Annotated in this window: 53 protein-coding genes and 2 pseudogenes (1 of these 55 running past the window's edge); 6 read left to right on the top strand and 49 right to left on the bottom strand. The window is 55.0% G+C overall.

Going from position 1 to position 57671, the window contains the following annotated elements; all coding sequences use genetic code 11:
- Positions 1-119: pseudogene (locus C230_RS23890) on the top strand (IS110 family transposase); the annotation flags it as partial.
- Positions 120-575: 456 nt separating this feature from the next.
- On the opposite strand, the gene ppdK reads toward C230_RS23890, so the two are convergent.
- The 26 genes and pseudogenes from ppdK to C230_RS21365 form a co-directional block, all read right to left on the bottom strand.
- On the bottom strand, positions 576-3224 hold the full coding sequence (gene ppdK, locus C230_RS0109545) for a pyruvate, phosphate dikinase (protein ID WP_018131813.1): 2649 nt from the start codon (positions 3222-3224) through the stop codon (positions 576-578).
- A complete protein-coding gene (locus C230_RS0109550; protein ID WP_051074236.1) occupies positions 3224-4075 on the bottom strand; it encodes a pyruvate, water dikinase regulatory protein in 852 nt (283 codons plus the stop codon). The genes ppdK and C230_RS0109550 overlap by 1 nt, the downstream gene beginning before the upstream one ends.
- A gap of 115 nt (positions 4076-4190) precedes the next feature.
- The gene (locus C230_RS0109555; RefSeq protein WP_018131815.1) at positions 4191-4835 is read right to left on the bottom strand and encodes a helix-turn-helix transcriptional regulator; all 645 of its coding nucleotides are present in this window, start codon (positions 4833-4835) and stop codon (positions 4191-4193) included.
- A 320-nt stretch (positions 4836-5155) separates the two neighbouring features.
- The gene (ptsP, locus tag C230_RS0109560; RefSeq protein WP_018131816.1) at positions 5156-6907 is read right to left on the bottom strand and encodes a phosphoenolpyruvate--protein phosphotransferase; all 1752 of its coding nucleotides are present in this window, start codon (positions 6905-6907) and stop codon (positions 5156-5158) included.
- A complete protein-coding gene (locus C230_RS0109565) occupies positions 6907-7176 on the bottom strand; it encodes an HPr family phosphocarrier protein (protein WP_018131817.1) in 270 nt (89 codons plus the stop codon). The genes ptsP and C230_RS0109565 overlap by 1 nt, the downstream gene beginning before the upstream one ends.
- 17 nt (positions 7177-7193) lie before the next feature.
- Positions 7194-7646: a PTS sugar transporter subunit IIA gene (locus tag C230_RS0109570; protein WP_018131818.1), complete on the bottom strand. Its 453-nt coding sequence runs from the start codon at positions 7644-7646 to the stop codon at positions 7194-7196.
- 46 nt (positions 7647-7692) lie between these two features.
- Positions 7693-8768 (bottom strand): annotated as a pseudogene (locus tag C230_RS20020) (PTS fructose transporter subunit IIBC).
- 37 nt (positions 8769-8805) lie between these two features.
- On the bottom strand, positions 8806-9744 hold the full coding sequence (gene pfkB, locus C230_RS0109580) for a 1-phosphofructokinase (RefSeq protein ID WP_018131821.1): 939 nt from the start codon (positions 9742-9744) through the stop codon (positions 8806-8808).
- A 13-nt stretch (positions 9745-9757) separates the two neighbouring features.
- Entirely contained in the window at positions 9758-10525 is a 768-nt protein-coding gene (locus tag C230_RS0109585; RefSeq protein ID WP_018131822.1) for a DeoR/GlpR family DNA-binding transcription regulator, read from the bottom strand.
- A 246-nt stretch (positions 10526-10771) separates the two neighbouring features.
- On the bottom strand, positions 10772-12247 hold the full coding sequence (locus C230_RS0109590; RefSeq protein WP_018131823.1) for a sodium:solute symporter family protein: 1476 nt from the start codon (positions 12245-12247) through the stop codon (positions 10772-10774).
- Positions 12244-12444, bottom strand: coding sequence for a DUF3311 domain-containing protein (locus C230_RS0109595; protein WP_018131824.1), 201 nt, complete (start codon positions 12442-12444; stop codon positions 12244-12246). The genes C230_RS0109590 and C230_RS0109595 overlap by 4 nt, the downstream gene beginning before the upstream one ends.
- A 35-nt stretch (positions 12445-12479) precedes the next feature.
- On the bottom strand, positions 12480-13655 hold the full coding sequence (locus tag C230_RS0109600; RefSeq protein WP_018131825.1) for a M20 family metallopeptidase: 1176 nt from the start codon (positions 13653-13655) through the stop codon (positions 12480-12482).
- A 153-nt stretch (positions 13656-13808) separates the two neighbouring features.
- Positions 13809-15119 carry a helix-turn-helix domain-containing protein gene (locus tag C230_RS0109605; RefSeq protein ID WP_018131826.1) on the bottom strand — a complete coding sequence of 437 codons (1311 nt, stop codon included), beginning with the start codon at positions 15117-15119 and terminating at the stop codon, positions 13809-13811.
- 196 nt (positions 15120-15315) lie between these two features.
- Positions 15316-16587 carry an MFS transporter gene (locus tag C230_RS0109610; protein WP_018131827.1) on the bottom strand — a complete coding sequence of 424 codons (1272 nt, stop codon included), beginning with the start codon at positions 16585-16587 and terminating at the stop codon, positions 15316-15318.
- 304 nt (positions 16588-16891) lie between these two features.
- The gene (locus C230_RS0109615; RefSeq protein WP_018131828.1) at positions 16892-18283 is read right to left on the bottom strand and encodes a glycine--tRNA ligase; all 1392 of its coding nucleotides are present in this window, start codon (positions 18281-18283) and stop codon (positions 16892-16894) included.
- A 299-nt stretch (positions 18284-18582) separates the two neighbouring features.
- A complete protein-coding gene (gene recO, locus C230_RS0109620; RefSeq protein WP_018131829.1) occupies positions 18583-19338 on the bottom strand; it encodes a DNA repair protein RecO in 756 nt (251 codons plus the stop codon).
- 80 nt (positions 19339-19418) lie between these two features.
- On the bottom strand, positions 19419-19559 hold the full coding sequence (locus C230_RS21990; RefSeq protein WP_018131830.1) for a YqzL family protein: 141 nt from the start codon (positions 19557-19559) through the stop codon (positions 19419-19421).
- A gap of 110 nt (positions 19560-19669) precedes the next feature.
- Positions 19670-20575: a GTPase Era gene (era, locus tag C230_RS0109630; protein ID WP_018131831.1), complete on the bottom strand. Its 906-nt coding sequence runs from the start codon at positions 20573-20575 to the stop codon at positions 19670-19672.
- Complete coding sequence (locus C230_RS0109635) at positions 20556-20966, bottom strand: cytidine deaminase (RefSeq protein WP_018131832.1); 411 nt, start codon at positions 20964-20966, stop codon at positions 20556-20558. Before C230_RS0109635 ends, era begins: the two co-directional genes overlap by 20 nt.
- Position 20967: 1 nt before the next feature.
- Complete coding sequence (locus C230_RS20025) at positions 20968-21438, bottom strand: diacylglycerol kinase family protein (protein ID WP_018131833.1); 471 nt, start codon at positions 21436-21438, stop codon at positions 20968-20970.
- 4 nt (positions 21439-21442) lie between these two features.
- A complete protein-coding gene (gene ybeY, locus C230_RS0109645; protein WP_018131834.1) occupies positions 21443-21943 on the bottom strand; it encodes an rRNA maturation RNase YbeY in 501 nt (166 codons plus the stop codon).
- A gap of 17 nt (positions 21944-21960) precedes the next feature.
- Complete coding sequence (locus tag C230_RS0109650) at positions 21961-24057, bottom strand: HD family phosphohydrolase (protein ID WP_018131835.1); 2097 nt, start codon at positions 24055-24057, stop codon at positions 21961-21963.
- Positions 24058-24070: 13 nt separating this feature from the next.
- Positions 24071-25057 carry a PhoH family protein gene (locus C230_RS0109655; protein ID WP_018131836.1) on the bottom strand — a complete coding sequence of 329 codons (987 nt, stop codon included), beginning with the start codon at positions 25055-25057 and terminating at the stop codon, positions 24071-24073.
- 28 nt (positions 25058-25085) lie between these two features.
- On the bottom strand, positions 25086-26258 hold the full coding sequence (yqfD, locus tag C230_RS0109660; RefSeq protein WP_018131837.1) for a sporulation protein YqfD: 1173 nt from the start codon (positions 26256-26258) through the stop codon (positions 25086-25088).
- A 12-nt stretch (positions 26259-26270) separates the two neighbouring features.
- On the bottom strand, positions 26271-26543 hold the full coding sequence (gene yqfC, locus C230_RS0109665) for a sporulation protein YqfC (protein WP_018131838.1): 273 nt from the start codon (positions 26541-26543) through the stop codon (positions 26271-26273).
- 228 nt (positions 26544-26771) lie between these two features.
- Positions 26772-27701, bottom strand: coding sequence for a C39 family peptidase (locus C230_RS21365; protein ID WP_018131839.1), 930 nt, complete (start codon positions 27699-27701; stop codon positions 26772-26774).
- Positions 27702-27910: 209 nt separating this feature from the next.
- Between C230_RS21365 and C230_RS0109675 the strand changes: the two genes are divergently transcribed.
- Positions 27911-29113: a hypothetical protein gene (locus C230_RS0109675; RefSeq protein ID WP_018131840.1), complete on the top strand. Its 1203-nt coding sequence runs from the start codon at positions 27911-27913 to the stop codon at positions 29111-29113.
- 417 nt (positions 29114-29530) lie between these two features.
- On the opposite strand, the gene C230_RS0109685 is transcribed toward C230_RS0109675, so the two are convergent.
- The 6 genes from C230_RS0109685 to rpsU all read right to left on the bottom strand — a co-directional run bounded on the left by C230_RS0109685 (position 29531) and on the right by rpsU (position 34687).
- The gene (locus C230_RS0109685; protein WP_018131841.1) at positions 29531-30328 is read right to left on the bottom strand and encodes an inositol monophosphatase family protein; all 798 of its coding nucleotides are present in this window, start codon (positions 30326-30328) and stop codon (positions 29531-29533) included.
- Positions 30329-30435: 107 nt separating this feature from the next.
- Positions 30436-31128 (bottom strand): hypothetical protein, encoded by a 693-nt coding sequence (locus C230_RS22535; RefSeq protein ID WP_156807414.1) that lies wholly within the window; start codon positions 31126-31128, stop codon positions 30436-30438.
- A gap of 357 nt (positions 31129-31485) precedes the next feature.
- Positions 31486-32478: a flotillin-like protein FloA gene (gene floA, locus C230_RS0109695; RefSeq protein WP_018131843.1), complete on the bottom strand. Its 993-nt coding sequence runs from the start codon at positions 32476-32478 to the stop codon at positions 31486-31488.
- A gap of 33 nt (positions 32479-32511) precedes the next feature.
- The gene (locus tag C230_RS20035; RefSeq protein WP_018131844.1) at positions 32512-33882 is read right to left on the bottom strand and encodes an NfeD family protein; all 1371 of its coding nucleotides are present in this window, start codon (positions 33880-33882) and stop codon (positions 32512-32514) included.
- A 169-nt stretch (positions 33883-34051) separates the two neighbouring features.
- Entirely contained in the window at positions 34052-34495 is a 444-nt protein-coding gene (locus C230_RS0109705) for a GatB/YqeY domain-containing protein (RefSeq protein ID WP_018131845.1), read from the bottom strand.
- A gap of 15 nt (positions 34496-34510) precedes the next feature.
- Entirely contained in the window at positions 34511-34687 is a 177-nt protein-coding gene (rpsU, locus tag C230_RS0109710; protein WP_018131846.1) for a 30S ribosomal protein S21, read from the bottom strand.
- Between the two features lie 204 nt (positions 34688-34891).
- Here rpsU and C230_RS0109715 point away from each other — a divergent pair, with 204 nt between their 5' ends.
- Positions 34892-35266 carry a hypothetical protein gene (locus C230_RS0109715; protein ID WP_018131847.1) on the top strand — a complete coding sequence of 125 codons (375 nt, stop codon included), beginning with the start codon at positions 34892-34894 and terminating at the stop codon, positions 35264-35266.
- Positions 35267-35298: 32 nt separating this feature from the next.
- Here the strand turns inward: C230_RS0109715 and C230_RS0109720 are convergent, their stop codons facing one another.
- Positions 35299-36603 carry a class I SAM-dependent rRNA methyltransferase gene (locus C230_RS0109720; RefSeq protein ID WP_018131848.1) on the bottom strand — a complete coding sequence of 435 codons (1305 nt, stop codon included), beginning with the start codon at positions 36601-36603 and terminating at the stop codon, positions 35299-35301.
- 122 nt (positions 36604-36725) lie between these two features.
- Between C230_RS0109720 and C230_RS0109725 the strand changes: the two genes are divergently transcribed.
- Entirely contained in the window at positions 36726-37664 is a 939-nt protein-coding gene (locus C230_RS0109725) for a Na/Pi cotransporter family protein (RefSeq protein ID WP_018131849.1), read from the top strand.
- Positions 37665-37698: 34 nt separating this feature from the next.
- On the opposite strand, the gene pcp is transcribed toward C230_RS0109725, so the two are convergent.
- From pcp to C230_RS0109805, 16 genes are all read right to left on the bottom strand, one after another.
- Positions 37699-38346 carry a pyroglutamyl-peptidase I gene (gene pcp / locus C230_RS0109730; protein ID WP_026174239.1) on the bottom strand — a complete coding sequence of 216 codons (648 nt, stop codon included), beginning with the start codon at positions 38344-38346 and terminating at the stop codon, positions 37699-37701.
- 57 nt (positions 38347-38403) lie between these two features.
- Positions 38404-39357: a DUF979 domain-containing protein gene (locus tag C230_RS0109735; RefSeq protein ID WP_018131851.1), complete on the bottom strand. Its 954-nt coding sequence runs from the start codon at positions 39355-39357 to the stop codon at positions 38404-38406.
- On the bottom strand, positions 39354-40076 hold the full coding sequence (locus C230_RS0109740) for a DUF969 domain-containing protein (protein ID WP_018131852.1): 723 nt from the start codon (positions 40074-40076) through the stop codon (positions 39354-39356). The genes C230_RS0109735 and C230_RS0109740 overlap by 4 nt, the downstream gene beginning before the upstream one ends.
- A gap of 16 nt (positions 40077-40092) precedes the next feature.
- Positions 40093-40857 (bottom strand): LamB/YcsF family protein, encoded by a 765-nt coding sequence (locus C230_RS0109745; RefSeq protein ID WP_018131853.1) that lies wholly within the window; start codon positions 40855-40857, stop codon positions 40093-40095.
- A gap of 16 nt (positions 40858-40873) precedes the next feature.
- Positions 40874-41872 (bottom strand): 5-oxoprolinase subunit C family protein, encoded by a 999-nt coding sequence (locus C230_RS0109750; protein ID WP_018131854.1) that lies wholly within the window; start codon positions 41870-41872, stop codon positions 40874-40876.
- A complete protein-coding gene (gene pxpB / locus C230_RS0109755; RefSeq protein WP_018131855.1) occupies positions 41869-42567 on the bottom strand; it encodes a 5-oxoprolinase subunit PxpB in 699 nt (232 codons plus the stop codon). The genes C230_RS0109750 and pxpB overlap by 4 nt, the downstream gene beginning before the upstream one ends.
- Positions 42568-42607: 40 nt before the next feature.
- Positions 42608-43393: an IclR family transcriptional regulator gene (locus C230_RS0109760; protein ID WP_018131856.1), complete on the bottom strand. Its 786-nt coding sequence runs from the start codon at positions 43391-43393 to the stop codon at positions 42608-42610.
- 180 nt (positions 43394-43573) lie between these two features.
- Positions 43574-44335, bottom strand: a complete 762-nt coding sequence (deoC, locus tag C230_RS0109765) for a deoxyribose-phosphate aldolase (RefSeq protein WP_018131857.1) — start codon at positions 44333-44335, stop codon at positions 43574-43576.
- Entirely contained in the window at positions 44332-44763 is a 432-nt protein-coding gene (locus tag C230_RS0109770; RefSeq protein ID WP_018131858.1) for an NUDIX hydrolase, read from the bottom strand. The genes deoC and C230_RS0109770 overlap by 4 nt, the downstream gene beginning before the upstream one ends.
- Before the next feature lie 251 nt (positions 44764-45014).
- Positions 45015-46388: a tRNA (N(6)-L-threonylcarbamoyladenosine(37)-C(2))-methylthiotransferase MtaB gene (mtaB, locus tag C230_RS0109775; protein WP_018131859.1), complete on the bottom strand. Its 1374-nt coding sequence runs from the start codon at positions 46386-46388 to the stop codon at positions 45015-45017.
- A gap of 5 nt (positions 46389-46393) precedes the next feature.
- The gene (locus tag C230_RS0109780; protein ID WP_018131860.1) at positions 46394-47206 is read right to left on the bottom strand and encodes a 16S rRNA (uracil(1498)-N(3))-methyltransferase; all 813 of its coding nucleotides are present in this window, start codon (positions 47204-47206) and stop codon (positions 46394-46396) included.
- Between the two features lie 27 nt (positions 47207-47233).
- Complete coding sequence (gene prmA, locus C230_RS0109785; RefSeq protein ID WP_018131861.1) at positions 47234-48193, bottom strand: 50S ribosomal protein L11 methyltransferase; 960 nt, start codon at positions 48191-48193, stop codon at positions 47234-47236.
- Between the two features lie 140 nt (positions 48194-48333).
- A complete protein-coding gene (locus C230_RS0109790) occupies positions 48334-49611 on the bottom strand; it encodes a Wadjet anti-phage system protein JetD domain-containing protein (protein WP_018131862.1) in 1278 nt (425 codons plus the stop codon).
- A 17-nt stretch (positions 49612-49628) separates the two neighbouring features.
- Positions 49629-52997 (bottom strand): ATP-binding protein, encoded by a 3369-nt coding sequence (locus C230_RS0109795; RefSeq protein WP_018131863.1) that lies wholly within the window; start codon positions 52995-52997, stop codon positions 49629-49631.
- Positions 52966-53574, bottom strand: coding sequence for a DUF4194 domain-containing protein (locus C230_RS0109800; protein ID WP_018131864.1), 609 nt, complete (start codon positions 53572-53574; stop codon positions 52966-52968). Before C230_RS0109800 ends, C230_RS0109795 begins: the two co-directional genes overlap by 32 nt.
- 118 nt (positions 53575-53692) lie before the next feature.
- Positions 53693-55141 (bottom strand): Wadjet anti-phage system protein JetA family protein, encoded by a 1449-nt coding sequence (locus C230_RS0109805; protein WP_018131865.1) that lies wholly within the window; start codon positions 55139-55141, stop codon positions 53693-53695.
- 622 nt (positions 55142-55763) lie between these two features.
- Between C230_RS0109805 and C230_RS22540 the strand changes: the two genes are divergently transcribed.
- Positions 55764-56525: a DUF6431 domain-containing protein gene (locus C230_RS22540; protein ID WP_156807416.1), complete on the top strand. Its 762-nt coding sequence runs from the start codon at positions 55764-55766 to the stop codon at positions 56523-56525.
- 103 nt (positions 56526-56628) lie between these two features.
- Positions 56629-57671 carry the 5' portion of a Mu transposase C-terminal domain-containing protein gene (locus C230_RS0109815; RefSeq protein ID WP_018131867.1) on the top strand. Its footprint extends 340 nt past the window's final position, so 1043 of the gene's 1383 nt are visible here — the first part of the coding sequence; its start codon is at positions 56629-56631; its stop codon lies beyond the right edge, outside the window.

Below are 57671 nucleotides of genomic sequence, written 5' to 3' on the forward strand. Positions count from 1 at the left end.
AGTCAATACCGTCGAATCGCCGCCCGTCGGGGAGCCAATCGAGCTGCGGTTGCAGTTGCCCACAGCACTTGACGATCGTTTACCATCTCCTGAAGCGCAAGCAAACGTATCCGGAAATTACAATCATCTTTTTACATCTTTTTAGGCCTCGGGGTCGATCCCCCATAAAAAACACAACCTTCCTGTCCTGCTTGGTTTCATATTCGCTTATGGACGCCGAAAAGTAAATCGCTTTGGAGGACATTTTCATAATCATGTTGTGCCCCGCCAGGGGCATGGGGGTTTAAACTTTGAATAAAAATCGAGTTTTTTACAATCTCATGGTCATTTGTATCCAGATCAGCTATTACAAAAATAATTGTACAGCAACTTATGCCCCCGGCGGATCAGCCGCCAGCCACGTCTACCGCTTTTTGGCCTGCGAACCAAGGTAGCCTTCACATGCTTCACATGCCCAAGGGTGGTGGCTTAAGCTTTTCGTTTCGCTTGACTTACTGCACCCTCCGGGTCCAAATGCCAAAACCCCGCTCGCGTTGTGTGAGCGGGGTTTTGCAATATCGCCTGATTGCGGCCTGCTATTTGCGATGTTTGATCGTCGCCTGGGCGGCTGCCAGTCTGGCGATGGGCACGCGGAACGGGGAACAGGATACATAGTTCAAACCGGTCTTGTAACAAAACTCGATCGAGCTTTTCTCTCCCCCGTGCTCGCCGCAAATGCCCAGTTTCAAATCGGGCTTCACACTGCGGCCGAGCTGCTCGGCCATCTGGATCAGTTTGCCGACCCCGGTTTGGTCGAGCACGGCGAACGGGTTGTCGGGCAACACTTTGTGCTGCACGTACTGATGCAGGAATTTGCCTTCCGCATCGTCGCGTGAGAAACCGAACGTCGTCTGCGTCAGGTCATTTGTGCCGAACGAGAAGAAGTCCGCCTCGGTCGCAATTTCGTCGGCCGTCAGGGCGGCGCGCGGAATTTCGATCATCGTGCCGATCGTATACTCGAACCGCTGGCCGGTTTCTTCCATCACCTGGTTCGCTTTTTCCACCACGAGCTCGCGCATGATCCGCAATTCGTTGACATGGCCGACCAGCGGAATCATCACTTCCGGCCGGGCGTCAATCCCTTCCTGCCGCAATTTGGCGGTCGCCCGGAAAATCGCCACCACCTGCATCTCGTAGATTTCCGGGAAGGTCATGCCCAGACGGCAGCCGCGGTGTCCGAGCATCGGGTTGAACTCATGCAGGGCGCGCACTTTCCGCAGCAAATTTTCTTTTTCGCGAATCTGTTCACGGTCTGCATCTTCCTGCATGCGCAGTTTGGTCAATTCGACCAGCAACTCCTCCAGGTTGGGCAAAAACTCGTGCAGCGGCGGGTCCAGCAGGCGAATCGTCACCGGCAGACCTTCCATCGCCCGCAGGATGCCTTCAAAATCCCCCTGCTGCATCGGCAGCAGCTTGTCGAGCGCTCGTCGGCGTTCTTCATCCGTTTCCGCCAAAATCATCTCCTGCACGATCGGCACCCGGTCGATCGCCATGAACATGTGCTCCGTCCGGCACAACCCGATTCCCTGTGCGCCAAACTCGCGCGCCTTCAAAGCGTCCTCCGGATTGTCCGCGTTGGCCCGCACGTCGATCTGCCGGACTTCATCCGCCCATTCCAACAACTGCTTGAACTCAGGCGACAGCACCGGATCGATCAGCGGCACTTCCCCCAGCAGGACACGGCCGGTGGCGCCGTCAATCGAGATCCAGTCGCCTTCCTTCACCACGTGGTCGTCAACGGCAAACTGTTTCGCGCGCAGGTCGATGCGCAGCGATTCGCAGCCGCAGATGCACGGCTTGCCCATACCGCGGGCGACTACTGCCGCATGCGAAGTCATCCCGCCGCGCGATGTGACGATCCCTTGCGCCGCCACCATGCCGTGAATGTCTTCCGGCGTGGTTTCCGGCCGCACCAGGATCACTTTTTTGCCTTCGCCCGCCAATTTATCGGCCAGGTCGGCGTCAAACACCACCTGCCCGGACGCCGCCCCGGGCGAGGCGGGCAGCCCTTTGGCGATCACCTGCAATTTTGCATCCGGATCGATTCGCCGGTGCAACAGCTGGTCCAATCCGTCCGGATCGACCCGCAGCAGTGCCTCTTCCTTGCTGATCAGTCCTTCCGCCACCAGGTCGACCGCGATTTTTACGGCTGCCGGTGCTGTCCGTTTGCCGCTCCGCGTCTGCAGCATGTACAATTTTCCCCGTTCGACGGTAAACTCGATGTCCTGCATGTCCTTGTAGTGTGCTTCCAAACGGGCGGCAATCTCTTGAAACTGCTGGAAAATCTCGGGCATGATCTCTTTCAGCGCGGAGATCGGCTGCGGCGTGCGGATTCCCGCCACCACATCTTCCCCTTGCGCATTCACCAGAAACTCCCCGTACAGCTCTTTTTCACCCGTGGAAGGATTGCGCGTGAACGCCACGCCGGTGCCCGAATCGTCCCCCATGTTGCCGAATACCATCATCTGGACGTTGACGGCCGTTCCGAGATCGTCCGGAATCTTGTTGATCCGCCGGTAGACGAACGCGCGCTGGTTGTTCCACGACAGGAACACGGCTCGGATGGCCCGGTCCAATTGCACAGACGGATCTTGCGGAAAATCGTCCTTCGTTTCTTTCCGCACCAGTTCCTTGTAACGTGCGATCACATCCTGCCAGTCTTCCGCCGTCAATTCGGTGTCATGCCGAACCACTCTCGTCTCTTTCACCTGATCGAGAATCTGTTCAAAATGATAATGATCGACCCCCAGCACCACATCGCTGAACATCTGGATGAAGCGGCGGTAACAGTCATAGGCGAAGCGAGGATTGCCGGTCAGTTCGGCCAGCCCCTTGACCGTTTCGTCATTCAATCCGAGATTGAGGATCGTGTCCATCATGCCGGGCATCGAAAAAACGGCCCCCGACCGAACCGACACCAGCAGCGGATTGGCGGGGTCGCCCAATTTTTTGCCGACCCTTTTTTCCAGTTCCGCCAGCGCGGCGTCGATCTGTTGCTGAATCTCCGGCGAAATCGTCCGGCCGGCACTGTAGAACGCGTTGCACGCTTCCGTCGTGATCGTGAACCCTGGCGGGACCGGCAGTCCGGCCCGCGTCATCTCCGCCAGGTTCGCTCCTTTTCCGCCGAGCAGCGATTTCATGTCGGCACGTCCTTCATCGAACAGGTACACGAATTTTTGGTTCATCAACCTCTTCCTCCCCCGCGTTTCAGAATGTCCATCACAATGTTGGCCGTCTCTTCCACCGCTTTGTTCGACACGTTAATAACGGGACAGCCGATCTTGCGCATCAATTTTTCCGCGTAATCCAACTCTTGCAAAATCCGGTCGAGATTGGCATAGTTCGCCTGCGCCTTCAAACCGAGCGCCTTCAGCCTCTCTTGCCGGATGAGGTTCAGTTCGTTCGGCGAGATCGTCAGGCCGATGATTTTTTTCGGAGAAATCTGGAACAGTTCTTCCGGCGGCTCCACCTCCGGGACCAGCGGGACGTTGGCGCATTTGATCCGCTTGTGGGCCAGATACATGGACAGCGGCGTTTTCGATGTGCGGGACACCCCGATCAGCACCAAATCGGCCCGCAACAGACCGCGCGGGTCTTTGCCATCGTCATATTTGACCGCGAATTCGATCGCTTCCACCCTGCGGAAATAGTCGTCGTCCATTTGGTGAACAAGCCCCGGGCGGCGCTTGGGTTCGAGTTGAAACACATTCTGAAACGCATCGAGCATCGGCCCCATAATGTCCACCAAATAGACGTTTTGCCGTGCCGCCTCTTCCAGGATAAACTCCCGCAGGTGTGGCAGCACAAGAGTGAACGCGACAAATCCGTTCACTTCCTTCGCCGCTTGGATCACTTCTTTGATCGGTTCTTTGTCGTCCACATACGAGACGCGGCGGATTTCCACCCGCCCCCCGTCAAACTGGCTGGCGGCAGCTCGCACCACAAATTCGGCCGTTTCGCCGATCGAATCGGATACCACGTACACGATCGGTAATTGTTCCTTCACGCTTCCATTCCCCCTCCAACACACTCCCATCAAAGTGACACGATTCTACTCCCACAAAAGCGACGCGGATTCTCCGCAGCATCTTCCGAATCCTTGCGCCAAGTCGTGCTTTGATGGAGCAGCGAATCAAGTTATTGAGATCTTGTCAGATTTCCCGGTTGCTTCCGAGTTCCACGAAGATTTTGGTGACGGTTGTTTTGGTAAAGCGCCCGATCACTTCGTACTCCTTCCTGTCCGCATTCAGGACTTTCACCACAGGCAGCGAATCGATCGCGTTGTCCACCAGTTTTCTGGCCGCTTCGTAGACGTTGTCCTCGCCTGTGACGGTGATTACGTTCGGCATCCGGGTCATCACGAGTGATACGGGTATCGCGTGGGTCTCCTGTTTACCGATCGCCACTTTCAACAGATCCTTGCGGGAAATCACGCCGGCCAGAATCCCATGCTCCTTGACCACGGCCAAATTCCCGACATCCTCCACGAACATCGTGACAATCGCGTCATACACGGTCGCGCTCTCCGGGATCACGACCGGCACTGCCTTGTGGTCCTTGACCAGCATTTTGCGCAGTTGTTCGCCAAAGATTTCGCTCGATTTTTTTCCCGCATAAAAATATCCGACCCGCGGCCTCGCTTCCAAAAAGCCGGCCATCGTCAGAATCGCCAAATCAGGGCGCAACGTGGCTCGCGTCAAATTCAGCTTTTCCGCGATCTGCTCGCCGGTGATCGGCCCTTCACGGCGCACGATCTCCAAAATCTGCTGCTGTCTTGCTGACAATTCGATGGTCAACACCACCTTTGAAAAATGTAACACAGAAATGTGACATACTTTATGTTGATGTTAGCTATATAGTATATACTATATCATTGCCCCATTTTCTGCTAGACCTAAATTGCATGAAAATGCAGATTCCTGCTACACTGGCCATACGAAAACGCTCGTGTAGATCGGAGGCAGACACTGATGGAAATCGAAACGATTTATCAAACCTATAAGCCGCTTCTGTTCTCAGTCGCCTATCGCCAACCCGGAAGCTTTTCAAACGTTGCTGAAGCTGGAATGCCAGAAGACGCCCAATGCCGCTCTGCGGCAAGGGCGTCTTCCGTCTATCAATTCGGTTGTCCGGAGTTTGCATGCAAAAACCGCTGCAATTCGCCGCGGATAGCCTCCGCCGTGTCCAGTTCCAGCACTTGGGCGGCCAGTTGCTTGCACTCCGCCTGCCGTAACCGGGCGATCTGACGCTTGATCCTGCTGATCGAACCAGCATCCATGCTCCATTCATCCAACCCGAATCCCAGCAGTAGCGGAACCGCCAGCGGATCGCCCGCCATACCTCCACACATGCCGACCCATTTTTCCGCTTGGTGGGCGGCTGCAATCACCGATTGGATCAGCCGGAGCACGGCGGGGTGAAAAGGATCATACAAGTAGGCCACATGTTCATTCATCCGGTCAACCGCCAGCGTATACTGTACCAGATCATTCGTTCCGATGCTGAAAAAATCGACCTCCCGGGCAAACCGGTCGGCCAGCAGAGCGGCCGAGGGAACTTCGATCATGATGCCCACTTCCAGCGACCGGTCGTAGGCGATGCCCGCTTCCTCCAACTGTTGGCGAGCCTTTTCATAAATCGCCTTTGCCCGGTGCCACTCCTCCAGGCCGGAAATCATCGGAAACATGATTTTCAGTTTGCCATACGCGCTCGCCCGCAAAATCGCCCGGATTTGGGTCAACAGCAGCGTCTCGTTCCCAAGGCAAAGGCGGATCGCCCGGTAGCCGAGGAACGGATTCATCTCTTGCGGCAGCGAGAGGTATGGCAGCTGCTTGTCCCCTCCGATGTCGAGCGTGCGGATCACAACCGGGCGCTCGCCCATGGTCTCTGCCACTTGTTTGTATGCCCGGTACTGCTCCTCCTCGTCCGGCATCCGGTCGCTGTGCATAAACAGAAATTCCGTTCTGTATAGCCCGATCCCCTCTGCGCCTTGTTCCAGCGCGACCCGCGCCTCTTCCGGCGTACCGATGTTCGCAGCGATCTCGACCCGTATGCCATCCTGCGTGACGGCCGGGTTGCCCGCATCGCGTTTCAGTTGATCCTGCTGCTCCTGCTCCAGCCGCATTTTTTCCTGATACTGCGAGAGGGTCGCTGCATCCGGTTCGACGATGCAGACGCCGGACGCGCCGTCGATCACCAGCAGGCTGCCATTGCGAATCTTGTCCAACTGTTCACCGACCCCGACCACCGCCGGGATCCCCACCGAGCGGGATAAAATCGCCGTATGCGAGGTTTTCCCCCCTTTGCGGATGACAAACCCGAGAATATAGCGTTTGTCCAACTGGACCGTCTCGGAAGGCGTCAGGTCATCGGCCACAAGGATCACCGGTTCGCCGATGTCTGACAGGGAGGTCTGGTGGCCACCCTGCAGATTGGCCAGCAGGCGGTTGCCGACATCCTTCACGTCCACCGCTCGTTCGCGCAAATACTCAGACTCCATCGCCGCAAACAATCCGCTGATCCGTTCGACCACCTGGAGCACCGCCCGTTCGGCTGAGTAGCGCTCTGTGACGATCCATTTTTCGATCTCCGGATAAAACGCGGGATCGTCCAATATGCTTTGCTGTCCGGCCAAAATGACCGCCTTTTCCTCCCCCGCCATGCGCCTGGTGCGTTCGACCAGTTCGCCCAGTTGACGGATACTTGTCTCCTTGGCATGCCGCAGCCGTTCCAGCTCATTCTCAATCTCCGCTTCGGCGATCGATTGCCGCACCGCTTCCCGCCTCACGGTGGAGGGATCCAGGACGAACGCTTTCCCTACCCGGATCCCATCCGATACGCCGATTCCCTGCAATTTGGTTTCCGCCATTATTCTTCACCAAACTTGCTTTCCACCAATTGCGTCAAGGCTTCCAGCGCTTCCCGCTCGTCCGCCCCGTCCGCCTGAATCGTCATTTTCGCACCCTTGGCCAGTCCCAAGGTCATCAAGCCCAAGATGCTTTTGCCGTCCACTTTCACGCCTTTTTCGTTGATCACGTAAATCGTGGCGGCAAATCGCCCGGCTGTGTGCACAAACTGCTGGGCGGGGCGAACATGAAACCCCTCCGCATTCTCGATGGTCACTTCTCTTGTCAGCATACCGATTCCTCCTGCTTTTAAAGTGCCTCTAATGCTGCGATCACGTCGTTGGCAGATGCGGCTTCCGCCAACCGGTTGCGGAACGATTCATGCATCAGTTTGCGGGAAATGGCCGCCAGCACTTGCAGATGTTCATTGTCGGCATGCGCCTGCGGAACGGCGATCAAAAACACCATCGACACCGGTTTTCCATCAAGCGAATTCCAGTCGACCGGTTCGCTCAATTTGGCGAACGCAAGCCCTGGACGCGCCACCCCTTCCGACTTGCCGTGCGGAATCGCCACGCCAAATCCGACGCCGGTAGAGCCGGTTTGTTCACGTTTCATGACGGCTTCCACAAACGCGGCCGCATCTGTGACATAGCCAGCGTCCCGCATGGCGGCCGCCAATTTTTCGATACATTGCGGTTTGCTTTCTGCATCCAGCGGCAACAGGACCGTTTCCGGCCTGATCAAAGCAGTTAGATTCAAGTTGGTTTCCTCCCCACTGTGACATTTCTGGTTGCTTCTTTGTACATTACATTGGCTTGCTTCGCTTCAACGCATTCACCAGGAGCGCCGTGATAACCGTACCGATCACGATCGCCAGCGCATACAAGCCGAGCTTACCGACCGTATTCGGAATCAGCAGTACGAAAATACCGCCATGCGGAGCACGCAGCGTCGCGCCAAACAGCATCGACAACGCGCCTGTCACAGCAGAACCGACCATGATCGAAGGAATCACGCGGAACGGATCGGCCGCCGCGAACGGAATCGCTCCCTCTGTAATAAACGAAATCCCCAGCACTCCGGCCGCTTTTCCGGCTTCCCGCTCCTCAGGCGTGTATTTGCTGCGTCCGATCAGCGTCGCCAGCCACAGGCCCAACGGCGGTGTCATACCAGCTGCCATGACGGCCGCCATCGGCTCATATACATTGCTGCCCAGCAGACCGACGGCAAACGTATACGCCGCCTTGTTTACCGGACCTCCCATGTCGAACGCCATCATCGCCCCTAGCAGCAGGCCCAAAAAGACCGCATTGGTCGAACTGAGCCCCTTCAGCCAGTCGGTCAGTCCGGTCATAATCGCCGTCACTGGCTTCCCGATCACATACGTCATGAGAAGCCCGACCGCAAGCGTCGCCACAAACGGGATGATCAAAACCGGTTTCAAGCCTTCCAGATTTTTCGGCAGCTGAATCCTATCCCGCAGCCATTTTGCAATATACCCCGCCAAAAATCCGGCGATGATCCCGCCCAGGAAACCCGCGCCGATCTTGGAAGCCAGCATGCCCCCGACCAACCCGGGCGCCAGGCCAGGCTTGTCGGCGATCGAGAAAGCGATAAATCCAGCGAGAATCGGCACCATCAGGGCAAACGCCGCGCCTCCCCCGATGTCCATCAATATAGCCGCCAGTGTTCCTTTTTCCTTGAACGCCTCAATTCCGAATACAAACGAGATCGCGATGATCAGTCCACCCCCATCGCCCCGCGGGTTTCCACTTTCAGCTCGACGTTTTTTTCGCTCGCCGCCTGCTGCAGAGCTTCTGCAGCCATGTAGGTGTGGGCAATTCCTGTCGGACAAGCGGTAACAGCCAAAATTTTTTTCATTCTCTTTGCCCCTTTCGTTTTGTTTGCGTTGCAGGTCTTATAAGTGAACGACATGCACCCTTGCAATGCTGTTTTCGACTTCCTCCAGCGTGCACACCTGGGTGCCAAATTTGGAAGCAGTCACCGTTCCCGCTGCCGTCCCCCAAATCGCCGTTTCGCGCAACGATTTGCCGGTCAGCAACGAATACACGAGCGCCGCCACCATCGAATCGCCCGCTCCGACGGTGCTTTGCGGGGTAATCGAAAACGGGAACACGCGGTACGCCGCATCCGCGTCCATCACCAACGACCCGTCGCCGCCCATGGAAATCGCCACCAGCGAGACACCCTGCTGCAACAATTCCCGGCCGGCCGCCACGATCTCCGCTTCACTGTCCAATTTTCGCCCCATCCATTGCTGCAATTCGAACAAATTGGGTTTGACGGCGAACGGCTTCGCCAGGATCCCTTGCCGCAGCGGGGTGCCGTCCGCATCAAGGACAGTGCGGACCCCCCGTTCATTGGCCATCTCAATGTAGTCCCGGTAAATGTGATCCGGAGCCCCCGGCGGCAGGCTGCCGCCCACCACCAGCACCGCGGCGTGCTGCAACAAATCAGCCAACTTTTCGCGGAAACGGTGTAAATCATCGGCGTGTACCGTAAAACCGGGGTCGTTGATTTCGGTGGTGATGCGCGTTTGCTCATCGTAAATCTTCAGGTTGGTGCGGGTTTCGCCCGACACCTCCAAAAAATCGACGGAAATCCCCTGTTCCTCCAACTGTTTCACCAGCCACCTTCCCTGCGCGCCGGCCATCAGCCCGGTAGCCTTCACATCCACCCCGAACTGGTTCAATACCTTCGCTACATTGATGCCTTTGCCGCCCGGATCTTGGCGCATTTGCCGTACTCGGTTCAGGCCGCCGATCTGCAACCGCGGCAAAATCACCGTTTTGTCGAGTGCCGGGTTGAGAGTGACGGTGACGACAAATCGGTTCATCGGCTGTTCCTCCCTACGCATGTACAAGATGGACGTCCACCCCCAATCTCTCCAACTGGTCGACGACACCGGCGGGCACAGCATCATCAATGACAATCTTGTCGATTTCTTGCAAATCGGCCACTTTGGCAAACGCCACTTTCCCGATCTTGCTGTGATCCGTAAGCAAAATCACCGTTTTGGCCGCTTCAATCATCTTCCGTTTGACCGCCGCCTCCAACAGGTTCGGTGTGGTCAGTCCCTCCGCCGGATGCAAGGCGTTCGTCCCCACAAACGCTTTGTCCACCCGGATCCGGATAAGGGATTGCTCGGCGAACGGCCCCACCATCGCCAGGGTTTCCCGGCGCAGGCTGCCACCGGTGAGGATCACCTCGATACCTGCTGCATCCCGCAGTTCCTGCCCGATCATCAAGGAGTTGGTCACCACCGTCAGCCGGCTAAACGTTTTCAACTCTTTTGCCAGATGATAAGTGGTGGTACCCGAATCGAGCAGAATGGTGTCGCCCGCTTCAATCATCTCCGCCGCCCGCCGGGCGATCGCCTGCTTCTCCTTGAGAAACTGGTCCTCTTTTTCCCCATAAGTCGGCTCAAAATTGACGCTTTGCAGAGAAATAGCTCCACCGTGCGCCCGGCGCAGCAGTTTCGCCTCTTCCAGCTCTTTCAAATCCCGCCGGATGGTGGCCTCGGATACCTCAAACAGTTGGCTCAGCTCCTGCACGGAAGCCCGCGAATGCGCTTGCACATACTCGACGATTTTCGTTTTTCGCTCTTCTCCGTACATCTGCCCACAACCTCATCTGATTGTTTGCTTGCATAAATTTGATCGTTTATGATCGTTTGTGTTCATTTATGATTATAGTCGATATTTTTCTTCGATTCAACAAAAAAATCGGAAGGGCAGAGAATGGCCACAAGCAGCCTGCTGCAACCCACGCCCGGCAGCCGAAAAAAAAAAAAAAGAGGGCTGCGTTTCGACGCAACCCCCAGTCGATCACCCGAGGTGAAGGCGGGCCATCCGACAAATATTTTACTTCGCCTCGGCAGTTACCTTGTTTTGAACCCCGAGGCTGCGTGTTACGAGGCTTACGGCCAGCAGCACGGCCACATTGACAAGCATGGCCACGATTCCGACGTTCAGGTCCTGCACCGCCTGCGGCAGGGACGGAAATAATGTGCCGATTGTGGTGTTGCTCAGCGTAATATACGCTACGGTTGCCACACCCACCATGATTCCGGCGAACGCTCCCTGTTTGGTGACAAAGCGCCTTTTGAACAGGCTGAAGAGCAGCGCCGGGAACAACTGTGTCACCAGGCTGTAGCCCATCAGGAGCAGTGTGACGATCGCACTGCCGCCCTGCAGAGTAAAGTATACGGAAATCAGCGCCACGACCGGCACCAGATACTTGGCCAATTTTGCAACCTGTTGGTCGGATGCGGACGGAACAAGCACTTGATAGACGTTTTTTGCAAGCAGGGTGGAGGCGGCCATCAAAATCATCGAACCGGGCACGAGGGCGGTCAGCAAGCCGGCTGCCCCGATCAATCCGACCAGCCACGGGTCAAATGTATGTTTCGAGATTTTCAGCAATGCAAGGTCGGCGTTTGCTCCTTTCAGACCGGGAACCTGCAGGATCGCCGCAAAACCGACAAAAAACACAAACAGCAATACAAGTTGGTAGAGCGGCATGACGATCGCATTCTTGCGAAACACTTTTTCGTTTGTCGCCGAATAGACAGAGCCGAACGTGTGGGGCCACATATAGAAGCCAAGTGCTGTCAGGAGAACAGTCGAGACAAACCAGGAAACGCTTTGCCCTTTTTCCGGAAGCGTCAGAAATCCGGGCTTGGCGGCATCAATCGCTTGAAACATCGGCTGGATTCCGCCATAGTAATGAATCGGCAGATAGATGCCAAGAAACAATACGATTCCCAGAATCATGATGTCTTTGACAACGGCTGTCCAGGCGGACCCGTGAATGCCGGAGATCATCACGTAAGCCGTGACGGCAATCGCGCCAATCCAGATCGCGGCTGTCGGCGTGATGGAACCGTACGATGCCTCGGATACAATGATGCCCAACCCCTTCAATTGCAACACCAGGTAAGGCACCAGCGCCACGATGCCAACCAGCGAAACCAGAACCCCAAGCGACCGGCTTTTGTACTTGCTTGCGAAAAAATCCGATTGCGACATCAGTTTGTGCTCTTTCCCGTACTTCCAGATGGCAGGAAGCAACCAGTAGGAGATGATATACGCCAAGCAGCCATACGCGATTATATAGAAGGCCGGACCACCTTTTCCATACGCCCAGCCGCTTCCGCCAAGAAACGTGAAGGTTGTGTAAATTTCGCCGGCCATTAACAGAAACACAAACAGTGTACCAAACCCCCGGCCGCCGACAGCCCATTGTTCCAGGTTCATATCCTTGCCTTTTCGCGCACGAATCCCAAGGTACAAAGAAAGCAGCAGAAAACCGAAAATCAGAATCAATGCGCCATTCATCGAGTCTCACCTTCCTTGTTTGCCGGATCCAGTTTGAACACGATCGCCATGATGACAGATGTAAGAACCACCCACATGACGATCCAGAAAAGGAGAAACGGCATGCCAAGCACATAGGGAGCCGTTTGATTGACAAATGATACGCCACCCAGAATCGCGAGGAACGGAAGCAATGCCAGCACATGATAGATTTTCATCTTGGTTCACCTCCGGTTTCGATTACAACAACGATTTACGACAACAATTTGAACGTTGCGTTCACAAACATCTTGACTCCATTTTCCAGAGCATCCTCATCGATTGTAAAGCGGGGATGATGGTGTGGATACACGATGCCTTTTTCCCGATTGCCTGCCCCCGTATAGAAGTAGGTGCCGGGAGCTTTTTGCTGGAAAGCGGAAAAATCTTCTCCTCCCATGTTGGGGCGCATCATGTCAAGCGCCTCCTCGCCAAATACTTCACGAACGGTCTCTTCAATGACGCGAGTCACATCCTCATCGTTCACGACAGGCCGATACCCGAACTCATATTTGAACTGGTAGGAAGCCCCGTGAGCCTCCGTGATCCCTTTGACAATCCGCTCCATGAGACTCGGTACCGACTGCCTGATGCCGGCGTCAAAACTGCGGACCGTTCCACAGATTTCAACCGAACCCGGGATCACGTTATGTGTAGTGCCGCCAACAAATTTGGTGACGGAGACCACCAGATTGTCCAATGGATCGGTATTGCGGGAAACGATGTGCTGCAGATTGGTCACCACCTGGGCAGCGATCGCGATCGAATCGACCGTTTGGTGCGGCAGAGCGGCATGCCCTCCCTTTCCAACAATGGTGATCCAGAACGTATCCGGAGCAGCCATCATCGGACCGTAAACGACTCCGATCTTTCCGGTTTCCAGCGGTGTCCAGAGGTGTGTCCCGATCACCAGGTCCACACCGTCCATCACGCCCGCTTGCACCATTTGTTCCGCCCCGCCGGGGAAGAGCTCCTCCGCATGCTGGAACAGGAAGCGCACTTCACCCCTGATCTGATCCTGCAGACCGGACAAAATTTTGGCGGTTCCCAACAGCATGGCGGTATGGCCGTCATGTCCGCAGGCATGCATTACCCCCGGGTTTTGAGAAGCGAATTCAAATGTGTTTTCTTCCTGAATCGGCAGTGCATCCATGTCTGCGCGAATCGCCAGCACCTTGCCGGGTTGTGCCCCGATCAGGCGGGCCATTACACTCGTTTTTGTCGGTCGGGAAAGTTCCAGGTTGCCGAACGACTGCAGTGTTTCGTAGACGAATTGGGCCGTTTTTTCCTCCTGAAAAGACAATTCCGGATGCTGGTGCAAGTACCGCCGCCACTTGACAACGTCCTCTTTCACCGTTTCGACCAAGCTGTTCAGATCGCCGCTTGTCATGCGAATCCCCCCAAAAAGCGATGGTTGTTTCGATCCAATCGCCAAATTCTTGCATTAAAGGTCCATTTACGGTCGTGTCCATTATATAGCAATTCCGTTTTTTATGGAAGTGGTGATTTTTCAGACAATGAAAAACGAAAGACAGGATATTTCTCATGTATCCTGTCCGAGCGAGATCCGGTACAGTTTTCTAGGGCGTCCCCGGGGATGCGGGTTTTCTTCGCCAACGACCTGCGCCAATCCTTTTGCCTCCAACTCCATTAAAATCCGGCGGGCGCTTCTCGGCAAAATCTGCATATATTGCGCCAATTCGTACGCATTGATTTCCTGCTTGCCCATTTTCTTCATAATCGATGCCAGTTTGCTCAATGTGGCGACGCTTAGGGATGTCTGGCGGCTGATCGACTGCAATTTTTCCGATACATAGGAATAGCTGATTTGCTCCTGCTTTCCCAACGGGCCGGCGATCATTTTATCGTCAAACACGACCATCCATGAACCTTTTCCCGCCTGTTTGGCGTGCAGCAACGCTTTCCCCGCGTTGATTTCAGCTTCGTATGCCGTTTGCCCGATTCCGATCCCGCACGTTACGATTTCCTGATTGATTTTATAGATGTCGTCGAGCTCCGGAGCAACGGTAAAGTTTCCCGTAATGTCCCGCAGCAGACCACGCGTGGTAAAAATCACATACCGGCCGGGTCCCGCCGCTTTCAGGGAACCCTGCACTTTTTTCGTGTATTTGAGAAGTTTCTCGGTCATTTTGATTTCAATCTGGTGTATTTCGTCGGTGGAGAACGCCTCTGCGGCCAACCCGCCAAAGGAATCGATCTCAATCATCTGCACCGCGATCTGACTGTCCATAAAGCGAAACACTTCATTCGTGCGCAGCATCAGGTTCAAGATCGAATGGACGGCTGACCGGGTCGGAAGCACCCGAAATACCGGCACTCCCATCCGCTGCAACGCAAGATGGGCCGATCGCAAAAATGTCACCGCCGCTTTTGTCTGGCCGGCTTTCCATAGATCATAATGGTACTTGGCCAACACGTCCGCCTGAATTTCTCCCGGGTAATGTTTCAAAAATACCGGTTTTGTATTGATCTCCACTTCATCAAAAATCCGATTCAGTTCTGATGGATGAAACGTATCAAAACTCAGTTCGTCAATTTTGATTTTATGTTCATATGTGATATGCAGCAACGTTCGATACAGGCCTGAGCCGGTATGCGGCACGTAGAACATGGGACGGGCAATGCCTCCCCATTCTTTTGCGATCGAATAGGGAACCTGCCCGGAGAACAGCCACATGTCAACGTCATGGATATGGGGTTTCAGTCTTTCGATGACCTCTTCCTCTTTCCAGTAGACAATCGGCAGGCAATCGAACTCTACATGCTCGCTGACTACAGTTTGAATGATTTCAATCGAGTCGTCGGCGCCGAACAAACCCAGTCGAATTTTCATGCATGACACCTCTCTCTGTTCGCATTTAGTATAAAGGATTTCCAACAAACCGGTAAACTCGAGGCAGACAACGGAGACATGGATAGGGCTGTTGACAACGAGCAGGGCTGTCCCAAAGGTTTGGGACAGCCCCATGTGCCGCCGCTCTTTGCTTCGCGCGGAAGACCCAGCAACAGTCCGCACGCAAAGTTCGATGCTACAATTCAACCATATCGTTGGCACCGGTCGCTTTCCGGAAACCGGATTTCCATTTTCCATAAAAATAGAGAGTATACCCGAGAGCCATTACCATCGGAATCCCATGCAGCAGCCCCACCACGACAATCGGTTCAAATTTGTCAAACAACAGCGAGGAGATCACCATGCCCACCCCGAAACCGATTGTCAGCAGAGCGGTGGATACGCCAATTACGCGTCCACGTTTTTCATCCGTAACCATCTGCAACCGGGAATTGAAACAAATGCTTGAAACGCCATCGGAAATTCCGGCCAGGCAGGCAAACAGTAAAATCAGATAATAGGAAAAAACATCCACAAACACCAATATAAAGAAGAGGGACATCAAAAACGTCGAAATTCCGAACAGAAATTCGTTCTGCGCTTCACTTTTGGGTTTGAACCATTTGGCCATTCCCCGGGAGGCGATCAAATAACCGATTGCCCAACAGGTCCAGATCAAGCCCATATACAACGAAGGATGATCCGGATCAAGCCGGGTGGAATAGACAGGAATGCCGACATTATGGGATCCGGAACCGAATGTATCCATCATGCGGATGAACATCACAGCCAGCAATACCGGCAGCGCGCGAAGAAATAGGTAAGTGGTTCCCACTTCTTTGAATAACGATGCTTTTGCGTGCGCCGCATGGCGGTTTTCGCTGGTTCGGATAGGCAGCCACAACAGGTTGGCTGCCGACACGAGATAGCTGATGGCATCAACCGCAAATATCGTTTGATAACTGAAAAAACTAAGCATGATGCCAGCAGTCAGCGTTCCGATCAAAAGGGAAACCGATTGGAGAGAGTTGATCAGCGCGTTGGCTTTGATCAACGATTCATCTTTCGCGATTACAGGTATGCTCGATTGCAGAGCAACGTTAAACATGCTCCCGAATACGCCGGTCACGGCAGCGACCATGTACAGCAGTGGAAGCTGCCAATCGGCAGGACTGAGGACAAGAGCGAGCAACGCGATGCTTCGTACCACATCCGAGAGAATCATTAAAGATTTGCGGTTCATTCGATCGGCCAGGACACCGGAATAAAAGCCCGCCAAAAAACCGCCCAGCAGGCGAACGGCCATAAAGATCCCCATCTGAAAAGCGCTTCCGGTCAATATGTATACATACAAATTGAGTGCCACCATGTCGAGAGAGCTGCCGATGTCGGAGATGGTCTTGCCTGCAACCAATAGATGAAAATGGTTCAATTTCCCTATGCAGAACGACTGTTTTTCCTCTGTCAATTGCTTGTTACCTCCTTATTGTTATCAAACTATTCAATTTTTATTATATTTTCTTAATCATGATTATAGTTTGTTTTTCCAGGAAAGTCAAGTTCTCGTCAAAGCACTTGATAGATAATAACTTTATCTGTTTTTATAAATAGATACAAATCTATTCGTTTGAACCTTTTTGTACCTAACACCCGGCAGATCAAGGTCTGATGCTTCAGTTAAACAATTCATGTATCAGCCGGAGGTATGCAGGCAAAAATAAAAGGAGCTGCCCGCCGCTTTGGACAGCCCCATGGTGCATCGCCTCGTTACGCTAAAACTTCACTTTTTCCGCCAAATACTCCTTCAGCTCGCGGATCGGCATGCGGACCTGTTCCATCGAATCGCGTTCGCGGACAGTGACCTGGCCGTCTGTTTGCGAGTCAAAGTCGTAAGTGATGCAGAACGGGGTGCCGATCTCGTCCTGCCGGCGGTAGCGTTTGCCGATCGAGCCCGTTTCATCAAAATCGCAGTTGAACTCGGCCGACAGCACTTCATAAATCTTGTACGCTTCCTCTGAAAGCTTCTTCGACAGCGGCAAAATGGCCGCTTTCACCGGAGCGAGCGCCGGATGGAAGCGGAGCACCGTCCGCTTGTCGCCTTCGCCGAGCTCTTCCTCATCGTACGCGTCGATCAGGAACGCCAGTGTCACGCGGTCCGCCCCCAAGGAAGGTTCGATACAATAGGGAATAAATTTCTCGTTGGTTTCCGGATCGAGATAGTGAAAATCCTCGCCAGAATGCTCCATGTGACGCCGCAGATCAAAGTCGGTCCGGTCGGCGATCCCCCACAGCTCACCCCATCCGAACGGGAACTTGTATTCGATGTCGGTCGTCGCGTTGCTGTAGTGCGACAATTCCTCCGGCGAATGGTCGCGCAGGCGCAGATTTTTCTCCGTCATGCCGAGGCCGAGCAACCACTTGTAGCAAAACTCACGCCAGTATTCGAACCATTTCAGGTCATCGCCCGGCTTGCAGAAAAATTCCAGCTCCATCTGCTCGAATTCGCGGGTGCGGAACGTAAAGTTGCCGGGCGTAATCTCGTTGCGGAAGCTCTTGCCGATCTGCCCGATGCCGAACGGCAGCTTTTTGCGCATCGTCCGCTGCACGTTTTTGAAGTTGACAAAAATGCCCTGCGCCGTCTCCGGCCGCAAATAGATTTGATTGGCGGACGTCTCGGTCACGCCCTGGAACGTTTTGAACATCAGGTTAAACTGGCGGATGTCGGTAAAATCCTTCGCGCCGCAGTCCGGGCAGGCGATGTCATGCTCCTTGATCAACCGCTGCATCTCTTCGAACGACAGTCCGTCCACCACCATCTCAATGCCTTTTTCGGCCAGCGCATTTTCGATCAGTTTATCCGCCCGGTGGCGGGCTTTGCAGTTTCTGCAGTCGATCATCGGATCATTAAAGTTGCCGACGTGACCGGATGCCACCCAGGTTTGCGGGTTCATCAGAATCGCCGAATCAAGCCCCACATTGTAGGGACACTCCTGGATGAACTTTTTCCACCAGGCCTTTTTCACATTGTTTTTCAACTCAACGCCCAGCGGTCCGTAATCCCACGTGTTGGCCAGCCCCCCGTAAATCTCCGAACCGGGAAAAATAAACCCCCGATGCTTCGCCAACGCAACGATTTGATCCATCGTCACTTTCTGTTCGCTCATTGCTTCACACCCCTCCTGCAAAAGATACCCGGCCGCTTCCGTGCGGGCAAAAAAATCACTCCCGCCCCCCGCATCCGAGATGCAGGGACGAGAGCGATCTCCCGCGGTTCCACCCTACTTGGCGCTCCATTCGCGCCCGCCTTCATTCCCATTCGGCTCCGGACCGCCGTTCATAAACCGTCCATACCAGGCTCCCACCATCCCCGGCTCGCTGTCATGGCAATCGTTTACTACTCCTGTCCTTCACAGCCGACATATGTAACTGTTGGCATGAATCATACCAAACGAAACGAGCAAAGTCAATGGTGCAGCCCGTATTTGTTGAGTTGATCGAGGAATTGCCGGGACTTTAGAGAAATGCCGCCCTGTTCCTCGAGATATTGCCGGTGGATTTTATCCAATTGCAGTTTTACGTCTTCCCCCACCTTCACCTGGCCCAGCCGCGCAATATCGACGATCTGGAACAACCGGAGCAATTTGTGTGTCGCCGGTTTCATCCAGATCGCAATGGGATCCGCCTCGTGACATGGTTGACAGAGCGGTCCGGCCAGCCGAATCGAGAAGCGAACGGCTACATCCAACCGGTTTCCGCAATGGGCGCATTCCGTCAAGTTGGGTTGAATGCCCGCGGCAAACCACATTTTGCTTTCAAAAATCCGCAACAGAATGTCCGGATCTTTGCCCGCCACCAGGTGACGAAACATGTGCAGCAAAAGCGGAAACGAGCCCGGGATCGGCTCGCGCTCGACGAAAATCAGATCCGCCAACTCGGCCATGCAGACGGCATAGGCAGACAGATACAAGTCTTCGCGGATCGCTCGAAACGAATCGAGCACCTCCGCCTGCGATGCGGAAAACATGCCGGAATTTCCGCCATACACCAGCCATTGTCCATGCACAAACGGCTGGCAAACGGAAAAGAACCGCGATTGCGGTTTGTTGGCTCCTTTTGCCAGAACAGCGATTTTGCCGTATTTCGCTGTCAGCAGCGTGACGATTTTGTTGGTTTCCCCGTAGTCGATCGCCCGAAGCACAATGCCTTCCGTCTTTTCCAACCCGTACGCCTCATTTCTTTCCCATCTGTCTTCGAAAAGTTGTATTCGGGATTCCACGGGGAAAATCCTTTATTCTCCGTCTATTCTTCGTCGGCCGGATCCTCTTCACTGGATGTCGCTGAGACTTCGTTGTGACTGCCTACAGTTTCGCATGCCTTGTACAGCAGATACGCGTCGATCTCACCGGTTGCACAGAAATAGCGCCACGAAAAGTCTCGCACGTCGCTCATCCTTTCTGGGGCGGGTTTTGCGAGGTCGTTCGTAACGTTAGAGTCTACGGAACCGGCAGGGTCTATGCAAAGGAAATCTTCCCAGAAAAGGAACCCCGCTGCTACTCATTGTCGGTGAACCCGAAATTGCGCAGCATCAATTCCCGGTTGCGCCAATCCTCCTTGACTTTCACCCACAGTTCGAGATACGTCCTCGATCCGAGCAGATGCTCGATGTCCTCGCGTGCCCGCTTGCCGATCTCCTTCAACATGGTGCCGCGCTTTCCAATCAAAATCGCTTTTTGCGAATCCCGTTCCACGTAGATCACCGCATGGATGTACAGCAGTTCTTTCTCTTCCCGGTACTGCATCTGTTCCACTACCACAGCAACCGAATGGGGAATTTCCTCCCGGGTCAGGTGCAGCACCTTTTCCCGAATCAGTTCGGCAACAACAAACCGCTCCGGATGGTCGGTCACCTGGTCTGCGGGATAGTACTGCGGGCCCTCCGGCAAATAGTTGAAAATCAGCGAACGCAGGCGGTCGACATTTTCCCCTGTCAGCGCGGAAATCGGAATGATTTCCCGGAACGGGAAGTCATCTTTGTAGCCGGCGATCCGTTCCAGTGCCCGTTCCCGCGATACCGCGTCGATTTTGTTGATCAGCAGAAACACCGGTGTGTCGACCTTGCGCAGCTGTTCCATGATAAACTGGTCCCCCGGCCCCTTTTCTTCCGTTGCGTCGATGAGCATACAGACCAGATCCACTTCATTCAGTGTGGTGATCGCCGTGCGGACCATGTAATCACCCAGTTTGTGATGCGGTTTGTGAATGCCGGGTGTATCGAGAAAAACGGCCTGGCCCGTCTCCGTCGTATAGACGCCGCGGATCTTGTTGCGGGTGGTTTGCGGTTTGTCTGACATAATCGCCAGCTTTTGCCCGATGATCTGGTTGAGCAATGTCGATTTTCCGACATTCGGCCGGCCAATCAGTGCGACAAATCCTGATTTATAGTTGGCTTGCGCCATGCAAATCCTCCTTTGCAAACGAGAATGGTAGAAGTTCGCCTACGGTTGTTTCCTTCCGGTCTCCCTGCAGATTGCTGAGAATGACTTTCGTATCCGGCCGGCAGAATTCGGCCATCACCTGCCGGCACGCGCCGCAGGGCGGAACCGGGCGGGGCGTGTCCGCCACCACCGCGATCATTCGGATCTCGGCCGGTCCTTCCGACAGCAGTTTGAAAATGGCCGTACGCTCGGCGCAATTGGACAGTCCGTAAGACGCATTTTCGATGTTGCAGCCGGTCACAACCTTGCCATCCCGGGTCAAAACAGCAGCACCCACCGGAAAATTCGAGTACGGGACGTACGCTTTGTCCCGCGCCTGTTTGGCCAACTCGATCAAGTGTTCTGTCGTCATCCTATCCCCTTCCCCGTGTCACCCATGTCCGAATAATAAAATACAAAATCATGACGGGCCCCAAAGCGACCAGATACCATTCGATCGTCTGCCCTGGCAGGGGGCGCAGCCGCAGCGGCCAAAATTTGTCGTGAAACACCAAAAGCCCGACGATGATCGCGTGCAGCGCCGCCAGCAGCACCGCCGCGGCCGCCGTATCCTTCGCGATCTTGGCGAGCTTGTGGTAATCAGCGGTCACCAGATCGACCAATGATTCAATCGCAGTATTTGCAAGTTCCGCCCCGATTACCAAAACGATCGCAAAAAACACGAGAATGATCTCCGACCTGGACACATCGAGCACCAGGCAGAAGATCATTACGACAAACGCAATCGCAAAATGGATCTGCATATTTCGCTGTGTGGCCAATGTATAGGTGATTCCCTCCGAGGCATACCGGAGGCTGTTCAGAAATCCCTGCAGCCACCGCATACGTTCACCCTCTTGCCAGACCGATGTTCTCCAGGATCGCCTCCTGCCGGCTGAACATTTTCTGCTCATCCGCTTCTGTCAGATGGTCATATCCGATCAGATGCAGGAAGCCGTGAACCGTCAGAAACGCCAATTCCCGTTCGACGCTGTGGCCGTATTCCTCCGCCTGCCGGATCGCGGTCGGCACCGAGATCACGATGTCGCCAAGCGGTTCCGCTTCCACCTCTTCTTCCTCCCCAAACAAAATGTCCGGCTCCTCTTCATACGATTCCAGCAACGCGAATGAGAGCACGTCGGTCGGAGCGTCTTTTTGCCGGTAGGTGCGATTCAGGTCGCGGATCGTCTCGTCGTCGACCAGCGACACGACCACTTCACCCGCTTCGATCTGCTCGTAAGCGGCCGCCGCCCGTACCGCTTTTGTCAGCAGCTCCGCTACATCAAACGAAAAAGCGGCGTTCACTTCATCGACAATTTCCACGATCACGCGTGTATCTTGTATGTTCATCGAATCCTCCTGTTTTCCTAAGACTTGGCAGCAGGCGGATCGGGATACTCGATCCGCGCGTGATAGATCCCGTTCAACGCCTTCATCAGAGCACTCGCAATTTTGTCCAAGTCTTTCAAAGTCAGATCGCATTCGTCCAGCTGCCCGTCGTTCAGTCGGTCCTTGATGATTTTCCGGATCACCGCTTCAATCCGGTTCGGATTGGGCCGGCTCATCGAACGGACGGCCGCTTCCACCGAGTCGCAGAGCATGATGATCGCCGCTTCCTTCGTCTGCGGCTTCGGCCCCGGATAGCGATAGTCGTCGATGTTGACGCTCTGGTTTTTCTCCTGTTCCAACGCCTTGTTGTAAAAATACCACAAGACGGTGGTGCCGTGGTGCTGTTCGCAAATATCGCGAATCGGTTTCGGCAGCCGGTATTCTTCCTGCATTTCCACCCCGTCCCGCACATGCGACGTGATGATCAGGTGGGACAGGCTCGGCGCCACCTTGTCATGCGGATTTTCCCGGCCGTTCTGATTTTCGATAAAGAACATCGGCCGCTTCGCTTTCCCCACATCGTGAAAATAGCCGCCCACCCGGCACAACAGCGGGTCGCCGCCGACCATTTCCGCCGCCGTTTCCGCCAGGTTGCCGACGATCAGGCTGTGATGGTAGGTGCCGGGCGCTTCCATCAGCAATTTTTTCAGCAGCGGATGGTTCGGGTTGGACAGTTCCAGCAGGCTGATCGGCGTCAGAATCCCGAACAGGCTTTCCAGAAACGGCAGTGTCCCGATCGTCAGAATGCCGGACAGCAAACCGTTGGCCAACCCGAACAGAAGCGCCTGCAGCAACCCCTGCCAGGTAAAATTGACCGACGACAGCAGCGACTGTACAGTAGCGATCGCCAGCAGGTTGACGCCGGCGATGATAAAGGCGGCCCGCATCAGCACCAGCCGGTGTTTAACCCGGGCGACCGCAAACACGCCGGTCAGCGCGGAGACGATGCCGACAAACAGATACTCAAACCGGAAATCGAACAACAGCGCCGTAAACAAAGAAAAAATGATACTGCCGATGATTGCCAGCGGCGCGTCAAACAGGATCGTCAATAACATGGTACCCATCGCAAGCGGCGCCAGATACCCGATCGCCTGCAGGTTGAGCGGGGCTGCAAGCGATACGATTTTCATGACGGTCGCCGTCAGCAGGATCACCAGACTGAGCAGCAGCAGCAGGTGGTTGTTGGCCGCCAGTCTGGATCGCGCGATCCGCATGTACACTTCCAGAAGCGCCAGCGAGAACAGCAGAAGCAAGGCCAGTCCGACGTAGATCTTGTAATTCGGTTGTTCCGCGAGCAGTTTCAGGTCGCGCAGCAGGCCCAATTTTTCCTGGGTGATCAGCTCGCCCTTGCGAACGATCAGGTCGCCTTTGAAAATCCGGACTTCCTGCACTTCCCGCTTCGCCTTTTCCCGCAATTCTTCCGTTTGTTTCTGGTCGTACACCATGTTCGGCCGCAGCGAGGTCAGCACCAGATCGCGGATCACCATGCGGGCGTCCGCCGGCAGGTCGATGCCTACCAGCTTGCTGTCAAGTACGGCGGGAGCGGTCGCCAGCGATTCTTCCGGAAAGCTTTTACCCAGAAAGAAGCTGATCAGGCTGTCCGTTTCGTTTTTCACCCGCGCCAGCTGGTTCGGCGACATCGCCAACAGCTTGTCCAGAATCTGGTCCCTGACGGCGATCGGTACTTTTTGCAGCTCCGCCTTTTTTTGCTGTTGCGCCAGGTTCGGATCGGCGATCACCCGCTGCGCCACATCGAACAGGTTGTTGACGGTGGCCAGCGCCTTCTGCTCGACGGTCGGATCCAGATTGTAGACTTTTTGCACGTTGTCAGCGGCCTCCCGCCGCTTCTGTTCGGTTGCTTGCGTGTTGATGGCGTCCGTCGGCGCCTTGATGTCCTCTTGCGCAATATCGCCGACCTGATAATTGTAGCGGGTCGGTGTCACATTCCCATAGAACAGAAAGAACAGGCACAAAAACAAAACCGCATAGATCGCGGCGCGCATCCCGTTGCTGCGGACCAGTTCCGGTGTCAACGTAATCTGGCGGATGTTTTTCTCCAGCTTCAAAGCCATTTCACTCGACTCCTTACTTCCCGCTGCTGGTTTTTGCGACAGGCTGTTCGTCCGCTTTCGCGTAAGCGGCGATGATTTTTTGCACCAGATGGTGCCGCACGACATCCTGTTCGGTCAGGAAGACAAAGGAGATCTCCTTGATCTCCCGCAAAATTCGCAAGGCCTCGTTGAGACCCGACAGTTTGCCGCGCGGCAGATCGATCTGCGTGATGTCACCCGTGATCACCATTTTCGAACCGAATCCCAGCCGGGTGAGGAACATTTTCATTTGTTCGGGAGTGGTGTTTTGCGCTTCGTCCAGGATGACAAACGAATCCTCCAGCGTCCGCCCCCGCATGTATGCCAAAGGCGCCACTTCGATGATTCCGCGCTCCATGGCTTTCTGCACGTTTTCCGTCCCCATCACGTCATACAACGCATCGTACAAAGGACGCAGGTAGGGATCGACTTTCTCCTGCAGGTCGCCGGGCAGGAACCCCAGGTTTTCTCCCGCTTCCACCGCCGGTCGGGTGAGCACGATTTTGTTGACCTGACCTTTCTTTAAGGCCATGACCGCCATCACGACCGCCAGGTACGTTTTGCCGGTGCCCGCCGGTCCGATGCCGAAGACGATGTCCTGTTTGCGAATCGCCTGGATATAGAACCGCTGTCCCAACGTTTTGACGCGAATCGGTTTGCCTTTGCTGGTCGTAGCGATCTGTTCGCTGAACAGTTCCAACAGTTCCTCGGCCGCACCCTGTTTGGCCATTTCAATCGCGTAGCCGATCTCCCGTTCCCCGACCGCGGTTCCTTTTCGCACCAGTTGCGCAAGAACGTCGAACAAATGCTCTAGCGTATCCACTTCATCCTGCGTGCCGCTGACCGTAATCTCTCCGCCCCGGACTACGATTTTGGCGGAAAAATCAGCCTCAATCCGCTTCAGGTTGGCATCGTTCGGACCAAAGATCTGGATCGCCTCCTGGTTGGATTGCAGGGAAATTTTACGGGTCGCTGTATCCAATCGTTTCTCTCCTTCTCCAAGCGGTAAACTAGAAAGGTTGAGGTTTGCCTATATCCTCTATGACTTCGCTTAAAACTGTTGTATATAGATTACCATGCTCGATTCTCGAATGTAAAATGATTTGCCGGTCGATTCGCCCTTTTCCTCCGATTTTCGCCATCACATCTTCCGCCGCGCGATGTTTCGCTTCCGCTTCCGCTTGTTCCTTGCTCAGCGAGATTGTTTCTTCCTGCGCTTCCTTGACGGTGACTTCCCGGAACCGGATGGGCAGTGTAAACGAACCGACATGAAATTCCCGGTCGATCGCCTGTTCCTCGAAACGTCTGTACGGCGTATGGCCATACCCCCATACCTGGACGGGAAACGACCCGAACATCACAAAATTTTTTTTGAAAGAATGCCCCGTATAGACCTGCCGCACCAGTTCCAGCGGGACACGCATCTCGGTTCTCTCCCATACCCTCGCCTCGACCGTTCCTTTCGCATGGACAAACGTCTTGCCGTCTTCCAGACTGCCGGAGATCAGAATTTCCCCCGGCTTGACCGTTTGCCCCGGCCGCACCTGGGCAATCCCTTTTTCCGGCAGAATCTTTTCGATCACACCCGGCTTTGCCGCCACGATGTGCTGCGGTTTGCTCGGCTGCGGGTCGGGAGGGGACACTTTTTCCATCACCTGAATGCGGACCTTCGTGCCGTGAATGCTGACACCCACCCAGGACAGCTCGGGAACTTTGTCCAAAATTTCGGCTTGCAAAACATCCGCAGCAGGCAGCCGGCCGATCCACGCCCCTTTCCGGATCCCGGTCGCTTCGGCGGCCGCAAGGATCGTTTCCGGCGACAGTTTTTTCGCACCTTCCACTTCCACCGACCAGATCACCGACGTTAACGTATACAACAGCGCCACAAACACCAGGCAGCCGGCGACGAATGATTTTCTGCGGCGGGCCCGCTGCAGCAGGAACGGAAAGCCCGTCCGTTTTCCGAAGTGAATTTTGCAGCCGGTCTGCCGCAACAACGGGCGAAGCCGGCGAACATCGGTGCGCAGGATCGTCATCTGCAGGCTGCCGTTCGCCCCGTACAGAATGTCGCGAATCCAGATCCCTTCCCGACTGGCCAAATTCACCAGCGTCGCAAGCTGTTTCCCGCTGACCGTCACGATCACGTACCCTTTATAATAATCCAACAAAATCCGGTTTAACATCCCCCGGCCCCCTTATACCCACTTGATTTCGCTGATATCCCCTTCGACCAGCATTTCACGGGGCTGAATGTAGCGGATCAGCAGGCGTTTTCCCAGAATCTGCAGTTCTCCGCCGGAATGGGCGAGCCGAATGCGAGATTCGCTGAACTCGAGAATGCCCGCGTGATTTTCCACAAACAATTGCAAGCCGCCCACGAGGGTGACGCGCGGCACATCATGGATTGCATCTTTCGGCAGTTCTAGCAGATCGGCCGCCGCGTTCTTCAATTTGTCAAACGCCCGCACGCAGTTCCCCCTCCTTGTCCCGTGACGGAAACGCAATCTTCTCTTAGAACCATATGCAGCAACCGGGGAGGGTAGTACGCGGCGGAAGCAGGGCCCTTGCCGATGAAAAAAGACAGTGCGGTTGCCGTATCGAGGTTGCCAAAACGGGAAGCCGCTCAACTCCAGTAGAAGTGAGCGGCTTCTTTTGTGATTAATTCACGAATGTTTTGTGTTTCTTTGAATAGGGGCCTACCAGATGATCCCTCGTCCATTAACAATCGTTGCCACCGTCGACGTGCTCATTGTCGAATACTTGGGCACATTATTGCCCCATGACAATGCAGAACAACCGGATGCGGGATCCGCATAATGGGTCGAATCCCCATTATTGGAGTACCCGTCTATCGCAAACCAATGGTAAATCGTTTGGCTGACGGGGTGACCCACCAAATGCGGACCGTTCGGCACTTCATACGCATCACCGGCAACGCCATAATCAAAATCAACGTCAAAGGTTATATGATCTTTGAACGTGGTCGTGGTGACACTTTCCGGCAGTCCGTAGGGTACATACCAACTGGTATTGAGTTTGTAGTTGAGTGCGTCTCTCATGGGGTATGATGGGCTGGTTGATGGTCCAACCGACCACGGCGTCTCTTTATAACTCTCCGTCCCCAGCAGCGATGCAGTTTCCGACTGACTGGTAGATACCTGTTTCGATTTGATGATCATGGCCGCAGTGGCCGGACCGCAATAGTAACCGTTCCATTGGGTTTCCTGGTACAAATCGTACACATAGTTGGAACTGTAGTTCGGTGTCCGTTGTGCGCTCACGCTACCTGGCGAGGTTCCGGTTTGCACTGTTTTGGGGTCGTCAGGCTTGGACGGGTGGGAAGAAAACTTACTGGTTGCAAGGGGACGTTTCGGATCGATTTTATGTTTTTTCTCAAAGTTTTGAACCGCTTTTTCCACCTCCTCCATCGACCGCTTGCCCTGTTTTGCTTCCACGTACATTTCGACCAGTCTTTCTTTTTCCAAAAGCACTGCTTTGGTTGCTTCGTCAATCGAAGCTTCCTGATAATACATGCTGTAGCCGGGTTCCGCCGCCTGCACTGTACCCGCGAAAAGGGCCGCAAGCTGGATTGTCAGAACACCTCCAAGGATTTTGCGATTACCCATTCTTTGATACCCTCCCCATGATCGTTTTTTAACAGATCGTAAGCGTAAAACATCCAATCATAAATTTTTCTAAAACCAGAAACAAGACCTATGTGCGATAAAAATTTTAACTAAATTATTTTTTAACTATCTATCATAGAAAAGGTATTTCCGTAAAAATATCGAATAGGATACTACATGATTTTTCTATCCAAATGGAGGTGCAATTGATGCAAAACAGACGATTTCTGGTTGCCACCCTCGCCAGCATCTTGCTGACGGCCACAGCCTGCGAGCAAGGTACCACCCATCCGCCAGCCGGACAGAACGTGAATTCGCAACCGAACCCCAGCAATCCGGCCGTTTCTTCCCAGAAAAACAACGGAACTTTTACTCCCCCAAAAACACTATCCATCAAGGAAGCCTGGAAAGATGTAAAAGTCACTACCTTCGACGCCATTTTGCCGGATGGTCGGGCATGGGGTCCCCTAGCTATCGGTGAGGCGGGAGAAATCGTAGGGGGGGTGCCCGTTCAGAAGCCGGTTACAAAGGCCTATGAACTGATTTTGTACAATACGAAAACCGGAAATCACGAATCCATCGCCACACTTGGCAAAGACTCGCAGGCAATCTGGGCTTCGTTGAACGATAGATGGATCGTATGGAGCGAGTCTTTGGACCAAACCTTTGTCAATTGGAAAATGCACGCGTATGATCGCATCAACAAAAAAGATTCGATCGTTGCCACATCCGCTTCCGAAAAAAACGGCCGCGGCTTCGATGGCCCGATCTGGATGCCCAGTCTATATGGAGATGAGTTTGTGTGGAGCCCGAGTGAGGGACCGATAGATGAAAAAGGTATGCAAGTCGTTGTGAAAAAATACAATCTGAAAACGGGAGAACTGACGGAACTCGCCAAGCGGGCCGGCAACCCGGTTCTCACACAAAACTTTGCACTGTGGATCGGGCGTGATGACGAAACAAACGACGGAGCTCTATTTTGGAACAAAGGCAACCGGATTCAGCAGCTTACAAAGGGAAAGACGGTCGGATACGTCGCAAGCGACGGGGAGTCGATCGTCTGGTCGGGCCTGCAGAACTCGCAACGTTGGGAATTGTGGATGATCACACCCAACGGAGAACATCGGCAGTTACTAGCCAAGGAACCAGAAAACGCCATAGAATTCCTGTCAATCGGCTCGCGTGTCATCGCCTTGAGAACGTACGACAAAATCCAGGTGTACGACCGAAAACTCGACAGTATTGTGATTCTGCAAGACGAAGATGCAGCCTACAGCCAGCCGATCGCCAACAATCACTATTTGATCTGGAACACGCCAATCCCCAAAACAGAAGAAGAACGAAAACAAGCCAAACAAAACGGGATTTATCCTTCCAGAATACACCTAATCGATTTGAACAGTCTCCCATAAATTTGTTGTCTTAAGAAAGTCGGGCCTGCCACCCGGCATTCTACCCACCACCTATTCTAACAACTCCCGTGAATATCCATTGGGTTCCTGTAGGATATGTCACTATGAACCCGAATTAGAGTAAAATAACCAACAAGCGATCATCAATCGTTTGTTGGTTATTTTATCCAACATTACAAGAGGGAGGAATGTTTATGTCCCCTGTTCTTTGGGCTGCTCTGGTGAATTTGAGTATTGGCCTCTTTGCTCTGGCTGTCGGCTTGCTTATCCTATTTGTTTAAACAACTGCCGCAGCATCGCTTGCCTGTTTTCCAGAAACCGCCGGGTGATCAGGTAGTGGGTCGTGTCTGGCTTCTGAGGAACATGGTCGATTCCTCCCAACTGAAAGCGGCGTGACGGCAGCGAAACGCAAAATCTCTACGCAAGCCCCGTCCGCACAATCTGCAAAAACGTTTCGCCCCGGTCCGGGTGGCAAGCAATGATATAGGGTTCCGCATTGATCCCCGAGAACGGCTTCCCGTCAAAATCGATCACAGCGGCTCCCGCTTCCCGGGCCATCAGAATTCCGGCGTACAAATCATCCCCTTCGGAGTTGTAAAGCACAATGCCGTCCAAATCTCCACGGGCCAACATGCACCAAAGCAAAGAGGGAGCCCACAACCGCAGCACCCGCTTGAATTGTCCGTCCAGATGCTGCTTGAGGCGCATCGCTTCAGAATGCTTTTGCACGCCGTGCCCCTGGATCCAGCCTACCGTCATCTTGCGGACATCATCCTTCGCTCGAACTCGAAGCGGCAGGCCGTTGCAAACCGCTCCTTTGTCCTTCTCCGCGATGTACAATTTTTCCAGATGGGAATCATAAATCACGCCCAAGATCGGCTGTTGGCGGTAAAGCAGAGTAATCGACACACCGTAGAGCGGAATGCCCAATGCGTAATTATTGGTTCCATCCAACGGATCGACCAGCCACAGCCAGTCTCCCTCCACTCCCGACCATCCCGTTTCCTCGCTGCGAATCTGATGATCGGGAAAATGAGCCCGGATCATCCGCAAAATCTCCCGTTCGGCAAGGTGATCCACTTCCGTCACCAGGTCGCCGAATTCCCCTTTCTCCGACATAGCAAAACTGCCGCCAAACCGCTCTTTCGTTATTTTTCCAGCCACAATCGCCGCTTCCATTGCGATGTCTCTTACCGATATCAGAATCGATTCCATCTCGTCAGCTCCTTTTCCCCTCTAGACACACCTTGATCAACTTCTGCAACAAAGCCAGGTTGTCCTCTTTTGTAGAAAAAATGGACTCTGACCGGCGAGTCCATTTTTCAAAACTTCATCGTTTTTCTCCAAATTAGCATGGCGCGATGCGGCTTGCGAGCACGCGGTGGCCTGAGGATTTCAGACAAGACGGCAGCCCGCAGAAAATCGGCTTTTTCGATGTTGAGCGGCGCTCTTCGCCTGGCCATCCTGCCGACGGGATCCAAACCAATCCGGTCATAGGAGCTTTCCCCCGCAAACACCCGTTCCGTATCAGACGCGGGCTGTTTTGGCTGCGGGTTGCGGTAGTCAGGGGCTGGCCGAACACGGGTCGAGACATGCACCGACTCGTGTACCGTCTCATGCGGTTCCAGCAATGTGGGATGCACCGTTTCGTGCGGTTCCCGCAACGTGGGTGCGACCGGCACTCCACCCTCCTCCGGCCGAACGTCGGCCAGCCCACCGATTGGCACCTGCTGACTGCCGCGCCCGGCGTACGTACCCTGACCGGCTTCTACCACCGGCGGTCTACTTGACGTAACGGGCTGCTCCACAACTGGCGGTCTGCGTGACGCCTGCGGCTGCCCTGGCCGGTCTCCCGGCCCCACCGGCCAATGACGCCTCCCTGGCGCATTGCGCGGACCTTGCAGGCCTGTAGCAAAGCCGCGCAACCACCAGATAACAGCCGCCGCGATCACCAGCAAAATCGATTCCATCCGTGTCACCAACTTTCCGGCGCAGTAGCCCCTACCTTCAGGCATGAGGAGCAAACGCCAATCTTTTCTTTATCCTATTGCCAGCCGTTATTCCGCTGTAGAATGCGACAATACTTGTGTGAGATTCCTTGTGCTATGCGCCTGTTCTGATTCGACAAATCAAACGATCCGCCCTTACGGGACTTGTGACGCTTCCTTGCGGAAGTTTCTCCTCGTCCATGTTGGGAAGGGGTTGGTTGCAACAGACACACCGCCGACTCCCCTGCCGGCTTTAAATGCCTGCCCCATAGTGCCAAGAGCTGGAGAAGCACCCTTGGGTATGCACCCAACCAACGTAGCTTTCGCTTAGACTGGTCATTGAGGGATTTTACAAGCCACCACTTGCAGGCGTGGGGTCTAGACCTACTTCTTGCCGTCCTTGCCGGGCTCATCTCCCATTTTGGCGATCGCGTCCCGCATATCGGTGTCGGCCATAATGTTTTGCAGGTTCATATAATCCATCACGCCAAGCTTCCCTTGCCGCAGCGCTTCCGCCATCGCTTTCGGCACTTCCGACTCGGCCTCGACCACTTTTGCCCGCATCTCTTCCACATACGCCCGCATTTCCTGTTCCCGCGCCACCGCCATCGCCCGCCGTTCCTCCGCTTTCGCCTGGGCGATCCGCTTGTCTGCCTCCGCCTGGTCGGTCTGCAGTTGGGCGCCGATATTTTTGCCAACGTCCACATCCGCGATGTCGATCGAGAGAATTTCGAATGCCGTGCCGGCATCCAATCCTTTTGCCAACACCGTTTTCGAAATCGAATCGGGGTTCTCCAACACATCCTTGTGATTGTTGGAGCTGCCGATCGTGCTCACCACTCCCTCGCCGACACGGGCGAGGATCGTTTCTTCGCCGGCGCCCCCCACCAGCCGATCAATATTGGCGCGGACGGTCACCCGTGCCCGGACACGCACCTCGATCCCGTCTTTGGCCACGGCCGATACGATCGGCGTCTCAATCACGCGCGGGTTGACGCTCATCTGCACCGCCTGCAGCACGTCGCGGCCCGCGAGGTCGATGGCCGCCGCCCGTTCAAAGCCCAACTGGATATTGGCGCGCTCCGCCGCGATCAGCGCATTCACCACGCGATCCACGTTCCCGCCCGCCAGATAATGGCTTTCCAACTGGTTCGTCGTAATATTCAGCCCCGCTTTCGTCGCCTTGATCAGCGGTTCCACAATCCGCGCCGGTATCACCCGCCGCAGCCGCATCCCGATCAGCGTGAAAATCGAAATGCGCACACCCGCCGCCCAGGCGGAAATCCACAGTGCCACCGGAATGAACGTAAACAAAACAGCCAACACGATAATGCCGAGCCCCACCAGCACTAACAGTGCGATAAAAGCTTGATCCATTCGAACCCCTCCCGTTTCGTTCGCAACTGGTTTCTATTCGGTTGTTTCCGATTTGTGGCGGACAACCCGCCCTGCTTCTCCCAGTGTGTCCGCTTTGCGGCGGACGACAATCCGCACGCCTTCCACATGCACCACCGTAACCGGTTCTCCCGCGTTGATAAAACCGCCTTCCGTCACCACGTCAAACCGCTGCCCGTTGATCACCGCCGTACCGGCCGGCCGCAGCGGGGTCAACGCCGCTCCTTCCTGGTACAGCAGGTAATTGTAACTTTTCACCGGCACATACCCCGCTTCCTTAGTAAAGCGGTCCTGCAAAATCAGTCGGTTCCAGACGCCTCTCCGCCCGAAATATCGGACCGCAATCCAGGCGGCGACAGCAGCCGCCAACAGCGCGACCAGAAACGATTGAATGCCGTATTTGGCGTCATAGACGGCGATGCCGACGCCTACCCCAACCGCGGCGATGCCCGAAACGCCGAGCAACCCGAACGACGGCACAAACATTTCGATCACCAGCAACACAGCGCCCAGCAGGAATAACAGCAACGATTCCCAGCCGGCAAATCCGGCGATTATATGTCCGAAGAAAAAGAGGACTAACGCCGTCCCGCCGATGATCCCCGGCAACATCACTCCCGGAATCAGCAGTTCCACAACCAGCCCGACGATGCCGACGATCAACAGGATCGGAATCACGTATGGATGGGTGACAATGCGGGCCAATTTTTCGGCGAACGACATTTTGTGTTCGACCGCCAACTGCGGATGATACCCGTAATGGGTGATCACATCCTCCTGTGTGGCAAAGATTCCGTCGGCGATCTTTTCCCGCACCGCCTGTTCGGCCGTCAGCGAGAGCAGTTCTCCCTTCGCCTTCAGACCGGGAATCTCCAGATTCACATCGACCATTCCTTCGGCGATTCGCGAGCTACGGCCGGTCGCTTCCGCCGCTGCCGCCATTTCCGACTTCCAGACGGCAACTGTTTTCGGATCGGCCGTTTTCCCGTCGACCGTTCGCGGTTCCGCTGCCCCGATCGTACTGCCTGGCGCCATCGCAAGATGCTTCGCGTTCAGCGCGATATACGCCCCCGCCGAAATCGCATGCCGCTCCACATACGCGATCACCGGAATCTTCGACTGCCGGATCAGCTTGCCGATGTCCATGGCGGCTCCGATGTTGCCGCCGAGCGTATCGATCCGCAGCAGGATCGCATGCGGGTGTACCGCTTCCGCCGCCTGAAACGCCCGCTGCAGGGATTCGGCCAAGCCGGTCTCGATCGTATTTTCGACAGGCACCACATAGACTTCGGTATTTGGCTGCGATTCGGCCGCCGCCGCAATCGGCCAAACCAGCGGCGGCAGGATTGCGGCAAGCAACACCAAGATTCGCATGAGCTTCGCCATTTGCTGCCTCCTTTCGCTGCTCCCGGAGCCCGCAGATGTACAGGTTCACGCCAGGTCAGTTTCGAAAGTTTCGACCATTCCATTTGTATTTACGGATGTCGCGCCAAAAAGTTGCATTCAGGGGACGCATAACAAACAAGCCATGTGCGTCTGCACATGGCTTTATCCTTTACGACAAGTACGATTGCACGATTTGATTGACGAGCTTTCCGTCCGCCCGTCCTTGCACTTTCGGCATCAGCGCGCCCATCACCTTGCCCATGTCCTTTTTGGACAGAGCGCCGACCTCGGCAATCGTCGCCTGCACCAGCTCGCGGATTTCGTCCTCGTTCAACTGGGCGGGCAAATATTCCTGCAAAACAGCGATTTCCCGCTGCACTTGATCAACCAAATCAGCACGTCCGGCGTCTTGAAATGCTTGGAGGGAATCGCGCCGTTGCTTCAATTCACGATTCAGGACAGCGAGAATGTCCTCGTCCGTCAACGTTTTTTGCTGATCAATTTCCGCATTCTTGATGGCTGTGCGAATCAGGCGGATGGTCGACAGGCGGATTTTGTCCTTGTCTTTCATCGCCTGCTTCATATCGGCATCCAAACGTTCAGCCAAGCCCACGAGATGACTGCCTCCTTAGTATTTCTTCTTCTTGCGTGCAGCCTCAGCCTTTTTCTTCCGAGCCACACTGGGTTTCTCGTAGTGCTTGCGTTTTTTGATTTCCGCAAGGATGCCGTCTTTAGCCGTAGCACGCTTGAAGCGACGAAGTGCGCTGTCCAACGATTCATTCTTGCGAACCCGAACTTCTGACACTGAATTTCCCTCCCTCCGACTTGCCAGACACATGCCGGAACCAGCATGATGAACGTCAAGAAAGTTTATCATGCCAAATTATACTGGATTCAGGGAGCCCAGTCAACTTGCCTCCCCGGGCGAACGGCGAATTTGGGAGTACCCCTTCCGGCCAAGAGATGATAAAATAGATATAACCTCACCATGGTACAGGAGGTGGTTGACATGCTGCAACTGGGCCAAAAGATCATCATCGTCAAAGACTCGTTCGAGCAAAATCTGCCCATCGGGGAGTATGGATATATCATCGGCCGCGAACGCAGCTCCGACAGCGCGTTTGATTTCATCATCCGGGTTCCTTCAAAAGACCGCCACTACTATGTGCCGGCGGCCGACATCGAAGCGGAGGAAGTGTTGATCAAGCGGCAAGCGGAAGAAATCGAACGGCAGGCGTTGATCGATTACGCGCTGGCCACCGGCAACAAGCAGTTGTTTGAACAGCTGGTCGGCAAAAAACCGGCTGACGGCGAAACGGCCAAAATCGACTATGTGAAACCGGAAGAGTTTATCCGCAAAGTCAACGTAAACGCCTGGATTTGACAAGCCCTCGAGTTCGAGGGCTTGCGGTTTCTCTACGCTCTGCTCCGCACTTCAAAAATCGCAAATTTCAAATAATGTCCCTCTTCCACCCCAAGGATTTCCGGGTGATCCTTGCCAGCCCCGCTCCAATGGACAAGCCGCAAAATTTTCTTCGCATCGAGAGCGGCATCCTGGATCACCTCCCGGAACAACTCCGGTTTCATATGAAACGAACAGCTGGCCGTCACCAAAAATCCGCCGTCCCGCACCAGCTTCATCCCGTTCAAATTGATGTCCTTGTATCCCCTGCAGGCTCCCGGCACAGCCGCTTTCGTCTTGGCGAAAGCGGGCGGGTCGAGAATCACCACGTCCCAATGGCTGCCCCTCCTGACCTGTTCGCGCAGATAATCGAACGCGTTGGCCACCACAAAATCGACCCGGTGCAAAAACCCGTTCAACGTCACATTGCGTTTCGCCGTCTCAATCGCATGCTCCGATATGTCGAGGCACGTCACCTTCTTCGCCCCGTATTTGCACGCGTTTAACGTAAAGGAACCGATGTGGGAGAAACATTCCAGCACTTCCGCCCCGTCCCAGAACGGGTTTTTGATAATTTTGCCCGTTTTGTCGACCGGCTTGTACACGACCTTTCCCTGCTCGTCCAGTTCGCCGGTCGGCTGCAGGGTGATGCCGCGGTCGGCTCCCCAACCGGTCATCAGCGGGCCGATCGCCGCCCGGTTTTCCCGTTGGTCAAAAAAGTAGCCGGTCTTCTGCCCCTCGACGATGTCGACGATATAACGCAGCCCATTTTCCACAATCTCCACTTCCCGCGGCGCCTCTCCCCACACCAATCCGGTCCGTTGTTCCAGCCCCTCCAGTTCCCGAACGGGGACATCGCTGCGTTCGTAGATCCCTCTCGGCCGGATCACGTTTACCAAAGCCTGGATCAGTTCGTTCCGGCGAACCTCCATGGCAAGCGACAGGATCTGGATCACCAGCACGTCGGCAAACTTGTCCACCACCACGCCCGGCAGAAAATCCGCCTCACCATAGATGACCCGGCATGCATTCGTATCTTCCAACATCCGTTGGCGGAACACCCACGCTTCCCGGATGCGGCGCTCAAAGAACGACTGATCGATCGTCTCATCCCGATTGTACGTGAGCACCCGGACAGCGATCTGCGAATTCGGGTTGATCGCGCCTTTCGCCAAAAAATGGCCGGCGTGGTTGACGATCTCGACCGCATCGCCCGGTTGGGGATCGCCCTCGATTCGCTCGATTTCCGTTTGATAGACCCATGGATGGCCTTGCTCCAGCCGTTTTTTCCGGTTCTTCCGCAAAAAAACCTTTGTCATGGCACTAAACCTCCTCGCCTCAACCGCCAAGCAACTTTGCAAAATGGATGTCTGCCAGCGGACATGCACGCATAGGTATGTACAGATTTCGCAAAACCTAGTCTACCCTATGGAGGATCGGTATGTATACACCCGCTTTTTTGCTTGCGGCCGGATTGGCCGGTTTTCTCGGCGGAATCTGGGTGTTGCGGCACGGGCTTGAGCAAATGGCGATGGAGCGATTGCCGCAAATTTTGCAACGGTTTGTCAAAACCCCGACGCGCGGCCTGATCACGGGAACGGTGGTGTCCGCTCTGCTGCACAGCTCGGCTGCCGTGACCGTGATCACGATCGGATTCGTATCGGCCGGCACGATGACGTTTGCCGATTCGCTCGGTGTCATTCTCGGCTCGAACATCGGCACCACCGTCACCACCCAGATCGTCGCTTGGAACCCGGACGATCTGATTTTTCCCTGTACAGTGCTCGGCGTGTTGATGTGGTTTGCTCTAAAAGGAAAAAAGAGGTATCTGGGACTGGCGGTGTTCGGGTTTGGGGCCACGCTGTTTGCGCTCAACATGATGACGCGGGCGCTCGCCCCGTTGGGGGATACCGATTGGTTCCCGGATGTACTGCAAGCGTCCTCGCAGAATCCAATTTACGGGGTGTTGGCGGGAGCGGGGCTGACCGCACTGGTGCAAAGCTCCACTGCCACCACCGCGTTGACGATCGCGATGGCGGGGCAAGGGCTGATCGACCTGCCGGGCGCGATCGCGATCGTGTTCGGCAACAATGTCGGAACCTGTATCACCGCCGTGCTCGCCGCAATCGGCAGCCCCCTGCCCGCAAAACGGGTGGCGGCGGCGCATGTGTTGTTAAACGTGGCGGGCGTGCTGGCCTTTTTGCCGATCCTGGATCTGTTCTCCCGGGCGGTTCAACTGTTCAGTTCCTCCCTGCCGGTTCAGGTGGCCACCGCCCACACGCTGTTTAACATCGCTTCCTCGCTGGCTGTCTGGCCTTTCACCGGGGTGTTCGCCCGGTTGATCGAATGGATGGTCCCTGGGAGGGGGAAAGCGGAGTGAAGCGCTCCCGTCTTCCACACCCATTTTTCTCCGTTTAGTGGGTCTGTCCGCCGACCGATTTGATGTCTTCCGACTGCGTAACAGACGTATGAATGGCAATTTCAAGCGCTCGCACAATGTGATCCAGGCTCATGCTGGGAGCCCCGGCATGGCGAACCGCCTGCTCCGGCAGAAACGGAATATGAATGAAGCCGCCCCGGACGGACGGGAACTCGGTGGCAATCAAATGGGCCAAGCCATAAAAAAGATGGTTGCAGACGAACGTGCCGGCTGTCTGCGAGACGGACGCCGGGATGCCCGCTTCTCTGATATTGTGGACAATCGCTTTGATCGGCAGCGTCGACCAATACGCAGCCGGACCATCCGGCACGATCGGAACGTCAATCGGCTGGTTTCCTTCATTGTCAGGAATCCGGGCGTCATCCACATTGATCGCTACCCGTTCGACCGTGATGTCACTGCGTCCGCCGGCCTGACCCACACAGATCACGATGTTCGGCTGAACCTCCCGAATGGCCCGTTTCAAGACTTCAATCGATTTATGAAAAACGGTCGGAATTTGTTGTGTGACCACTTCGGTATCGTCAAATTTTTTGCCGCTCAGCCGCTTGATCGCTTCCGCTGCCGGATTGACAGATTCACCTCCGAATGGATCGAACCCTGTGAGCAACACTTTCTGCACGTAAATCCCTCCCGAAAAAGTGCCAATCGACACGCGATTGGCACTTCCTAAAATCGATTAGAATACCAGGAAATACATCAAGAAGATGTTGACGGTCAGCAGCAGCAACGCAGTCGGCACTTGAGCCTTGATAACCGCGTTTTTGTCGGGCAGATCAAGCAGTGCCGCCGGCACAATATTGAAGTTCGCAGCCATCGGAGTCATCAGTGTTCCGCAGTAACCCGAAAACATGCCAATCGCCGCCATAACAGCAGGATTTCCCCCATGCATTTGAACGATTAACGGTAAACCGATGCCTGCCGTCATCACCGGAAAAGCGGCAAACGCGTTTCCCATAATCATGGTAAACAGAGCCATTCCCACGGCGTAGGCCGCAACGACAAAGAAACGGTTATCTACCGGAATCGCTGCGCTTACCAGATCGGCCACCACTTTCCCAACACCTGCCGCAGCAAACAAACCGCCCAAGGTAGCGAGCATCTGGGGAAGCACGGCGGCCCAACCGATCGCGTCCAACAACCGGCGCGATTCCTCAATCGGCTGCAGGCCTTTTTCCCGAGTTAGCGCCATGGCCGAGATCAAAGCGATGACGCATGCAACCCCGAGACTAACGAGTGTGACATTCCCTGGGTCGAGCAGAGGTAGACCGCCGATTTTCACATTCTTTACCCACATTGTCCCAACAACAGTAATGAATGGGATAAGCAGGGCAGGAAGAAACAGTTTGTTTCCGAACTTTCTCGCGCTTGCTGCTCGCTGTTCATCTGTGGTTTGTTTGTAGGATCCCATCCGGACTCCTCCAAAACCGGCAATCAGCGCCATGATAATCACGAGGACCCCCATATACTTGGACGGGATCACCTTTCCAAACAGAAACGATACGGCAAACAGGCCCCAGAACAAAGCGGTCAACCCCCGCTTCGGGTTGCCTTTGTCTCGCAGCGTCAAAAGCGAAATAATAGCGAGAAAGATACCCGCGATATAGTAAATATACTCAAGATTGATAATCATGCTTGCGTCTCCCCTCGCAATTCAGGATTCTTAATCGATTCGTTGATTTGCGACTTTTCTGCTTCCGCCTTTATTTTTCGCTCCAACAGCAAGAGTCGCGCGCCGTGGATCAGGAAAGCGGCGATCGCGGTGGGAATCCCCCAGACCGCAATATGCAGCGGTTCCACCTGAATCCCGTTTTGTTCGAAGAATCCTTTCATCAACAAGATCGCGCCGAACGCAATAAAGATATCTTCGCCAAAAAAGAGTCCGACATTATCGGCGGACGCCGAATATGCCTTAATCCGGTTACGTACTTTTTCTGGGAGAGTTCCATATCGGTTTTCCGCTGCCGCTTCCGCCATCGGTGCAACCAGCGGACGAACCATTTGCGCGTGGCCGCCGAGGCTTGTCAAACCTACAGTTGCGGCAAGTTCCCGCACAAACAGATACAAGATGAGCAGCCGTCCGGTCGTGGCAGCCTTCACTTTGCTGATCAACGCTTGCGCTTGTTCCTTCAGGCCGTAGCGTTCCAACAGGCCTATCACCGGCAAGGTCAGAATGAACAAGGAGAGATAGCGATTTTTTACAAACGCCTCTCCGAATGCCGTCAGGATCTTGTCGAACGGAAGATGTCCGGCTAAACCGGTGGCAATTCCCGCAACCGTTACGACAAGCAACGGATTAAAGCGCATTGCAAAACCGACAATCACAATGGCAATTCCAATCAGTGTGAGCATTCTTTTTCCTCCTTCGTTATCGATTTCCAACCGCCCGCACGGCAACTCCCGCAGCTTGCAGAAGTTCCCGGATCTGGCGGGCGAAGGTCAGCGCATGCGGTCCGTCGCCGTGGAGACAGACGGTATCCGCTTTGATCGGAACATCGACTCCTTGTTGCGATGCCACCTTGCCTTCCTTGACCATGCGGATCACCTGTTGCACCGCTTGCGCCGGATCGGTGATCAGCGCGTCCGGCTGGCGGCGCGAAGTTAATGAACCATCCGCTTGGTAGGTGCGGTCGGCGAATACTTCGCTGGCAGTACGCAAGCCGATCGACTGACCTGCTTTCACCAGCTCGCTGCCGGACAGGCCGAACAGGATCAATTCCGGATCCACCTTGTACACCGCCTCCGCGATCGCTTTTGACAGCGCCGGATTTTTCGCAGCCATGTTGTAGAGAGCGCCGTGCGGCTTCACATGCTGCATCGTTCCGCCTTCCGCCTTGACAAATCCATACAGGGCGCCGATCTGATACACCACGATGTCGTATGCTTCTTGCGGTGAAATGTCCATGTTCCGGCGGCCGAAGCCTACCAGATCCGGCAGGCCGGGATGCGCTCCGATGGCGACCCCTTTTTCCAGGGCGAGTTTCACCGTTTTCCGCATGGTTGCCGGATCCCCCGCATGAAATCCGCAGGCGATGTTGGCCGATGTGACAAAGTTCAGGATCTCCTCGTCGTTTCCCAGTTTGTAAGCGCCGAAACTTTCGCCCATGTCACAGTTCAAATCGACTCGAAACATCGCTTCTCCCTCCCCGTTACTTCAATGCGATCCCCTGTTTCAACAACTCGATCTCCCGTTCCCGCCTGCGATACAGCGCCTGTGCTTCCTCCAGCGTGATTTCCTGAAAGCGGACAGTCTCGCCCGGCTTGACCTGTGCGATCACCGGCAGATCGACTGACGCCACCTGGGCGATTTTCGGATAGCCGCCAGTTGTCTGGCGGTCGGCCAGCAACACGATCGGCTGGCCCCCGGCCGGCACCTGGACGGTGCCTGCGGCCACCGCTTCCGAAATCAGTTCGCGCGGTTCCGCCAACCGGAGCCGTGCCCCCGACAACCGGTAGCCCATCCGATCCGATTGCGGCGTGACCTGAAACGGTTCCGTAAAAAATCGCTCCTGGCTGTCCACGGTAAACCAGTCAAACTGACCGCCGCGCATTGCCCGGATGACCGGATTCTTGCCGTACGCCGGCAGCAAATCGGAAGTCACCGCCCAGTCAGTGGCGGCAAACGGGCAGGAATCCATCCCCTTCGCCAGCTTTCGCATGCGATGCAAGCTTCGCCGGGAAGCGGGCCGTACCCGCAGCACATCTCCTTCTTTCAAAGCGCGTCCCTGAAAGCCGCCGATCCCGGCGCGCAAATAGGTGCTGCGGCTCCCCATCACGACCGGAACGTCGAATCCGCCGGCCACCGCCAGGTAGGCGCGGCAGCCTGCAATCGCCATCCCGAATTGCAACACGCTTCCCCCTTTAACCAGCACAGGTCGCCATTCCGGAACGGACCGGCCGTCGATCTTGGGGGACAATGCGGCTCCACATATGGCGATCAGCGCATCTCTTTCAAACAGCAGCGTCGGTCCCTGTATCGTCATTTCCAGCGCCGCTTCCGCTTCTTCATTGCCCACCAGCAGATTCGCCAGCCGCAGCGCAAACGGGTCCATCGCGCCGCTGGCGACCACCCCGTATTTTTGCACCCCGTGCCTGCCGAGATCCTGAAGGGAAGTCAGCAGCCCCGGCCGCATCACCCTGATGCTCATCGCCCGCCCTCCTTCCACGCGTCATATTCCTCGCGGGAAATCGGCCGAAACCGAACCCGGTCACCCGCTTGCAACAAACTCGGCGGATCGTCGTTCGGGCGAAACAGGGCCAATGGCGTCCGCCCGATCAACTGCCATCCCCCCGGCGTGTCAATCGAATACACACCGGTTTGCATACCGGCGATTCCGACTGTGCCGGCCGGAATCTGCAAACGGGGTGACGGACGCCGCGGCGCCGCAATCCGCTCCGACATCCCGCCCAGATAGGGGAAGCCGGGGGCAAACCCGATCATGTACACCAGATAGTCACCGCTTGCGTGAATCTCAATCACTTGCTCCGTCGTCAGTCCGTTATGCTCCGCCACAAACTTCAAATCGGGGCCGAACTCTCCCCCATAGCAGACGGGAATTTCGACGATCCGCGGAGGCGAATCAGGTGTTTCGGGCAGCAGAGAGATGATGTTTTCAAGCGTCGAACATACATCCGCATACGACAATCGCAACGGATCGTAAAATACGGTTACCGTTGTAAACGCCGGAATATACTCGACCATTCCGGGAAACGGACATTCATCCAAATACCCGGCCAACGCTTTTACCTTGCGGTGGGTTACGAGATCAATTGTGTTCGCGAATTCGACGACCACCGCGGAGTCGCCCAGCGGAACGAATTGAAGCGCTGCTTTGGCCGTCACTGTCTCACCCCCTGTTTTGACTGGATGGCTTCCCGGCGCGTCAGAACGTCTGGCCTGTGCCTGTCCAGCCCAATTTGCGCGAGATTTCATGCGCCGCCCCCATCACTTTTTTGGTCAGAGCGGGCAAATGTTCTGGTTGAAAGCGGGTGGTCGGACCGGCGATGCTAAGGCCAGCCGCCACCCGGCCGCGGTGATCAAAAATCGGCGCCGCCACGGCGGACGAATCGTTTTCCAGTTCGGAGTGACTGACCGAAAATCCGGTTTTCCGCGATTCCTCCAAAACGGATCGCAGCGACTCCCGATCGGTGATCGTTCCCGCTCCGATCGGTTTCAGTTCAATCTGATTGAGGTATCGTTCCCGCTCCGCATCGGGCAGAAAAGCGAGCAAAATCCGCGGGCAGGCCCCCGCATACAACGGAGCTCTCCGGCCGATCGCGGTATACACTCGTACGGGCTGGTGGGTGTCCACTTTTTCGATATAAATCGCTTCGTTGCCGTCCCGTACGATCAAGTTGACAGCCTCGGCCACCTCGTCCCGCAACCGCCGCATCACCGGCAGTGCGACATGCCGGATGTCCAGCCGCTCAGCCACCAACTGGCCAAATTGCAGAAACTTCAGCCCGAGTGTGTATTTTCCCGCCTGGTCCCTCGTCAGAAAGCCCATCTCTTCAAGTGAACCGACCATCCGGTGGACGGAGGTTTTTGGGAGATTCGACAATTCCGCCATTTCGTGCAGGGTTAACCGGTCATTGGCGAGGAACAGGTTGAGGAGTTCCATCGATTTAATGACCGTTTTGTTTTTGTGCTGTTTGTTTTGGGACTGCATGCCGATCCCTCGTTCCGAAATTCGGAATTTTGATTCCGAATTTTATATCCTTTACAAAAATAGTACGACTCTTGGCGCAAAAAAACAAGAGGAGAATTTCCCCTTTTCCAAGAGAAACTCTCCTCGGAAGAATACTTTCCTCTTCATTATGGACGGTTTTCCTAATTTATATGGACCGGCTCAATAGCCCGCGCCGGCCGACCGGTTTCCTTGCACGATCGCAACCGACGCGCTGGCTCCGATGCGGGTGGCGCCGGCTGCCAACATGGCCAATGCAGCTTCCCGCGTCCGGATGCCGCCGGATGCTTTGACTCCCATCCGCGGTCCGACTGCCGCCCGCATCAGTGCAATATCCTCTTTGGTTGCCCCGCCGCTGCTGAACCCGGTCGAAGTTTTCACATAATCGGCGCCCGCCTGCTTCGCCAGCAAGCATGCGGCAATCTTCTCTTTCTCTGTCAAGAGGCTGGTCTCAATAATCACTTTCACCAGTGCTTGTCCGTTTGCCGCCCGGACAACCGCCCGGATGTCTTCCAGGACGGCCCGGTAATCGCCCGCTTTCAGCAGGCCTACCGGAATCACCATATCCACTTCGGTGGCGCCGTTTGCGATCGCATTTTCCGTTTCAAACGCTTTCACGGGCGATCCGGTCGCTCCCAGCGGAAAACCGATCACCGTGCACACTTTCACCCCGCTTCCGGTCAGTTCGTCAGCCGCAAGCGGCACATACACCGGATTTACGCAGACGGACGCAAACTGGAATTGTTTTGCCTCCCGGCAGAGCTGCTTCACCTGATCCGGGGTTGCATCCGGTTTCAACAAGGTATGGTCGATTGCAGAGGCCAATTTTTCTGGCGGAAGCGGAACAAATTCTCCTGTTTCCGATTGGATCGGCCCGATAACCGATTCCAGCTTGCTGCGAATTTCCTCAATCTGTTGCTTCATGACACGTCTCCCTCCAGCCTTTTGATCGCCCGTTCCAGAATCACGTTATTGTTTTCGTATCCCCGTTCCGCATGAACTTGCAGGGCCTCGTCAACGGGAAACCAGAACACGTCTCGGATCTCTTCCTCCTGCGCTTTGGTTTCGCCGGAAACGGCTTGCATCAGGTAATAGGTGACCTCTTTCGTAACGGTTCCTTTACCCGGCACATCAAAATCAAACGAAATCACGCCGAGCGGATCGCCGACAATTTTCGCCTGAATCCCTGTTTCTTCCGCCACTTCCCGCAGGGCCGCCTGTTTTTGCGTCTCCCCTTCTTCCAAATGGCCCTTGGGCAAAGTCATTTTTCCAAACCGGTCATGGATTAGGAGCAGCTCGATCCGGCCGTCGATTTCCCGATAAACCACTCCTCCTGCCGAATACTCTTTCATTCCGCCACCTCCGCTTCAAACATTATAAGTGAGCTGCATCAGATTGACAACGAACGAGTACTTCCCTTCTCAAGTACGTTTTCCGTTGCCGCTTGCGGCAATTCCAGCAACCAATGGAGCGGGCGCATCGAAAATCATGGCTAAGTAAAAGAGAAAACCCCGCTCCACTCGACGCCGTCGGTGCACCACCAAAGCGACGAGCAGCTTTGATGAGGCCCCGAAACAGCGTCCGGGCGGGGGAAAAAATAGACTTACGCTTGCACCATGTCCAGCGGAATCAGACCGGTCGGCACGCTTTCCGTCGCCGCGGCAGGCTGAAACGTCACTTGTTCGACAAAGGTCCCCTGCGAAACGTCCGCTTTCGCCTCGTCCAGCCGCACGGACACGATTTGTCCGAGCATGTCCGGGTGTCCGCGGAATGCGATTTTGATATAGTTGTCCGAATAGCCTTCGAGCATCCCTTCCGCATTGATCTCTTCCGGAATCACTTCCAGAACCTGCCCGACATACCTCGCCGAATACTCGACCTGCAGCCGGTTGGCCAGCTCGATCAATTTCGCGACGCGGGCTTCCTTTACCGCTTCCGGCACCTGGTCTTTGTATTTGGCAGCCGGCGTCCCTTTCCGCTTCGAATACGGGAAGACGTGCAGGTCGGCAAACCGCTGATCCTTGACGAAGTTGTACGTTTCTGCAAAATGGTCGTCCGTTTCGCCCGGGAAGCCGACGATCACGTCGCTGGTGATCGCCAGATCCGGCAGCGCTTTCCGCAGTTCCACCAGTTTCGCGGCAAACTCCTCGACCGTGTATTTCCGGTTCATCCGGTCGAGCACATAGTTGGAACCGGACTGCAGCGGAATGTGCAGATGGCGGCAGACTTTTTCCGAACGGGTGAGGACTTCCAGCATTTTGCCGTCGATTTCGCTCGCTTCGATCGAAGAAATCCGAATCCGGCGCAGGCCCTCCACTTTCTCAAGGTCGACCAGCAAATCGGCCAGTGTGTAGCCGTCCAGGTCATCCCCGTAACCGCCGGTGTGTATGCCGGACAGGACGATTTCGCGATAGCCCGCTGCCACCAGTTTTTCCGCTTGTTTGATCACGTTCTCCGGCTTCCGGCTGCGGATAAATCCGCGCGAGTACGGAATGATGCAGAACGTGCAGAAGTTATTGCAGCCTTCCTGGATTTTCAGAAATGCGCGAGTGTGCCCCTGGAACTCCGGCACGTCCAGCTCTTCAAATTCCCGCTGCGAGCGGACGGAAGACACGAATTTGAGCGGTTTCTTTTCTTCCTGCACTTTCTCGACCAGGTCGACGATCTGCTCCCGGTGTTGTGTTCCGATCACCAAATCGACACCGGGAATCGCCAAAATCTCATCGGGCGCCATTTGCGCATAGCAGCCGGTGACGACCACCGTCGCGTGTTCGTTGCGGCGGATCGCGCGGCGGATCATCTGCCGCGATTTTTTGTCGCCCGTATCGGTCACGGTGCACGTATTGATCACGTACACGTCGGCGATGTCGTGAAAATCGACCTGCGTGTACCCGCGCCGCTTGAACAGCTGCCAGATCGCTTCCGTGTCGTACGAATTCACCTTGCAGCCCAGCGTGTGAAATGCCACTGTTGACATCCGTTTCACCCTCCCATCTGTCCAAAATGGTATAAAATGATCGCGGCAGCCACCAGCCCCGCGGTTTCAGTCCGTAATATGCGAGGGCCCAATGTGATAATGCGGGCCCCGTGTTCTTCCGCAAGCGCAACTTCCTGCGGCGCAAAGCCGCCCTCCGGCCCGATCAGAAGCGCGACCGACCGGGGCAATCGGGGGGTGTCGCCGCCGATCACTCGCCGGTCATCGACGTCCTGCTGTTCGGATGCACCGCCAGCTGTAAACGTGTTCAGCGCCGACCGCAAACCAACGCCGGACTGCCCTTCGTACGCCAGCAAAATCAGATCGTGCGAAGCAGCCTGTTCGGCCAGCCACTGCCGCAGGGAAACCACGTCCGCGATGTGCGGAATCACAAGGCGATGCGCCTGTTCCGCTGCTTCTTTGGCAATCCGCTGCCAGCGTTCGCGGCGCTTGCTCTCTTTTTTTGCATCATACTGAACGATTGTGCGTTCCGTTTCGACTGGCACAAAACAGGCGATGCCCAGTTCCGTCCCTTTTTGCACAATCAGATCCATTTTATCACTTTTCGGCAGTCCCTGGACCAGCGTAAGTTTTACCTCCGGTTCCACTTTTTCGGCGAGCGTTTCGACGATCTCACCGACCACCTGGCCGGAAGCGAATTCGGTCAATCGCACGCGATACGACCGGCCCAAACCATCGGCGCAAATCACCTCTGCGCCAGGCTGCAGCCGCAACACGCGCGTGATATGTTTCACATCGTCGCCCGTGATCCGCACCTGCCCGGCTTCGATCGCTTCCGGCGAAACAAAATATCGCTGCATGTCGGCCTCCCGCTCTTTTTCCGAATCCTACAGGCCGTTTTTCCCGCCAAGGGGCGTTTTTTCCGCCACCAGCACGGTCCAATCCTGCTCGGTGAGCATTTCCCTGACGGCAAACCCTTGTTGTTCCATCTGCCCGCGCACCCAGTCCGCTTTTTCCTGGATAATGCCGGACGCGATGAACAGCCCGCCCGGCTCGAGCACCCTGCAGGCGTCCGGGATCATGCGGACCACGATGTCCGCCAGAATGTTCGCGACCACGAGAGAAAATGGACCGTCGATCCCCCGCAGCAAATCGTTTGCCCGCACGGCCACACGGTCGTCGACATGGTTCTGCGCCACATTTTCCCGCGCCACCTTGACGGCGACCGGGTCCAAATCGAGCGCCAGCACCTGCTCGGCGCCCAATTTTGCACAAGCGATCGAGAGAATCGCGGTGCCGGTTCCGACATCCACCACGCGCGCGTTGGCAGGGAGCCATTTTTCCAGCATCCGCAGGCACAAAACGGTGGTCGGATGGGTGCCGGTGCCAAATGCCATGCCGGGATCAAGCTCGATGATGATTTCTCCGGGAGCGGCCTCATACGGCTCCCACGTGGGTTTAATCGTCAGCCGGTCAGTCACCCGCACCGGTTTGAAAAATTGTTTCCACGCGTTGGCCCAGTCTTCTTCGTCCACTTCGCGGGTCGCGACTTCACCGCGCCCGGGATCAAGCCCATACCCGGTGAAGGCAGCCAGCTCCTGTTTGATTTTATTGACCAAAGAAGCGACATCGACCAGTTCCGGGAAGTACGCAGACACGCGGGCACCCTCCGCCGGAACCAGATCATCCGTCACTTCATACCAGTTTCCATAAGGATTGTTGCGAACCACGTCCAGATCATTGCGGTCTTCAATCGCCACGCCGGCGGCGCCAAGCCGCGTCAGCAGTTCCGACACCGCTTCGCTCGCCTCGTGACTGGTCCAAACTGTCACTTCCGTCCACTTCACATGAAATCCTCCATTGCGCATCGCAGCTCGGCTCCATTCCGCGCCGCGGCGCAGGTTTAAGCTGTCTGAGTCACGCTTTGACAGCCCGGCGGCCGAAAAGCCACATTTCATCATACATCAAGTGGCGGGGAAAATCAATTTTATTGAACAGGAACGTCGCTCACGCTCTCCTGCTCAATCCGTATTCGGTATCGTTCCATCAAACGGAGCACTTCGCGCCAATCCGCATACCGCGGATCTTCCAGCATCGTCTTTATTTTCGATAAATAGGCGGGATCCGTGGGAACCGCCCCGTCTTTGTATTTCATCAACGTTGCGCCGTCCATCAATATCGGCCGCAGTTGCGGGAAATAATTCGTCTTCAGATATTCAAAGATGCGAATGCCGCCCAAATCGATGTCACCCCAGTGGCAAACCGACATGTCCGGTTGATGGCGCTGCAAATAACCGGCCAATTTTTCAAGAAAAATTTGCAAGGTACGGTGCGGAAACCCGCCGATATACACGACCAACTCCTGCCGGTCGGCCCGCCGCTGCACCCATTGATGGTAACTGGTCAGATTCTCGATCGTCACAACTCGTTCCGCGCGCACCGAGAAGATCTCCATCCCCTTGACAGTTTCAGCCGACAGCCCTACTCCGCCGAAAAATCCCTCTGTGGCCACAGTCCGTCCCTGCACCTGACAGTCCAGCGCACCAGAAAGCCAAACGCTTTTTGGATTGTCGACGATGCCGATGCTGTCAAGATACTCCTCATCCGTCTCCAATTCCGTATCGCCGTATTTTTTGAGCAGTGACAGGAGGCGTTTCTGGACATGCCGTTCAAAATATTTGCTGTCCCGGAACAACTCCTGGCTGAGCAACCGCTTTGGCTTTCCTGTATTTTCAATCCCGGTCAGCGCGAGCAGCACTTTCACCAAACCTTCATATCCTTCCGGATCGTCCAAATCCAAGCCGCCGCTGCTGCGTTCCGCCAACTTTTGATCCGCTTCCTGCCACCATCGCTTCACCCATTCCCAGGGGTGGCATGACAGCGGCTTGAGAATCTCCCGCATTCGCTCCATTTTTGCCAGTTTTGGTTTGATTCCCGCCAGGGAGTACGCTTTTGGCATCGAATCCGTTTCCAGATAGACTTTCGCAAGCTCAGATCCTTCCTGAAATTTCGCCCACGCCAACGAAACGAGCCCTTGCCGCTCCAGTTCCAACAGTACATCGTTCATCCACACTCGCTTCCGGAAGTCCATTTCGTCAAAATAATCTTTTTGAAACGGGCTTCCTTTTAATGCGAACTGCGGCCTCTGCGAAGACGGCTGCCCGGTTCGGAACGCCTGGCTTCGTTCATATTTTTCCAGAAGGAACGAGAGAACCTGTTTTTGAAATTTTGTTTTAAATTGCTGTTCACCAGGAGACTGCGCCATGATCACACCTCAGGCACTCAGAATAACGTCTGCTGTTGCAAATCGGGGGATTCCTCAGCCTGACCGCCTGCCGTTGCCGCTTCCTGTTCGCCGTCCTCCCAGCGGTCAATCAGATCAACAAAGCATTGGTATTCGTGCCTGTTCACGATCAGCGTCGTGGTCACTTCCGGCGCCATATGCTGCATTTTCTCGTCCGGTACAGCGGCGATCAGCTGCAGGTTCATCTGCTTGATGAGACGCAGGCTGGATTGAATCCGTTGTTCGTCCATTTTGTTGAACGCTTCGTCAAACACCACCAGCCGCATCGTTTTGCCGGAACGATACAGGTGATGAAAGGACGCCAAAATCGCGATGTAAAACGGGGTCTGTGTCTCCCCGCCCGATTTTTCCCGCAAAACCTGCGAGAACCTGTAGCGTGAATCGCGGGTGGTTACAATGATGTCAAAATCGAGATAGCGCCTGTAATCGGTGAATTCCTCCAGATCCCCCGCTTCCCCCCGCACCAGCAGTTCAAAAAGTTCATGCAGCACGGCGACCCGTTCGTCATCCGGCATCTCAAACAACGAGCCTCTTTCTAGCAGCAGCGGGTCCATCACGGCATCGTAAAATTTTTTGTACTTTTCGCTGGCCGTCACTTCAAAGTGATACCTGTCCTCGGAAAAAGGAAAGTTTCGAAGCGCGTAATTCAACTCGTCGAATTCGCGCCGTGCCATCTGGATGGCCTCCCGCAGCTTGAAAACAAAATGCGACTTGAACTCCTCTTCCGACTCTTTCAGCGCCGTTTCCACCTTCTTCTGGTATTCCGGAATATCGAGATGTTCAATATCATGCAGAAGTTTTTCATAGACTTCGTTGTCTTCCCCGGCGACAGGTCCGTTGAATGAGTAGACAAAGTTGAACTGCTGCCGCAGTTTTTGCAGATCCAGAAATTCCTGGTCGCGGCGGGTCTGGTTCCCTTTCCAGTTGTTTTCCCAGTTCTCGATTTTCTTCGCCGTGGGAAGATTCTGCCGGGTGGCATCTTCCCAACGCACCAGCGCTCGCTGCTCCGCTTCCGGACCGTGTTCCTCCCGCCATTGCTGCCAGTGCTCTTCCGCTTCCCGCACTTTCCTCCGTTGAATGAATAACTGTGTATCTTTTTGCATCTGCTCCGTTTCCAATTTTGTTTTCTCTTTTTCCAGCCGGACATACCGGTTTGCCCAATCTTGTTCCGCTTTCCGCCATTCCTCGTAGGCTGCTTTCAGCCGTTCGACCTCATTGAAGTCATCCGATTGGAGAAGCGTTTCCAATTGCTCGCGGGCAGTCTCCAACTCGCGGCGGCGTGTATCAAGTTCCGTCGGCAGGGCGAGATGTTCACTGAGAGAAGCATACTGCGACTGCTTCTCGGCGAGCCGGCTCGTCCAATCGGTCAGCTCCCGGTTGGTCGCGAGCAGACGATCCCGTTGGCTTTTGAGCTCGGTCAGTTCCCGCCGCCTGATTTCCAATTGCCGGACGATCGCTTTCGCCCCGATGAAAGGAACTTCATACTGCCGTTTCGGAATCTGTCTGGCGACCAGATTGTGGTACACCATGCAGGTGCGGGTGACGGCTGTCCGATACTTGCGGAGTTCCTGCTCGTTTTCCGCTTTTATCACTTTGCCCAGCAAATGTTCCAGATGGGCGCGGATGACGGGATGATTGGCCGTCAGCTCTTCCGCCAGCGAGTTGCGCTCCGCGGTCCCCAGATACTTGCGTTCTTTTTCCGTGTCGACCAGTCCGACACCCTCCAGCTTCCAGGTCCATTTTTCCCGCTCGTACACCGCCAGCGCTTCCGCAAACACATGCGGTTCCACTAATAAATCGTACCTTTGCGTGTTCAGGTACCCCTCGATCGCATCCCGCCAGGATTCGTCCCGCACTTCCATTTCCTCGCAAAAAATCCACACTTTCGACCTGTCGCCCAGCCGCTGTTCCAACAGCGATTTCAGTTTATGCACCGAAGGTGGGTAGGTTCGCTTCTGATTTTCAAGATCTCGAATGATCTCTTCCAGTTCCGCAATTTTCGTTTCAGTTTCTTGCAGTTGATCGGCGGCGCGGGATGCAGCGATCAATGTGCGCTGATAAAGCGCGGCAAGCAACGCACCTGCTTCCTGGAATGCCTGTCTCACATCCGCTTCCGCCTGCACTATTTGTTCCTGTTCGATTTGGGCGAGTGCGTAGGCGAGCGTTTCCCGCAACCGCTCCAGATTTTCACGCTCGCGTGCTTCCCACTGCCACAGTTCGTTGCCGGGCCACTGCGACAGGGAATCGAGCAGTTGCAACTCCTGCCGCAAACGTTTCGCGAATAAAGCGAGCGTACGCCGCAACTGCTCCTGTTCGATTGTCAACTGTGCGATTCGTTCTTCCAATTCTTTCTTCTGCCGCTCCACTTGATGATTCTGCCAGCGCTGATAGGCCGCTTGCATTTGCTGCTTCGCTTCATCCACCTTGTGAAGCGCCAATTCGATGTCCGCTTCCATCTGCTGCAGCTTCTGTTGGTAGTGATCCAGATCCTTTTGCAATTGCTCCTGGATTTCCTGTTCCAGGACAAACTTCAGCCTGCGGATCACATAGTCCTGTTCCTTCACCGTTTCGCGCAGCCTCGCATACTGATTGAACCGTTCCCGGATGGCGTGCAAACTTTCTTTTCGTTTCTGAAGTTCCTCCAGTTCCTGTCTGTATCGCTCATGGATCTCAAAATTTTGTTTCATCAGGTCAAGCTGCAGTTCCTTTTTGTCCAGGATATAGTCATAGACGAACGCCCGGATGTCCTGGATCGGCTTGAATGACAAAGCTTTCGTGAAAACGGAAAAAAACCGTTCGTGAACTTGTCCCATGCGAGCCAGCAGCGCTTTCTGGTAGTTCGCTTTGTTGCGCTCAAAAATCACGCGGCTGCGCATTCCGCCCCCGTAGAAACGCCGGAATTCCTCACGGTTGCGGAGTTGCCCGGACGATTTCAGGAACTCGACTTCTGCAAGCCGCCGGTCTGCCAGGATAAAATATTCCTCTTCATAGGACTGGTCCCGAAAAACGTCGATCACCACACCGACCACGAACGATTCCTTTTTCTCGTCGTCCCGAAATTCGGCGGCTATGTAAGAGGTAAAATCGCCATCCCGCAAGAACGTTCGCTCGTCATTGCCAATCTTGCCCCTTAAATAGTTGATCATCGAGCGCTTGGCCTCATCATGTGCGGCCGCATTGAAACGGATTTGCCTCTGATCGGCGACAAACAGCACCTGCATCGCGTCGATGATCGTCGATTTGCCGGCCGCATTTTTTCCCGTGATCAAGGTTTGCTTGCCGAATTCCAGCGTTTCGTCCACAAAATAGTGCCAGTTAATCAACCGCAGTTTCTTCATCCATTTCATCCAGCAAACCTCCTTCCTGGCCCGCCTCGTACCGTTCAATTTTCCCGCGGATCGTCTGCAGCTCATCGGTATCCACCACATAGATCCAGGTGTGGAACAGCCGGAACCGGCATTCGTCCGACCGGATGTCGCTGTCCAGGGGCTCCAGCAGATGGTAACGCGTGCACAACTGGACCATTTTTTCAAGCTGGGTTCGGTTCAGCCACGGAATCCGGAATGTTTCGTATTTACCGCGGATCTCATGGGTGGTCGTCATCGGAAATTCGCTGAGAGACAAACTCTGCCTTTTTTCCTCGTAAATGAGACGCAGGGTCAACAGCCAGATGCTTTGGTCCCGATTCAAGCCGCGTCGCAGCCGGCTGTCCGGTGCATGCAGGAAAACACATTCATGCCGTTCATCCACGACCAGATCCCAGCCCAGAAACTGAAAAAAACGCTCCAACTCCGCTCGATGCCGGCGAATCGTCAAATACGTTTCCCGTTCTCTCTCTTTGACCAGAAAATTGACTGCGATTAAGCGGTTGATCACGGAGCGGACGCGCTCTTGTTCCAGTTCGCTCAATTCGGTTAGGATCAAGGCTGACACCTCTTTTTTCGGATAGATTCAACGCGAACGCCGATTTTTTGGGCAGGTTCAATGTTGGTGCCCCATTTTCGGATAGGCTCAATGCTGGCGCCCCTTTTTTCGGATGGGCTCAATGCTGGCGTCTCCTCTTTCGGACAATGCGGTGGTTGGTAAAACGGTATTGTCCGATATGCAAAATACGCCGTTCGCTGGAACGCCTCAACTCAAAAGCGGAAGCGCCATCCTGTCCGAACAGGTAAACATACGTGAGAAGCAAAAATTCCTCCAGATTCGTCGGTGCCAACTCTTCTAGTTCCATCTCTTGCCGCTCTCCCAGCCTGTCAAATACATAGCTCTCCACTTTTTTGCGTGTGATCGCATGCCGCATGCGCTCCAGGTTCTCCTGGCGCAATTGTTTTTTCAATTCGTCCGGAATCGGCTGCACCACATGAACAGCCGGCTGGTGGGGCAATTTTTTGCGGCGAGGAGAAAAAAGAGAGCCTTCATTCAGAACCTCCACTTGTTGCAAGCGGAACAATTCCGGCCAAGGACACTCATCCGGCGACATGTTGTTGCACAAACCGGAGAGCCGTTCCAAAACATACGCCAATTGTTGAACCAACCCATGGTGCTGTTGGCTCAAGTAACGCGCCCGATCATAGGATGAACGCAAATATTGGTTATGTTTGAGATCGATTTGATAAAAAATCTCGTCCAATCCGCTATACGTCTCTTCGATCCGGTACAATGCGTCGCGGATGTCCGCCTCCGCCTCCTCCCGGGATTGATAAAACTCGCTTCGCAGCCCGTCTTCGATCGTTTCCTCAAGCAGATCCTTGTCCAACAGCCAATTCTGCACAGTCTGCAATATCTGGAACCGATAGCGCGACACGTGGTCGGAGGTTTTCAAGCGATGGTAACTCTTGTCAACAATTTGCGATTTGTATTTTTCAAAGTGGTGATCCAAAACTTCCTGGATGGTCGTTTTTTGCACCATCTGTTCCATGTGATGTTTCATATCATTGTAGAGCGTGATCAATTCCTGCTCAAACTGGAGCGTGTACTGCCTGGCCTCCCGCACGGCAAAACAGGGGCGGCGTTTCGCCTCCTGTCCGGTGAGGATTTCATACGTGACAAAGGCAAACCGCTGGTATTCCACCGTTCTCGCTTCGCAAAGCTCCTGAAACAAAGACAAAATCCGGCTGGTGTAGTGCGGCAGCACAATATACTGTTGGAACTGATCCCGTACTTCCAGATAAATCCACTTCAATCTTTCCATCCGGCGAATCAACGCGTTCGCCTGCGCCCGCGACAATTCCTCCAGCGAAATTTGCAAATCGCCATGTCCACCGTCAGAACCGACCGATTCCTCTTCAACATCCAGTTGGATCTCCAGCCCCAATTCCCTGTGTGTTTCGATCAGCTCCTGCAACAAGTCCCGCATGACATCCAAACGGATGCCGAACCGTTCCCTGCGGGACTGTTCAAACAACAGAAGCAAAGCTTCCGCGTACAGATGTTTGTTTGGACCGGTCAACAAATAAAAGAAACGCTCCGGAAAAACGTCAAACAGTTTCATTTTTGAAGGCTAATCCTCCGTTAGAGAAGTATGGCCATTTTTGTGGGATTACTTACCACTTATTCATAATTGTATAGTATAGCAAACGATACCACGAGTTCCAGAGTGGTAAGATAATTCATTCTTTTCATCAGTGCTCAACGCTTCTCAGCATCACAGCAGTTACCAGGCGGGGGACTCTGAAAAAATGATGGATGTTGTCATTGGTGCTCAACGCTTCTCAGCATCACAGCAGTTATCAGCGCCCACAAAGACGATGCCAGCACAAACCTGTTCAAGTGCTCAACGCTTCTCAGCATCACAGCAGTTATCAGTGGATTGTCTGTCTTCCCCAAAAGCCAATCGGTTGTTACATGTTGTTGCCGCTCAGTTTCCTTGTCTGGAAACGAGCGGTTTTTTCTTGCCAAGAATGACGGAGATGAGAGACAATGAATGACATATGCAGCCGGAGGCTGTAACGCCAATCACTGTCTAAGGAGCGGCGAAAGCAAAAAATAAAAAGGAAGACGGTTAAGGATTAGCAGCCCCCGTCTTCCTTCGCACCAAGCTTTCGCTCACAACAATTGTAGTGGAAAAGAAGACAAAAGTAAAGCCCTTTATCGTCATCGAAGAGGCGGTAAAGGTGTCGCATCCGTCCGACTGTATCCATCGTGATCCGATGTGGCGCCACGGCGGCCTGATTCGAGACCAAAGCGATACCATTCGTATACGCAGGGGAGGTTACCGCCACCCCCCTTGCAGCCTGCCGCTGTCTGCCTGTTCGCCGACCGCGCAACAGGCGCTACCGCCTTGGCATTCGGACTTGGAAGCGTATCTCAGGCTGGTCGGCACGCACGGCCTTCCGGAAGAAGATCGCCCCAAACGCTGTCCGGCAGGGTGCCCCTGCGAGCGGATGCCTCATCGGCATAGCCATTACTGGCGCGCGGTTTTTACGTCTTCCTCATGCCAACGAATCTGCATCTTCCGTTTTCGTTGCCCCGGTTGTGGCTATGTTCACTCCGTCATCCCCGCTTTCCTCGAACCGTACCAGCGTCTGGCGCTAGATCTGCAAGAAGATCTGGTGGACGCCGTCCAGCAAGGGGGCACCGTCGAGGCGGTAGCGGAGGCGTCCCAATCCCTGCCGGGCGGCGGTTTTGGCGAGCGTACCATCGCAAGTCTCGTCCGGGCATGGAACGAACGGCTGACCCAGTTGGAGTCCGGTTTATGGACCTGGCTGCTCGCGCGGGTTCCTCATTTGACGCTCTCACGCTCCCCATCGCTGTGGAGTACGCTACAGAGCGCATGGCAAGCGGTTCAAGAGCGAATCCCGGCCTTTCGAAACATCCGATTTCTTCACGGCTTGAATCGTCTCTGCTTCTCCCTGGCGGTGACGGTACACGGCTAAAATACCACAGAGCCTGTCCTGTTGATTTCACTCGCGGCGTCTCACAATGGAGCCAAGGGGATACACGTCCCCATTTCATCTCCCAAAGGAGGCATTTACCGCGATGGATTCATCCATGCAGGAACAAATGGCCGCTTTTCGCTACAGCCTCATCGCACCCGTAGTCAGCCGGCAGACGCCGCTGGCACCCGGGGAACTGAAGGCTTATTTGGCGCAGGCGGCCGAAAAGGTGTACCACATTCCCGGCAGCACCAAACGGACCGTGAGCGTGCGAACGCTCGAACGCTGGCTCAGCCAGTACCGAAAAGGCGAGTGGGACGGCCTAAAACCGCGAGGCCGCACCCGCAAAACGAATCTGAAGATCCCGCCGGCGGTGTTGCAGGAGGCGATTCGCCTGCGAAAGCAGCGCCCCGAGCGAAGTGTCGAGCAACTGATCTTCATGCTGGAAGAGGGCGGTGTAGCCGAAGCCGGGACGCTTGCCGCAAGCACCCTCTCCCGTCATCTGCGAAAGGCGGGTGCGAGCCGCAAAGACGTGCTTGCCGCCGAGGCCGACAAGGGATTTCGGCGATTCGAAGCCGAGGAGCCGCATCTGTGCTGGCAGTTCGACTTTCAGCACACGCTCTACCTGCCCGATCCGAAAGATCCGAAGAAACGAAAGAAAGCGATCCTGTTCGCCATCCTCGACGATTTCAGCCGGTACATCGTCCATGCCGAGTTCTACTGGGACGAGAAACTGCCGCGGATGGAGGACGGCCTGAAGAAGGCGATTTTGAAGCATGGCATTCCAGAGCAATTCTATTGCGATCATGGTGCGGCGTTCTCCTCCCCACATCTGGTGCGCATCTGCGGCAAGCTGGGGATCCGACTTTCCCATTCTGCCGTGAGACGGCCTCAGGGACGCGGCAAGATCGAACGCTGGTTCCGTTTCGTCGATACCAGCTTTAAACCGGAAGCCTACGCACAGATCGAACAGGGACGGCTCACGACACTCGCCGAACTGAACGCCGCGCTAGCCGCATGGCTCGACGGCTACTACCATACCCGGGAGCACGGTTCCACCAAACAGTCCCCTCGCGACCGGCTTGCCGCAAGGGCCCGGCCGATGCGACGCAAGACGCTGGCGGAACTGACCGAAATCTTTCTCTG

The organism is Effusibacillus pohliae DSM 22757, from assembly GCF_000376225.1.
Lineage (GTDB): Bacteria > Bacillota > Bacilli > Tumebacillales > Effusibacillaceae > Effusibacillus > Effusibacillus pohliae.

Excerpts from the sequence above, each read along its gene's own strand:
- C230_RS0109745 (WP_018131853.1), bottom strand. The coding sequence starts at position 40,857 with ATGTTTCGAGTCGATTTGAACTGTGACATGGGCGAAAGTTTCGGCGCT.
- C230_RS0109585 (WP_018131822.1), bottom strand. The coding sequence starts at position 10,525 with ATGTACGGAGAAGAGCGAAAAACGAAAATCGTCGAGTATGTGCAAGCG.
- yqfD (WP_018131837.1), bottom strand. The coding sequence starts at position 26,258 with ATGTTAAACCGGATTTTGTTGGATTATTATAAAGGGTACGTGATCGTG.
- C230_RS0109590 (WP_018131823.1), bottom strand. The coding sequence starts at position 12,247 with ATGAATGGCGCATTGATTCTGATTTTCGGTTTTCTGCTGCTTTCTTTG.
- C230_RS0109565 (WP_018131817.1), bottom strand. The coding sequence starts at position 7,176 with ATGCTGACAAGAGAAGTGACCATCGAGAATGCGGAGGGGTTTCATGTT.
- C230_RS0109750 (WP_018131854.1), bottom strand. The coding sequence starts at position 41,872 with ATGAGCATCAGGGTGATGCGGCCGGGGCTGCTGACTTCCCTTCAGGAT.
- ppdK (WP_018131813.1), bottom strand. The coding sequence starts at position 3,224 with ATGAACCAAAAATTCGTGTACCTGTTCGATGAAGGACGTGCCGACATG.
- C230_RS0109790 (WP_018131862.1), bottom strand. The coding sequence starts at position 49,611 with ATGGCGCAGTCTCCTGGTGAACAGCAATTTAAAACAAAATTTCAAAAA.
- C230_RS0109735 (WP_018131851.1), bottom strand. The coding sequence starts at position 39,357 with ATGATTATCAATCTTGAGTATATTTACTATATCGCGGGTATCTTTCTC.
- C230_RS22535 (WP_156807414.1), bottom strand. The coding sequence starts at position 31,128 with ATGCCTGAAGGTAGGGGCTACTGCGCCGGAAAGTTGGTGACACGGATG.
- era (WP_018131831.1), bottom strand. The coding sequence starts at position 20,575 with ATGGCGCAAGCCAACTATAAATCAGGATTTGTCGCACTGATTGGCCGG.
- C230_RS0109795 (WP_018131863.1), bottom strand. The coding sequence starts at position 52,997 with ATGAAATGGATGAAGAAACTGCGGTTGATTAACTGGCACTATTTTGTG.
- C230_RS0109635 (WP_018131832.1), bottom strand. The coding sequence starts at position 20,966 with ATGACGACAGAACACTTGATCGAGTTGGCCAAACAGGCGCGGGACAAA.
- C230_RS0109685 (WP_018131841.1), bottom strand. The coding sequence starts at position 30,328 with ATGGAATCGATTCTGATATCGGTAAGAGACATCGCAATGGAAGCGGCG.
- floA (WP_018131843.1), bottom strand. The coding sequence starts at position 32,478 with ATGGATCAAGCTTTTATCGCACTGTTAGTGCTGGTGGGGCTCGGCATT.
- C230_RS20025 (WP_018131833.1), bottom strand. The coding sequence starts at position 21,438 with ATGCGGTGGCTGCAGGGATTTCTGAACAGCCTCCGGTATGCCTCGGAG.
- C230_RS0109615 (WP_018131828.1), bottom strand. The coding sequence starts at position 18,283 with ATGAGCGAACAGAAAGTGACGATGGATCAAATCGTTGCGTTGGCGAAG.
- C230_RS0109720 (WP_018131848.1), bottom strand. The coding sequence starts at position 36,603 with ATGACAAAGGTTTTTTTGCGGAAGAACCGGAAAAAACGGCTGGAGCAA.
- C230_RS21365 (WP_018131839.1), bottom strand. The coding sequence starts at position 27,701 with ATGGGTAATCGCAAAATCCTTGGAGGTGTTCTGACAATCCAGCTTGCG.
- C230_RS0109770 (WP_018131858.1), bottom strand. The coding sequence starts at position 44,763 with ATGAAAGAGTATTCGGCAGGAGGAGTGGTTTATCGGGAAATCGACGGC.
- C230_RS0109725 (WP_018131849.1), top strand. The coding sequence starts at position 36,726 with ATGTATACACCCGCTTTTTTGCTTGCGGCCGGATTGGCCGGTTTTCTC.
- C230_RS0109675 (WP_018131840.1), top strand. The coding sequence starts at position 27,911 with ATGCAAAACAGACGATTTCTGGTTGCCACCCTCGCCAGCATCTTGCTG.
- C230_RS0109760 (WP_018131856.1), bottom strand. The coding sequence starts at position 43,393 with ATGCAGTCCCAAAACAAACAGCACAAAAACAAAACGGTCATTAAATCG.
- C230_RS0109600 (WP_018131825.1), bottom strand. The coding sequence starts at position 13,655 with ATGACAAGCGGCGATCTGAACAGCTTGGTCGAAACGGTGAAAGAGGAC.
- C230_RS0109605 (WP_018131826.1), bottom strand. The coding sequence starts at position 15,119 with ATGAAAATTCGACTGGGTTTGTTCGGCGCCGACGACTCGATTGAAATC.
- ptsP (WP_018131816.1), bottom strand. The coding sequence starts at position 6,907 with ATGGCGGAAACCAAATTGCAGGGAATCGGCGTATCGGATGGGATCCGG.
- deoC (WP_018131857.1), bottom strand. The coding sequence starts at position 44,335 with ATGAAGCAACAGATTGAGGAAATTCGCAGCAAGCTGGAATCGGTTATC.
- C230_RS0109595 (WP_018131824.1), bottom strand. The coding sequence starts at position 12,444 with ATGAAAATCTATCATGTGCTGGCATTGCTTCCGTTCCTCGCGATTCTG.
- C230_RS0109715 (WP_018131847.1), top strand. The coding sequence starts at position 34,892 with ATGCTGCAACTGGGCCAAAAGATCATCATCGTCAAAGACTCGTTCGAG.
- C230_RS0109805 (WP_018131865.1), bottom strand. The coding sequence starts at position 55,141 with ATGAAACTGTTTGACGTTTTTCCGGAGCGTTTCTTTTATTTGTTGACC.
- C230_RS20035 (WP_018131844.1), bottom strand. The coding sequence starts at position 33,882 with ATGGCGAAGCTCATGCGAATCTTGGTGTTGCTTGCCGCAATCCTGCCG.
- mtaB (WP_018131859.1), bottom strand. The coding sequence starts at position 46,388 with ATGTCAACAGTGGCATTTCACACGCTGGGCTGCAAGGTGAATTCGTAC.
- ybeY (WP_018131834.1), bottom strand. The coding sequence starts at position 21,943 with ATGAACATACAAGATACACGCGTGATCGTGGAAATTGTCGATGAAGTG.
- C230_RS0109650 (WP_018131835.1), bottom strand. The coding sequence starts at position 24,057 with ATGGCTTTGAAGCTGGAGAAAAACATCCGCCAGATTACGTTGACACCG.
- C230_RS0109740 (WP_018131852.1), bottom strand. The coding sequence starts at position 40,076 with ATGCTCACACTGATTGGAATTGCCATTGTGATTGTCGGTTTTGCAATG.
- pfkB (WP_018131821.1), bottom strand. The coding sequence starts at position 9,744 with ATGAACCGATTTGTCGTCACCGTCACTCTCAACCCGGCACTCGACAAA.
- C230_RS0109550 (WP_051074236.1), bottom strand. The coding sequence starts at position 4,075 with ATGGGAGTGTGTTGGAGGGGGAATGGAAGCGTGAAGGAACAATTACCG.
- C230_RS0109780 (WP_018131860.1), bottom strand. The coding sequence starts at position 47,206 with ATGCAGCGATATTTTGTTTCGCCGGAAGCGATCGAAGCCGGGCAGGTG.